Origin of the sequence: Candidatus Litorirhabdus singularis (assembly GCF_026262625.1) — a bacterium.
Lineage (GTDB): Bacteria > Pseudomonadota > Gammaproteobacteria > Pseudomonadales > Halieaceae > Litorirhabdus > Litorirhabdus singularis.
In genome coordinates, this window is record NZ_SHNN01000001.1 from 1845489 (window position 1) to 1895525 (window position 50037).

General features: G+C 53.4%; 37 protein-coding genes and 13 pseudogenes (1 of these 50 cut by a window edge). 31 read left to right on the plus strand and 19 right to left on the minus strand.

What is annotated here, in order from left to right; all coding sequences use genetic code 11:
* The 8 genes and pseudogenes from EYC98_RS08140 to EYC98_RS08175 form a co-directional block, all read left to right on the plus strand.
* Window positions 1–1007: the 3' portion of an amidase gene (locus tag EYC98_RS08140; RefSeq protein ID WP_279244822.1), read on the plus strand. Its footprint begins 427 nt before the window's first position; the window shows 1007 of its 1434 coding nt (coding positions 428–1434); its start codon lies beyond the left edge, outside the window; it ends in the stop codon at window positions 1005–1007.
* Between the two features lie 164 nt (window positions 1008–1171).
* Window positions 1172–2626 carry a sodium:solute symporter family protein gene (locus tag EYC98_RS08145; protein ID WP_279244823.1) on the plus strand — a complete coding sequence of 485 codons (1455 nt, stop codon included), beginning with the start codon at window positions 1172–1174 and terminating at the stop codon, window positions 2624–2626.
* Window positions 2616–3380 carry an enoyl-CoA hydratase/isomerase family protein gene (locus EYC98_RS08150; RefSeq protein WP_279244824.1) on the plus strand — a complete coding sequence of 255 codons (765 nt, stop codon included), beginning with the start codon at window positions 2616–2618 and terminating at the stop codon, window positions 3378–3380. The genes EYC98_RS08145 and EYC98_RS08150 overlap by 11 nt, the downstream gene beginning before the upstream one ends.
* Complete coding sequence (locus EYC98_RS08155) at window positions 3373–4995, plus strand: class I adenylate-forming enzyme family protein (RefSeq protein WP_279244825.1); 1623 nt, start codon at window positions 3373–3375, stop codon at window positions 4993–4995. Before EYC98_RS08150 ends, EYC98_RS08155 begins: the two co-directional genes overlap by 8 nt.
* 66 nt (window positions 4996–5061) lie before the next feature.
* Window positions 5062–5562, plus strand: a pseudogene (locus tag EYC98_RS21760) (hypothetical protein).
* Window positions 5563–5723: 161 nt separating this feature from the next.
* The gene (locus EYC98_RS08165) at window positions 5724–6989 is read left to right on the plus strand and encodes a hypothetical protein (RefSeq protein ID WP_279244827.1); all 1266 of its coding nucleotides are present in this window, start codon (window positions 5724–5726) and stop codon (window positions 6987–6989) included.
* Window positions 6986–7316 (plus strand): annotated as a pseudogene (locus EYC98_RS21765) (DDE-type integrase/transposase/recombinase); the annotation flags it as partial. The gene EYC98_RS08165 and the pseudogene EYC98_RS21765, both read left to right, overlap by 4 nt.
* Window positions 7317–7613: 297 nt before the next feature.
* Window positions 7614–9701, plus strand: coding sequence for a winged helix-turn-helix domain-containing tetratricopeptide repeat protein (locus tag EYC98_RS08175; protein ID WP_279244828.1), 2088 nt, complete (start codon window positions 7614–7616; stop codon window positions 9699–9701).
* 30 nt (window positions 9702–9731) lie between these two features.
* Here the strand turns inward: EYC98_RS08175 and EYC98_RS08180 are convergent, their stop codons facing one another.
* The 5 genes from EYC98_RS08180 to EYC98_RS08200 are packed head-to-tail and all read right to left on the minus strand — an operon-like array spanning window position 9732 to window position 12129.
* Entirely contained in the window at window positions 9732–10166 is a 435-nt protein-coding gene (locus EYC98_RS08180) for a hypothetical protein (RefSeq protein ID WP_279244829.1), read from the minus strand.
* Window positions 10163–10636, minus strand: coding sequence for a hypothetical protein (locus EYC98_RS08185; RefSeq protein ID WP_279244830.1), 474 nt, complete (start codon window positions 10634–10636; stop codon window positions 10163–10165). The genes EYC98_RS08180 and EYC98_RS08185 overlap by 4 nt, the downstream gene beginning before the upstream one ends.
* Before the next feature lie 3 nt (window positions 10637–10639).
* Window positions 10640–11089: a hypothetical protein gene (locus EYC98_RS08190; RefSeq protein WP_279244831.1), complete on the minus strand. Its 450-nt coding sequence runs from the start codon at window positions 11087–11089 to the stop codon at window positions 10640–10642.
* A complete protein-coding gene (locus EYC98_RS08195; RefSeq protein WP_279244832.1) occupies window positions 11086–11667 on the minus strand; it encodes a hypothetical protein in 582 nt (193 codons plus the stop codon). Before EYC98_RS08195 ends, EYC98_RS08190 begins: the two co-directional genes overlap by 4 nt.
* A 12-nt stretch (window positions 11668–11679) precedes the next feature.
* The gene (locus tag EYC98_RS08200; RefSeq protein ID WP_279244833.1) at window positions 11680–12129 is read right to left on the minus strand and encodes a hypothetical protein; all 450 of its coding nucleotides are present in this window, start codon (window positions 12127–12129) and stop codon (window positions 11680–11682) included.
* A 383-nt stretch (window positions 12130–12512) separates the two neighbouring features.
* Here EYC98_RS08200 and EYC98_RS08205 point away from each other — a divergent pair, with 383 nt between their 5' ends.
* From EYC98_RS08205 to EYC98_RS08235, 5 genes and pseudogenes are all read left to right on the plus strand, one after another.
* Entirely contained in the window at window positions 12513–13271 is a 759-nt protein-coding gene (locus EYC98_RS08205) for a DUF4197 domain-containing protein (protein ID WP_279244834.1), read from the plus strand.
* Between the two features lie 210 nt (window positions 13272–13481).
* On the plus strand, window positions 13482–14384 hold the full coding sequence (gene ylqF / locus EYC98_RS08210) for a ribosome biogenesis GTPase YlqF (RefSeq protein WP_279244835.1): 903 nt from the start codon (window positions 13482–13484) through the stop codon (window positions 14382–14384).
* A gap of 29 nt (window positions 14385–14413) precedes the next feature.
* Window positions 14414–15150, plus strand: a pseudogene (locus EYC98_RS21770) (IS6 family transposase).
* A gap of 417 nt (window positions 15151–15567) precedes the next feature.
* Entirely contained in the window at window positions 15568–16206 is a 639-nt protein-coding gene (locus EYC98_RS08225; protein WP_279244838.1) for a PEP-CTERM sorting domain-containing protein, read from the plus strand.
* 79 nt (window positions 16207–16285) lie between these two features.
* Window positions 16286–17014: pseudogene (locus tag EYC98_RS08235) on the plus strand (IS6 family transposase).
* 70 nt (window positions 17015–17084) lie between these two features.
* Here EYC98_RS08235 and EYC98_RS08240 read toward each other — a convergent pair.
* Window positions 17085–18215 carry an AraC family transcriptional regulator gene (locus tag EYC98_RS08240; protein ID WP_279244840.1) on the minus strand — a complete coding sequence of 377 codons (1131 nt, stop codon included), beginning with the start codon at window positions 18213–18215 and terminating at the stop codon, window positions 17085–17087.
* On the opposite strand from EYC98_RS08240, the gene EYC98_RS08245 reads away from it, so the two are divergent.
* On the plus strand, window positions 18190–20070 hold the full coding sequence (locus EYC98_RS08245) for a DUF3604 domain-containing protein (protein WP_279244841.1): 1881 nt from the start codon (window positions 18190–18192) through the stop codon (window positions 20068–20070). The two genes, EYC98_RS08240 and EYC98_RS08245, sit on opposite strands and share 26 nt — an antisense overlap.
* Window positions 20071–20112: 42 nt before the next feature.
* A pseudogene (locus EYC98_RS08250) lies at window positions 20113–20841 on the plus strand (IS6 family transposase).
* Window positions 20842–20991: 150 nt separating this feature from the next.
* On the opposite strand, the gene EYC98_RS08255 reads toward EYC98_RS08250, so the two are convergent.
* Window positions 20992–21639: a sulfotransferase family protein gene (locus EYC98_RS08255; RefSeq protein ID WP_279244843.1), complete on the minus strand. Its 648-nt coding sequence runs from the start codon at window positions 21637–21639 to the stop codon at window positions 20992–20994.
* A gap of 143 nt (window positions 21640–21782) precedes the next feature.
* On the opposite strand from EYC98_RS08255, the pseudogene EYC98_RS21775 reads away from it, so the two are divergent.
* Window positions 21783–22492, plus strand: a pseudogene (locus tag EYC98_RS21775) (IS6 family transposase).
* Window positions 22493–22678: 186 nt separating this feature from the next.
* Here EYC98_RS21775 and EYC98_RS08265 read toward each other — a convergent pair.
* Window positions 22679–24634: a DUF3604 domain-containing protein gene (locus EYC98_RS08265; RefSeq protein ID WP_279244844.1), complete on the minus strand. Its 1956-nt coding sequence runs from the start codon at window positions 24632–24634 to the stop codon at window positions 22679–22681.
* A gap of 220 nt (window positions 24635–24854) precedes the next feature.
* On the opposite strand from EYC98_RS08265, the pseudogene EYC98_RS21780 reads away from it, so the two are divergent.
* A pseudogene (locus EYC98_RS21780) lies at window positions 24855–24935 on the plus strand (IS6 family transposase); the annotation flags it as partial.
* Between the two features lie 25 nt (window positions 24936–24960).
* On the opposite strand, the gene EYC98_RS08270 reads toward EYC98_RS21780, so the two are convergent.
* Window positions 24961–25329 (minus strand): glutaredoxin family protein, encoded by a 369-nt coding sequence (locus tag EYC98_RS08270; RefSeq protein ID WP_279244845.1) that lies wholly within the window; start codon window positions 25327–25329, stop codon window positions 24961–24963.
* Between the two features lie 547 nt (window positions 25330–25876).
* Here EYC98_RS08270 and EYC98_RS08275 point away from each other — a divergent pair.
* The 4 genes and pseudogenes from EYC98_RS08275 to EYC98_RS08290 all read left to right on the plus strand — a co-directional run bounded on the left by EYC98_RS08275 (window position 25877) and on the right by EYC98_RS08290 (window position 31695).
* Window positions 25877–27178 carry a hypothetical protein gene (locus tag EYC98_RS08275; protein WP_279244846.1) on the plus strand — a complete coding sequence of 434 codons (1302 nt, stop codon included), beginning with the start codon at window positions 25877–25879 and terminating at the stop codon, window positions 27176–27178.
* Between the two features lie 112 nt (window positions 27179–27290).
* A pseudogene (locus tag EYC98_RS08280) lies at window positions 27291–27560 on the plus strand (IS6 family transposase); the annotation flags it as partial.
* 523 nt (window positions 27561–28083) lie between these two features.
* Entirely contained in the window at window positions 28084–30945 is a 2862-nt protein-coding gene (locus tag EYC98_RS08285; protein WP_279244847.1) for a beta strand repeat-containing protein, read from the plus strand.
* 50 nt (window positions 30946–30995) lie between these two features.
* Window positions 30996–31695 (plus strand): annotated as a pseudogene (locus EYC98_RS08290) (IS6 family transposase).
* A gap of 287 nt (window positions 31696–31982) precedes the next feature.
* On the opposite strand, the gene EYC98_RS08295 reads toward EYC98_RS08290, so the two are convergent.
* The 3 genes from EYC98_RS08295 to EYC98_RS08305 form a co-directional block, all read right to left on the minus strand.
* Window positions 31983–33956, minus strand: a complete 1974-nt coding sequence (locus tag EYC98_RS08295) for a sialate O-acetylesterase (RefSeq protein WP_279244848.1) — start codon at window positions 33954–33956, stop codon at window positions 31983–31985.
* Window positions 33957–34039: 83 nt separating this feature from the next.
* A complete protein-coding gene (locus tag EYC98_RS08300; RefSeq protein WP_279244849.1) occupies window positions 34040–34639 on the minus strand; it encodes a hypothetical protein in 600 nt (199 codons plus the stop codon).
* Window positions 34639–37059 (minus strand): TonB-dependent receptor, encoded by a 2421-nt coding sequence (locus EYC98_RS08305; protein WP_279244850.1) that lies wholly within the window; start codon window positions 37057–37059, stop codon window positions 34639–34641. The genes EYC98_RS08300 and EYC98_RS08305 overlap by 1 nt, the downstream gene beginning before the upstream one ends.
* 140 nt (window positions 37060–37199) lie before the next feature.
* Here EYC98_RS08305 and EYC98_RS08310 point away from each other — a divergent pair, with 140 nt between their 5' ends.
* On the plus strand, window positions 37200–38213 hold the full coding sequence (locus tag EYC98_RS08310; protein ID WP_279244851.1) for an AraC family transcriptional regulator: 1014 nt from the start codon (window positions 37200–37202) through the stop codon (window positions 38211–38213).
* A 16-nt stretch (window positions 38214–38229) separates the two neighbouring features.
* Here the strand turns inward: EYC98_RS08310 and EYC98_RS08315 are convergent, their stop codons facing one another.
* The gene (locus EYC98_RS08315) at window positions 38230–39369 is read right to left on the minus strand and encodes a DUF3089 domain-containing protein (protein ID WP_279244852.1); all 1140 of its coding nucleotides are present in this window, start codon (window positions 39367–39369) and stop codon (window positions 38230–38232) included.
* Between the two features lie 45 nt (window positions 39370–39414).
* Entirely contained in the window at window positions 39415–40857 is a 1443-nt protein-coding gene (locus EYC98_RS08320) for an alkyl sulfatase dimerization domain-containing protein (RefSeq protein WP_279244853.1), read from the minus strand.
* Window positions 40858–41040: 183 nt separating this feature from the next.
* Here EYC98_RS08320 and EYC98_RS08325 point away from each other — a divergent pair.
* A pseudogene (locus tag EYC98_RS08325) lies at window positions 41041–41517 on the plus strand (IS6 family transposase); the annotation flags it as partial.
* 234 nt (window positions 41518–41751) lie between these two features.
* Here EYC98_RS08325 and EYC98_RS08330 read toward each other — a convergent pair.
* Window positions 41752–42336, minus strand: coding sequence for a DUF502 domain-containing protein (locus EYC98_RS08330; RefSeq protein WP_279244855.1), 585 nt, complete (start codon window positions 42334–42336; stop codon window positions 41752–41754).
* Window positions 42337–42596: 260 nt separating this feature from the next.
* Here EYC98_RS08330 and EYC98_RS08335 point away from each other — a divergent pair.
* A pseudogene (locus EYC98_RS08335) lies at window positions 42597–42947 on the plus strand (DDE-type integrase/transposase/recombinase); the annotation flags it as partial.
* 146 nt (window positions 42948–43093) lie between these two features.
* Here EYC98_RS08335 and EYC98_RS08340 read toward each other — a convergent pair.
* Both EYC98_RS08340 and EYC98_RS08345 read right to left on the minus strand, forming a co-directional pair.
* A complete protein-coding gene (locus tag EYC98_RS08340) occupies window positions 43094–44032 on the minus strand; it encodes a hypothetical protein (protein ID WP_279244857.1) in 939 nt (312 codons plus the stop codon).
* A 66-nt stretch (window positions 44033–44098) separates the two neighbouring features.
* Window positions 44099–45244 carry a hypothetical protein gene (locus tag EYC98_RS08345; protein ID WP_279244858.1) on the minus strand — a complete coding sequence of 382 codons (1146 nt, stop codon included), beginning with the start codon at window positions 45242–45244 and terminating at the stop codon, window positions 44099–44101.
* 129 nt (window positions 45245–45373) lie between these two features.
* On the opposite strand from EYC98_RS08345, the pseudogene EYC98_RS08350 reads away from it, so the two are divergent.
* From EYC98_RS08350 to EYC98_RS08380, 7 genes and pseudogenes are all read left to right on the plus strand, one after another.
* Window positions 45374–46088 (plus strand): annotated as a pseudogene (locus EYC98_RS08350) (IS6 family transposase).
* A gap of 402 nt (window positions 46089–46490) precedes the next feature.
* Window positions 46491–46631, plus strand: a complete 141-nt coding sequence (locus tag EYC98_RS08355) for a hypothetical protein (RefSeq protein ID WP_279244859.1) — start codon at window positions 46491–46493, stop codon at window positions 46629–46631.
* Window positions 46632–46661: 30 nt separating this feature from the next.
* Window positions 46662–47105 carry a hypothetical protein gene (locus EYC98_RS08360; protein ID WP_279244860.1) on the plus strand — a complete coding sequence of 148 codons (444 nt, stop codon included), beginning with the start codon at window positions 46662–46664 and terminating at the stop codon, window positions 47103–47105.
* Window positions 47106–47400: 295 nt separating this feature from the next.
* Window positions 47401–48084 (plus strand): IS6 family transposase, encoded by a 684-nt coding sequence (locus tag EYC98_RS08365; RefSeq protein ID WP_279244861.1) that lies wholly within the window; start codon window positions 47401–47403, stop codon window positions 48082–48084.
* A 212-nt stretch (window positions 48085–48296) separates the two neighbouring features.
* On the plus strand, window positions 48297–48626 hold the full coding sequence (locus EYC98_RS08370) for a high-potential iron-sulfur protein (RefSeq protein ID WP_279244862.1): 330 nt from the start codon (window positions 48297–48299) through the stop codon (window positions 48624–48626).
* Between the two features lie 26 nt (window positions 48627–48652).
* A complete protein-coding gene (locus EYC98_RS08375) occupies window positions 48653–48958 on the plus strand; it encodes a hypothetical protein (RefSeq protein ID WP_279244863.1) in 306 nt (101 codons plus the stop codon).
* A 91-nt stretch (window positions 48959–49049) separates the two neighbouring features.
* Window positions 49050–49255: pseudogene (locus EYC98_RS08380) on the plus strand (IS6 family transposase); the annotation flags it as partial.
* 10 nt (window positions 49256–49265) lie between these two features.
* Here the strand turns inward: EYC98_RS08380 and EYC98_RS08385 are convergent.
* Window positions 49266–49637 carry a glutaredoxin family protein gene (locus EYC98_RS08385; RefSeq protein ID WP_279244864.1) on the minus strand — a complete coding sequence of 124 codons (372 nt, stop codon included), beginning with the start codon at window positions 49635–49637 and terminating at the stop codon, window positions 49266–49268.
* A gap of 188 nt (window positions 49638–49825) precedes the next feature.
* A partial coding sequence (locus EYC98_RS08390; protein WP_279244865.1) for a hypothetical protein occupies window positions 49826–50037 on the minus strand: 212 nt, incomplete at its 5' end.

Here is a 50037-nt window from a genome sequence, read left to right on the forward strand (position 1 = left end):
ATCCATGGAATATAGCGCATACGCCTGGTGGCTCCAGCGGAGGTTCTGCGGTAGCGGTGGCAGCGGGTTATGTTCCCATAGCCCACGGTACCGATGGTGGCGGCTCCAACCGTATCCCCAGTTCATGCTGTGGTGTGCTTGGTATGAAGGCCAGTCGTTATCGCATGGCCTCGGGTGAGGCGGACGGCCAGCATTTTTTCCTGCGTACGCACCAGAGTATTTCGCGTACGGTGCGTGATAGTGCCGCCCTGTTTGCCGCTACTGAAAACCGTCAGACCAGTAATCCTTATCCTCTTGAGGGCCAGATTGCCGGGCCCGGCAGGCGCCGACTAAAGATCGCTTTTAGCACTACCAGTTGTTTTGGCAGGGAACCGGTGCCAACCGTGATGGAGGCTCTCGAAAGTAGCGCTCGCCTGTGTGAAGAGATGGGCCATGAAATCATTCCGGTAAAAAACCCGCTGCAGGGTGAAGCGTTTTTTGAGGCCCTGGAGAGCGTCATGCTGGCCTCGATGCCCGCTTTGTTACAACAGGTCGAGTCACTGACGGGTCGCCGCGCCGAAGATACAGGACTGTTGACGCCGATGCTCATACAAACAGCGCGCTACGCTGCGGGGTTACCAGCCGACGCTGCTGATTTGGGAATGCAGTACTTGCAACGCCTTAGCGAGCAAATGAAAAATTTTTACTCCAGCTATAACGTGTGGTTGACCCCTACATTGCCAATCGAACCGCCGCTTGAGGGTTATATCTCGCCTGACTCAGACTTTATGGCAACCCGCGGCGCCTCAAGAGATATGTTGGGCTACACTGCCTTTGCCAACGCTGTCGGGTCGCCCGCGATGTCGGTGCCTCTGGCCTGGTCGTCCCAGTCTGGCCTGCCCATTGGCAGCCATTTTTCGGCCGCAGCGGGCGCAGACCGCACACTTTATGAACTTGCTTATGAGCTCGAGGCCGCCCGCCCGTGGCGCGACCGGTGGGCGCCGTATTCAGCAAAATATGAGGTATAGCCGTTGGTGCATATCAACTCGCTAATCTATTGGATACTGACATGCTCGGAGTTCGCCCTCAGCAGGGTTGCAGTCGGATGTCCCGCCGCAGACCTTGCAGGCATGCGCGCGGCCTGCGGTGCCCTTGCAGCAAATAATAAGCTTCATGCTGTGAGGCAAGGGCAGTGACCACGCACCTCGCCACTGTCGACTTGTTGGTTGTAGCTGCCTACATGGTGGCGTTGTTAGGGGTGGGTTACTACGCCTCCAGGCAAATCAAAGGCAGCGTGGATTATGCGGTGGGTGGGCGTAGCTTTGGACTGCCCGTACTGTTGGGTACGCTGGCTGGTTCGGTGATCGGCGCCTCTGCCACCATGGGCAAGGCCGGCAAGGCCTACGAAGTGGGTTTCGCCATAATGTTCGCCAGTGCTGCCTACTTCCTCGGCTACCTGTTGCTTGCATGGCTGGCGCCGAAGCTGCGCGCAGCCAACATAGACAGCTTGCCCGATGTTTTGGAACGTCGCTTTGGGTCTTCCATGCGACTGGTGGCCGCGGTGGTTCTGTTGCTTGTGGTAATACCTGTATTTGGTATCCAGCTAATTGCCTGTGGCCTGATCGTAGTGGAATTTATGGGCGATCTGGGGATCAGCTATGCAGAGGCGGTGGGCATTGCTGCACTGATTATCGTGCTCTACACCATGTTGGGTGGGTTGTTGGCTGTCGCCTATACTGATTTGGTTCAGGTACTGGTGATGGCTTTGGCTCTTGGCGTGTTGTTGCCTCTTATGATGACATTGGAACTGGGGGAGACGGGTCAGCTGTCAGGAGTATTACAGTCTCCGACGGGAGAGATATTGGGTGGTATGAATTGGGGCTATGTGCTGTCTTTTATTCCGGCCTTTACCGCTTTTGTAGTGATCGATCCAGGTGCCTGGCAGCGCATTGCAGCGGCGCGGCGGGCGAGTGATTTGCGGCCGGCCATGCTATTAACTGCCGCCTTTTATTTATTCTGGAGCCTATTGGTCGCTTGCCTTGGTGTTGCCGCCTTCAATCTATACCCGGATTTAATGGCAGGTGATGCGGCGATCCCGCAGCTGGTTATGGACTTTATGCCGCCAGTGCTGAAAGGTCTGTGCCTCGCCGCGATTATTGCCCTGATCATGTCCACTGCTGATTCGGCGTTGCTGATCTGTGGTACTACCGTCAGTTGGGATGTGGTGCGCGTGTTGCGTCCCAACACGGCTGATAAAACCCTGCTGTTGATCAGTCGACTAGTGATTCTGGTTGTCGGCTTGTTGGGTATTTTGTTTGCACTTAGCCCGATTCCTTTGTTTGAGATAAACCTGATCGCGCTGGGTCTCTTCGTATCCGGGCTGTTTGCTCCAGTCATGGCCGCTTTGTTTTATCACCGGGTAACCAGCCGTGCGGCCATCGTCGCTTCTGGCGTCGGCGTTGCTACTGTCCTGGGTCTCTACGCGGCCAAATTCTTGGGCGGTTACGCGCTACCCGTCGAGCCCATTTTTATCAGCCTGACGCTCAGTCTCTCCAGCCTATTTATAGTTAGCCGATTAACCTATCGGGAAGAGTTTGCAACCACACCTGTTCTCGCAAAAGACCAAGAGGTTCCCAATGTCTGTTGAATACCAAGTTAATGATGGCTGTGCCGTTTTTACCCTCGATAATGGCCCGCTTAATGTGGCCAACATGGCTATGCACAAGTCGTTCTATAAGCATTTTCTGGAATTCCAGCAGGACGATGCGGCTACGGTAGGCGTTATTGTTGGCGCCGGGGATAATTTCTGTGCGGGTGACGATCTAAAGGAAATTCGTACCGAGGCCTGGGCGCTGACGTCTACTCGCTGGGATCACCTGCTGTGGGAAGCGCGACGCAGCAAGCCCATGGTGGCCGCGATGCGAGGCTACGCATTGGGCGCCGGTTTTTTATACGCCACGCTGATGTGCGATATCAGGATTGCTGGCGAGAGCCTGAAAATAGGTACACCGGAAATCGCCTACGGCATGGGCGGCATCTCGGGTGTTACGCGTCTGGGCCTGCATTTACCGCCTGTGCATGCGGCCTACTTGGCACTGACCGGCGAAAAAATTGATGCCCATCGTGCCCGTGACATATTCCTGGTAAATGAAGTTGTGGCAGATGCCGAGGTACTTAACCGGGCTATGGAAGTCGCCAGCATGATCGCCGCCCACCCGCTACCAGCGGTGAAAGTCGAGTTGGACTGCCTGCATCGCGGCATGGAGTTAAGTCGCGCCGACGCCTGTCATTACAGCCAGCAGCAATACTGGTTGTCGCGTCAACTGCTGGGGGATGACAGCAATACCGGAACGGAAGCGCTGGCGACAATGAAGAGTAAAAGGGAGAAAGACAATGACTGAACTCACGCTGGAAGATTGTGCAGCACAGTTTCGGGCGTTGGAGCGAGACAATGATTTCCCCGCAGATTTTCGTGCACTTTTGGATCGGGCTGTGGATTGCGCAGGGTTTGGTGGCGGTATCAACTGCTTTGATCAGGAGCGAACCCTCAATGCCGTGGAACTGCGGGACGAGGTGTACCGTGTAGCTGATGGCTTGCAGCGTATTGGAGTGGGCAGGGGTACTCATGTTGCGGTGATGTTACTCAACTGCATTGAGTTCCCTGTAACGTGGCTGGCGCTGGGAGTTCTGGGTGCGGTGCAGGTTGCGGTCAACACGGGTTTTACCAGCCGCGAGCTAGATTATACTTTCAACGATGCAGACGTTGAGTTTCTCGTGGTGGGCCAGGCGTTACTAGGGCCGATTGAGAATTTGCAGCAACGCCCTGCGGCCATAACCGACGCGCGGATCATTGTAGTTGGGGCCACAGCTTTGCCTGATTATTCCAGCTGGCAGCTTATGCGAGACAGTGGCACCGTTGACTACCGCCCGAACTGGCCTATCAGTGGCCAGGATCTGCTTAATATTCAATACACATCCGGCTCCACTGGGCTGCCCAAGGGCTGCATGCTGAGCCAGAGAAGCTGGTTGATTTTCGGCTGTCAGTCGCCGGCCTTGTCAAAGGAAGGTTTTAGCAACATCTTGGCAGATCATTCATTTTTTTACCTGGATCCACAGTGGCAATTGGTAATGGCTCTGTACAGCGGGGCCACGCTGCATATTCCTGAGCGACTGTCATCCAGCAAGTTCGTTGAACGGGTTAAAGCCCACAGTATCGAATTTACGCTGTTTCCACGCCCCATCGTCGGAGAATACGGCGAGCCGGAAGATGTAGATAATTCGTTGAAGCTGATATTGGCGGTCGCCTCAGGTGTCGAAGGCACGCGCAATATCAGGCGTCGGTTCGGCTGCCCTGTTAGTGACGGCTTTGGTATGACGGAGGTCGGCGCCTGTTTGCGCGTGCCCGATGAACTCGATGACCCGGATCTGGACGGCACCTGCGGTATTCCCGGTCCTTTCCGCGAGTGTCGTATTGTTAATGAAGAGGGCGTGGATGTCACACCCGGCCAGACCGGCGAGTTGTGGGTTCGCGGTGAGGGCCTCATGCTCGGCTATTACAACAAACCAGAGGCGACGGCCGAGGCATTTGTGGGTGACTGGTTTCGCACCGGCGATTTGTTTACGCAGAACGCAAAGGGATATTACCGGATTGTGGGTCGGGTCAAGGACATGATTCGCCGCTCCAGCGAGAATATCTCGGCGCTGGAGGTTGAACAGGCCTTGACGATGGTAGATGGCGTGAAACAGGTAGCGGTGGTAGCGGTTCCCGATGACTACCGGGGTGAGGAGGTGAAGGCCTATTTATTGCTGGAGGACGGTGAGTCCAGCGTGTCTGTGCCTCCTCATCGGGTGTTGGCTGACTGTAGAGACCGTCTGGCGGTATACAAGATTCCACGGTTTCTCGAGTACGTTAGCGATTTTCCCTATACCCCCTCGCAAAAAGTGGCGAAAGCCGAATTGGTAAAGCAGAAAGCGGATCTGCGCGAAGGCGCCTGGGATGCGCTGTCTGCGGATTAGATTTTTCGGTACTGACAACTTAACTTCTTGTTGCTCCACAAGTGGGGAGCCAGCGCGAAAGATTCGGTGAAGTTCAGCCAAAAGTGGGAGCTGGTGACGCATCTCTGGCTCTACTACCGCTTCAGTCTCAGGCGCGTGGTAACAGTCACAGGGACATCGAAGACCTTCTCGCTGAACGCGGTATCACCGTCAGCCGCGAAGCGATCCGTCTTTGGTGCATCAAGTTCGGCGCTATTTATTCCCGCCGCTTGAAACGAAAGCACCCTGGCTATGGCGATACCTTCTACATTGATGAAGTCTTCGCCGGTCTGCCGGGCCACTCAGATCAGCGGCCAGCAGCACTACCTCTGGGGGCCGTAGACCAGGATGGCGAGGTGGTTCAGGGAGCGAGGTATGCGTGGTCCGGCATCCCGGCGATTCAAATCGGTAAAGCAGGCTCAGATATTTTTGCGTGCTCATGCTGCCGTTAGTAATTTATTCAATCTTGGTAGGCATCTCATCAGCGCAGAACATCATCGGAATCTCAGGGTAAGTGCGTTTGCTGATTGGGGAATGACGGTTGCTTGAGGCCAGGCGTTTCATTTGGCTGGCTTCAGGAAGTTAATTTGTCAGCACCATAGAGCGAGTTTTCCTGCGCATGCTACATTAGTCGCCATGAGATTATTGAGTTTAAAAAGTTCGGCCAGTGACGCAGACGCTCCTTATTTGGGCCGGCGATGAAGCTACTGTTGAAAATTATACTGCTATTGTTGGTCATTTCGATTGTGGGTATCTGTGCGTATCTGACGCACTCTGTGATGCAAAATCAGGCTCTGGTGACAAAGCCTGTGAGTATGAGCCACGACGACGTGGCACGTATCAAGATGCTGGTAAAACTGCACGACCCTCGGCGATTGCGCGATGGACAGGTGCACCGGGTCAGTGTCAACGAGCGCGATGTCAATTTGATGCTAGCGTCGATGCTACCGTTCCAGGAGCGTCAGCGTATGGCGGTTATGCTCAGCAGCGGTCAAGCCGATGTTCTTTATACGGGGCTGGTTGCGGCGAATGACTTCGGCAGTTATGTCAATATCGCTCTGCATTTGGAGCAGGTGGGGGCGGTTTTACAGGTTAAAGAAGTTTACCTGGGCGATGCCAAGGTACCTGGTTGGCTGCTGAACCCTGTCATTGGCCTCATCGACAGCATTCTCAAGCAACGGGTAGTGGAGTACCGGGGTGCAATGGAGTCATTGCGTACTGTTCGCGTAGCCCAAGGTCGTGCCGAAATGGTGTTTCAGTGGGAGCAGGCGCTGGCTGACAAGATTCAAGATAGGGGCCGCGATTTTCTGCTGCCACCCGCTGAGCGAAAACGTATCTTGGCCTACTACAGGCGTATTTCTGAACTGTCTTCAGATCTATCCGGCACGCCTGCATCCTTAACGCAGCTACTGCAGCCACTTTTCTCGCTGGCCAGTGAGCGCAGTGCAAATAATGGAGAATATGCCGAGGAAAATCGTGCTGTTATTCTGGCGCTGGGGTTGCTGGTCAGTGGTAGCTCCGCCCGGCACTTGAGCGATCACCCTGAGCAGCTGCCGCCACCGCCCAAGAGGATGAAACTAAGGCTGCACCGGCGTGGTGATCTGGCCAAACATTTTGTGGTTTCAGGGGCGATAGCCGCGGCTGGGGGCAAGGGTTTGGCAGACGCTATCGGCGTGGCTAAGGAGCTGGACGATTCGCGTGGTGGTACAGGTTTCAGCTTTGCCGACCTATTGGCGGACCGCTCAGGTGTTGTGCTGGTTGAGAGGGCAACTGGCTCGCAGGCGCGCCAGGTGCAGCAACGAATGGCCGCTCAGGGCCTGGTAGAGCAGGATTACATGCCCAGTATTACGTTGTTGCCTGAGGGTTTGATGGAGCTTGAGTTCAAGAGCAATTACAAGGATCTGGACAGCGCCAGCTACGCGCTGGTGGAGGACGAGATCGAACGTCGTATTGGTTCACTATCGGTGTATTGGTAAAGCGTAAGCACCGAGGCTATGGCGATACTTTTTGCATCGATGAAGTGTTCGCCGGTGTGCCGGACCATTCAGATCAACGGTAAGCAGCATCACCTGTGACGGGCGGTCGATCAGGATGACGAGGTGGTTGATGTGTATCTACAGGCCAAGCGTGATGGTGCTGCGGCGAAGAGGTTCTTCAGACGGCTGTTGCGATCTAGTGGCACTGAGCCAAGGAAAATCGTGACGGATAAATTGCGCAGTTATCCGGTGGCTCAGCGTGAGGTTATGCCTGACTCGATCCACAGTACTGAGCAGTATGAGAATAATCAGGCAGAGCAGTCACACTAGTCGACCAAGGTAAGGGAGCGAGGGGGCGTAGGTTCAAATCAGTGAGGCAGGCTCATATAGGCGTAAAAAGTACCACATACACCTGGGGCACCTTGATCAGGGCATCCGCCCACAAAGCCGCCATGGTCCGTGCCTCGTTAAAATGACTCACGGCAACTTAACGCAATCCCAACGTGGCGGCAAATCCAGCGGGTGACTGCCACGTCACGCCAGGTAAGCCTCGCCTGCTACGTCCACTGCCTGCAGCCAAACCGCATATACAGAGCATAAGCTATGGCCTATATTTAACAGTCTATGCAAAACGAAACTCCACATACCGGTCTGCGCGGCGGGTTCTTAATCGGCGACTGGGCCGTGTACCCTGACCAGAATACGATTAGTAAAGCCGAGGTATCACAGCACCTGGAACCCAAAGTCATGGAGGTGCTGTGTTACCTGGCAGAGCACCCGGGCCAGGTCATAAGTCGCGACACCCTGATCAGCGAACTATGGAAAGGTTCTTACGCCACCGATGAGGCGCTTTCCCGCGCCATCTCAGTGCTGCGCAGGCACCTGGGTGATACTCCGCGTGCCTCGAGTTATATAGCGACTGTTCCCAAGGCGGGTTACCGACTGATTATGCCGGTTTTGGCACTACCCGAACCGGAGCCGGAGCCGGAGCCCGAACCGGAGCCCGAACCGGAGCCGCAGCTCGAACCGGAGCCGCAGCCCAAACCGGAGCCCAAACCGAGAACGGCACCAGCCACCGCAGCGATACCTATTGCAGAAACAGCACCAACCACGGCATCAAGGTCGGCGGCAGCTACCGACAACTGGCGGCGATGGCGACCACTTTGGGTACTGGCACTGGGCGTTTTGTTTGTGGCCTTGTTTATTGACCGCAGCCCGGCACCCGCCCCAGACCCCTACTCACCCTCTGCTTTCGAAGACCTTTCTGACTGGTTTGAGTTTCTGGTTAGCGGCGATAACCCGTCCGACAGAATCACCGATATTGCCGTCCTCCCGTTTGAAGACATTAGCGAAATGAGCGGCAGTGCCTTTTTCAGCGATGGCCTCACGGATGAAATTATCAGTTCGCTCGGTAAGATCGAAGGCCTGAATGTCGTTGCACGCAGCTCCTCGCTAAGTTTTCGCAACCACCACCAGGACGTGCGCGCCATCGGCGGCATCCTGGAGGTACATGCTGTCATCGAGGGCACCGTAAAGCGCGCTGGCGACAGGATTCGGGTGAGCTGCCAGCTCAGTAGTACCGATAATGGCTACGTCCTGTGGTCGCAGACCTACGATAGGAAACTGGCTGATATGCTAACTCTGCAGGCAGAAATATCTACCGCTATTGTTGCCGCCTTGCGCACAGAATTGGGGCTGTCTGACTTACAGGTACCGCCCATCGCAGTCAACGAGCCCAGCATGGCCGCCTATCAGCTCTACCTCAACGCTCACTTTCTCGCCAAGTTCCGCGGCGAACAGCCCCTGCGTGAGAGCATCGAACTGTATCAGCAGGCTTTGCAGATCGACAGCGACTTCACCCGCGCGCAACTGGGGCTGGCCAACAGTCTCGCCTTGCTGCCCTCTTACAGTGCTGCAGACGAGGAGAAAATGTTTGGACAAGCACTGGAGATACTCTCGCGACTCACCACAACCAGCGCAGCGGATGCCGGCACCGCTGCGGCTATCCGCGGCTTTATCGCGTTTCGGCGCTGGCAATGGGTTGCCGCCGAGGAATACTTTCGTGACGCCCTGGTGCAGGCCCCCAGCGACCCGACTATTTATGTCGCCTATTCACAGTTACTTTCCGCTACCGGCAGACTGGAAGATGCGCTGAAAAGCGCGCAAAAAGCCCAACAACTCGATGCCGTATCACCCGTTGTTAATCAACGCCTTGCCACCGCCTATCTCTGGACCGGGGATAATCTGCGCGCCGCTGAGCAGTTCGCGATTGGCAGCGAGTTGGGTTTTATGAGCCGTCGCAGCCCGGAATACCTGATCTTCCTGCTGCGCATGCAACGCTACGACGAAGCCCGAGCTGTCATCCAGAATCTCTATGGTGACGCCGCGGCAGACTGGATGATGCAGAATATAGAATCCATCAATACTCAACCAGGGGACTCTGAACTTATCGCCGAAGCCGCAAGCGCGGTTGCCGAAGGAGCGATTATGCCCAGACTTCAGGTGGGACTATGGCTATTACTGGGCGAGCCCGAGCGTGTCTACCAGACGGTCATAAATCTGCAAGGGAACAAGAAGTCGATGGACTTTGAGCTCCTGTTCGCACTCGAGGCCTCCCAGTTTCGTGACACCTCGTATTTCAAACGACTGGCCCGGGAGAGTGGTTTAACTCAATACTGGGAGGAATTTTCACCGCCCGACCCGGACCTGTAGGCGCCCACTCAAGCTGTCATCACAGCCCGGCTACACCTTGCCCTGCTGATGCAGGGTCTTGCTCACCGCGGCAAAAAACTGCTGATAAAGCTCTGGCTGATTTTCCACTTGCGGGCCGGTCGACATGTTCACTCGCACCGTAATTCGCCCCTGCTCCTGTTGCCTGACAAATACCGTCAGTTCTGTGCGCCCGCCAATATGTGCCTGACTATCGTAGGCCGTCACTTGGTAAGCCGTCAGTACGCCCAGCCCTGCATCAAGCTCACGGATACGGAAATGGTAATCCTGCAAGGTACTGATAACCGCATGCATCAATGCCTGATACTCCACCGCTTCAAACTGCCGCGTCTGATAGCTACGCGTGGCAACCTGGTTGGCAGTGGCGCTGACATGCGGATCATAGTCAGCAACCGAGCAAGCATTGAGCAAAAGGGGAATCATAATGATGAAGATTCTCGGGTTCATGGAAGTACTCCTTGTCGGTGCAGGGTGTCTGCGAGCGCGGCGAAAAATGCCTGGTAAAAATCTGCCCGGGTATCGAGTGGGGGTCGGCGCCAGATCGATTCGGCCGGCGCTACGGCGGCCAGATCCAGACGCAGACTGGCCCCATCACGCTCTGTGGGCAGTGCCCGCAGTGACACTGTTAAAGTGCGCGACTCCTGGCTAAAGCGTGGGCCGGGCGAGCGCGCAACTAAAGTCAGCGGCGCGGCTTCGGTTTCGGTGACCAGGAACTTCAGGTCCTGGATAACAGACAGCGTAGCGCGCGCCAGTTGCTGTTCGTCGACGCCCTCAAAAGTTCTGCTTTGAAGCGCTGTGGCTGACATATCACGCGGTTCAAAGTCGGGAGCTGCCGCTACTGTAATGCTCGATAATGTCACCAGCAGTCCGCAGGCCAGCGCTGTTAACGTGGTTCCGGGCATGAATTTTTGCAACATGATTTACTCCCCAGCCTTGAGTTCAATTGAACGCATTAGCAACGTTGTGAAGGTTTCCTGGGTCTGTACCTGCACAGGAAGGAACGCAGCCCTCACCTCCACAGTAAAGTCATCGAGTTGCGTCACCGTCACGGTTCCGCCGTGCGGCGGGCAGCTGCCGTGTTGGCCGAAGAAGAGCAAGCTGCCGGGCTCATACAAGTTTCTGGTGCTAGCGGCAGAAATCACGCCAAGCTCCTTGTTCGCCTCCATTAGAGCGCAGTCCATGTCGAGCAGCACATCAATCACGTGCGTCAGCATCACCGGGTACGCCACATCTTCATAAACGCGGGTTTCCAGCTCTCTCGCCGCAGCGAACCCGGCCTGCCCAGAAAAATAGTCCACCCCCTGCTGCGGCTGCGAAACGCAACCAGCCAATAGCAACGCGAACAGGCAAATACAGCAACTGATCCTCATAGGGACTCTCCTTCCAGGAATACCGATTTGCCTAATTTGCTGAAGAACTCCTCATTAACCCGCGGCAGTTCGGTATGGTCGGCTATCACCTGGCCGCTGTCGTAAGTCATATCCCGGTCAATGCTGAGCCTTACATGCACCAACCCCCGCGGTTCCGTGGCCGCGGAGACCAACAGGGTTATATAGACACGCTGGGACACCTGCTCGGGCAGATCCATAATCATATCCTGCCCCACCAGCAGCGAAGCCAGCACAGTTACCGTGACCAGGCCGGCCTCAGCTATGGCATGCCCAGCGCCTGCCGACTCAACCGGAGCCGTCTTCTGCGCGAACAGCAGACCGGCACCGCGCTCGCCCCCGCGAATGCTGTAGCCCATGTCCTGCAGCACCGCCGCGCTCGCCTCCAGTACCAGGTCAACGTCAGCGCCAGGAAAGTGACGGGTCTGGGATTCCCGATCGGCAGCAGAGGTGGGATTAAGCTGGAACAGGGGTTCCATGGCCAGCGGTTGCGTCTGTTGCGCCTGCGGCGAAGCCGCCACCAGACACAACAGAAAAAAGACTACGCTTCGAAAACTCACGACGGCCGCCGCCTAGAATCGTGACGCGTGATAGGAAAAATCACGCACCTGTTTGGCGTCATCGAACTTGACCACAATAGTCAGCGTTCGCTGGCTGCGCCGAGTAGCTCCAGCGCTCTGCTGGTGCGAAGGTAGTATCCCGCCAACGGCAGAACTGGAGGCAGCCCCGATAAGGGAGATCAGCCCGGTGCCGCTGTGTGAATACACATACTCAGTACCGACCCTGTCATAAACCCAAACCTCTCTGCGCTCGCTGTCGGTAGAGACTATATTGGGGCTACCCAGTGCCGCCAGTACCCCCGCACCGGACATACCTATCTTAACTTCGCGCTGCACTGCCGCTACTGTCAGGCGGGCCTCTTCGTCGGCACCCAGTTCCGACTGGTGCTCTGTTGCCGTGGTGCAGCCACTGATTAGCAGCGGACACGCCAGGGCCAGCAATGTTGAGGTAATCAATTTCATAGCGTTTGCTCCTGTTACGGTTGTATAAGCTGTTGCTAACCGAGAATAGGGGCCGGCGCCTTACGTTGCCTGACGGTAAGATGATTTTTGTCTTAGGTTTGCTGATGAAAGCTGTGCAAAGGTAATGCTGCTTGCCAACCCTGGGCTGCAGAAATACTGACTTTGCGGCTGTTTAGAGCCTGATCAGGTACCGACAAGTTAGCCGGCCGGTGCTGCCAAGTTAAATGCTGTCCCTGGCGAATTCGTATTTCAAGCCGATACCGGTAGCTCAAATAGTCCACGACAATGTTTATTCCAAAAGCTTATTTGTAAGCACCGAAAACTTAATAACGCCCGCCTGCAATTATAAGGTTACTATTATGGCGAATAACTGGAGAGAAAAAATGATCAAGGTGGCATACCGAATATTGCTGGGCATAGTATTGCTCTGCTCCGGCCAGGCGCAGGCAGACTGGAAAGACCTATTAGACACGGTTACGGACACTGCAAAAGATTCCACTACCGCTAAACAGGCGACAGCCGCGCTCGGGCTCTCGGAAGAGGAAGTTGTACTCGGCCTCAAGGAGGCATTGAATACCAGCACCAGGATTGCGGTGGAGACTTTGGGTAAACAGGGCGGTTTCATGGATAATCCGCTGGTGCGGATACCGCTGCCTGAAGAGCTTGAATGGGTTGAGAAATCCCTGCGCAAGGCTGGACAGGACAAGTATGCCGATGACTTTGTGCTGACCATGAATCGGGCGGCGGAAAAAGCCGTGCCGATCGCACTGGAGCAATTTGAAGGTGCCATCAGTGCCATGACCCTCGATGATGCAAATAAAATTCTCAGCGGGCCCGATGACGCCGCTACTGCTTACTTTCGTGAGCACGCTGAAAAACCTTTGCGCGAGCGATTTTTGCCGATTGTAAAAGAGGCCACTGATGCCGCTGGTGTCACTGCTGCCTACAAGGAGATGACCAGTTACGCCGGAGGTTTTAGCAGCTTTTTCAGTAAGCAAGCGATCGATGTCGATGAGTACGTCACTGAGCAAACTCTTGATGGTTTGTTCCAGATGGTGGCCGCCGAAGAAGCGCGCATTCGCACAGATCCAGTAGCGCGAACCAGCGAGCTGTTAGAACAAGTCTTTGGCGCGAGAAAATAGCAAGAAATGGGGCACTGATGAAAGCGGTCAGCTATGGCTGCCGCCTCCAGGGTTTAACTTGCCAATAACCTCCACAGGTAGCTGGAGAAAACCGTAGTCGATCGAAGTCTTCACAGGGGCTATCAGGTAAGTGTGTATGTTCGTGTTAAACTGCTTTCCAGCCATCCACCCACCAATCTCTGCGGCTAATTGGAAGGAATAAACTAGAACATGCCGATTAATTGGTATCCCGGCCACATGCATAAGGCCAACAAGGATATGAAAAAAATCCTGCCGCAGGTGGATCTGATCATTGAATTATTGGATTGCCGCCTACCCTACAGCAGTCAGAATCCGTCCATTGCAACCCTGGCCAAAGGCAAGCCCTGTATAAAAGTACTGAGCAAGTCCGATCTGGCGGACCCTGAAATAACTCTGCAATGGCAGGAGTACTTTGAGCGGACCGCCTCGGTAAAAACCATGCTCACCGCGTTGGATCAAACCGACAAAGCGCAGAAATTGATTCAACTTTGCCACAAGATGGTGCCGCGGCTAGCCAAAGCAAAGTTTAATTTGCAAGCTATGATTACCGGTATCCCCAATGTAGGGAAATCTACCCTGATCAACACCGTTGCTGGACGCAAAGTTGCCAAAACCGGCGACGAACCAGCGATCACCAAAGGCATGCAGAGAATCCGCATCAACGAGGGTCTGGTATTGCTGGATACGCCGGGTATTCTCTGGCCAAAAATTCATAACCAGAACAGCGCTTACCGGCTGGCTGCCTCCGGGGCCATCAAAGACACGGCCATTGAGATCGAGGATATCGCCCTGTATCTCAGCGAATTTCTGCTACAGCACTACCCGAGAAACTTGATGGCGCGCTACGAAATGACTGAACTGCCCGCGTCCGACATTGAATTCCTCGAAGTAATGGGTGCTAAGCGTGGCTGCCTGCGACGTGGCGGCCGCGTAGATCTGGAGAAGGTGTCATCCATTCTGGTCAATGAATATCGCGCCGGCATGCTGGGCAACATTACCCTTGAGACACCGGCAATGGTGGTAGTCGAGGAAAAGATTATCGCCAACAACAGGTCGAAGGATACCGCCAAATTAAATGCCCGAAATTGGTAGAATCCGCTCATGAATACTTATAAGCGCCACTGATTCCAGCTAGGCGCCCCCCACCCGACATCATTTCCTACGCCGTCTGGCTCTAATACAGGTTCAACCTCAGGCGCGTGGTAACAGCCACCGCGATGTTGAAGATCTGCTCGCAGAGCGTGGCATCACAGTAAGCCGCGAAGCAATCCGCCTCTGGTGCATCAAGTTCGGTGCAATGTACGCCGGGAGATTGAAACAAAAGCACCGAGGCTATGGCGATACCTTCTACATCGACGAAGTCTTCGCCGGTGTGCCGGACCATTCAGATCAACGGCAAGTAGCATTATCTATGGCGGGCTGTTGATCAGGATGGCGAGGTGGTTGATGTATTTCTACAGGCCAGGCGAGATAGTGCAGCAGCAAAGCGCTTCTTCAGGCGCCTGTTGCGATCTAGTGGCGCCGAACCAAGGAGGATCGTGACTGATAAGCTGCGTAGCTACCCCGTAGCCCTACGGTAAGTTATGCCAGACACGATCCACAGTACTAAGCAGTATGAGAATAATCGGGCTGAACAATCTCATGAGACGCGCGTTAGCAGGCGACCAGGGTGCGAGAGCGAGGGATGTGTGGTGCGGCATTCCGACGGTTCAAATCAATTAGTCCGGCTCAGAGATTTTTGGGAGCTCATGCAGCGGTTAGTAATTTATTTAACCTGGGTAGGCATCTCATCAGCGCAGAACATCATCGGAATCTTAGGGCAACTGCGTTTACAGAGTGGGGAATGGCGGTTGCTTGAGTCGTCGGTGTGGCAATTCGTTCGCTTCAAAAAGTTAACTTGTCAGCATCATCGTGACGGATACGTTGCGCGGTTACCCGGTGGCTGAGCGGGAAGTGATGCCAGAAACGGTTCACAGTACTTAACAGTATGAGAATAACGGGGCAGAGCAATCTCATGAATCGAGTTGGGTTAGGGAGAGAGGGATGGGTAAGTTCAAACCGGTCAGAAAAGCCCCCTTATTCCCCTGTCAGTTTTTTTTACACTGGGGGTGGCTGTAGCTCCGCAGGGAAGAAAATATATCCCCTAACTTATTGTTTAAATTGTAATATATTTTTCTGGCCTCAATATTGCATTGTATTTTAGGAACTGTAATAACCTTTGTCTCACGGAGCAAAGGCTAACTTAACTTGAATTAGAATCTAAGGATGGCTAGAGATGAAAATCGGAAATAAAACTAAGGGCGCCTTGAGAAAAGCAGCGCTCATTCTGTCGCTCGGCCTCGCAGCTAATGCGGCACAAGCAGGCTTCATTGCCGTCAATTCACCCTACGTATCCGGCGGGATTTCTACATTGGGTGCGGCGGGATTTGGTGGCGCCAGCTCGACTGCGTCAGCAACTTTTGGCTACGGCGCAGGGTCGAACTACTCTGGCGACTACTGGAATTCTCTTGTGTTTACATCCGACACCATTTTCGACATCAGTCTTGCCGCTTTTCAAGGTGGAAATGGCGACAACACTGGCGTACATCTGTTCAAGTGGGATGGCGCGGTACCGGGGCCTGTAGAGCGAATTGTTAACGCAGCGTTTGATTCAGTCCCCTGCGGTGGACCGCTTGCGGGGACTTGCAACTTAGCGAGCAATGTTAGGGCAGGCGCCATCCAGGTAGGCGATGTCTTCGCCACAGGGTTAGCAGCTGGAGATTATCTGATAGGTCTCTATGAGGGCAATAACGCGCCAGATCCTGGGTCAATTGCCTTCGAACTTACCGCAAAACCTGTCCCCGCGCCTGCAACTCTTGCTCTTGTCGGACTCGGTCTGGTGGGTATTGGTAGATCCCGGAGACGCATCCGCTAGCGCAATCTTTTTCTAGCTGAAGGCGGCGCCCTTCGCGGGTACTGCCAGGTTAAGTAGCCGATATTGATAGAATCGGTGGATGAATACCTACAAACGCCACCGATTCCCGCCAGATATCATTTCGTATGCCGTCTGGCTCTTCAATCGTTTCAACCTCAGGCGTGTGGTAACAGTCATCGGGATATTGAAGATCTGCTCGCAGAGCGTGGCATCACAGTCACCCGGGAATCAATCCGTCTCTGGTGCATCAAGTTTGGCGCCATTTATGCCCGCCGCCTGAAACGAAAGCATCGTGGCTATGGCGACACTTTCTACATCGATGAAGTCTTCGCCGGTGTGCCGGACCATTCAAATCAACGGTAAGCAGCATTACCTGTGGCGAGCACTCGATCAGGATGGCGAGGTGGTTGATGTATACCTGCAGGCCAGGCGAGATGGTGCAGCAGCCAAGCGTTTCTTCAGACGCCTTTTGCGATCCAGTGGCAGTGAACCCAGGAAGATCGTGACTGATAAATTGCGGAGTTATGGCGTAGCCCATAGAGAACTGATACCCGACACGATCGACAGTACGCAGCAGTATCAGAGCAACCGGGCCGAGCAATCTCATGAATCGACGAGGGTGCGAGAGCGCGGGATGCGATGGTCCGACATCTCGGAGTTTAAATCGATAAAGCAGGCGCAGAGATTTTTGGGAGCTCATGCAGCGGTTAGTAATTTATTCAATCTTGGTAGGCATCTGGTCAAGGCTCAGCACTATCGTGATCTTAGGATCAGTGCGTTCAATCAATGGAGTAGGGTAGTGGCATGATGACCACCGGCTGGACTACCCAGGCCTCAAATACTTAACTTGCCAAAACCTTTCATACGCCTAGAGTAGCCTAATAATCTCGCAAAGTTTGCGAAGGGAGCTGCCCGAAGACCCGGCGATAGTCATTGGCAAAGCGCCCCAGTTCATAAAACCCAAGGCCAGTGGCGACCTTGGATACGCTGGTATCCTTGGAGCATGCGGAAAGCAGTTGCTGGCGAGCGAAATGTAATCTTCGGCGTTTCATGTATGTCAGTGGAGACATATCAAACGCGTCTTTGAAAGCATATTGAAGGCTGCGTTCACTGATATCGGCGATCTCGAGCAGATCTGTAACAGATACATGTGTGGTTTCGCGATGGCAGCGCAGATATTCAAGTGCCCGACGCATGCCATTTTCTCTCGTAGCATTGGGTACTTTCTCAGTTATTGGCGCCAACTGGGCAGCGATCAATGTGAGATGGGACACCAGTTCCTCTGTTAACGCATCAAGTACAGCTGCATCGCGAATCTTAGCGAGATCCGAATGGGCCAGATCCAAAACTCGTTTTCCCCAAAAAACCAGGTTAGTTAAGACCTGATGTTGAATAGGCAGGTTATGCGCAGCCACCGTTGTCATTAAGACATCGGCCAGCTGCTGATCCATACGCCGCCAGCAATGGTTTAAATCGATCATGAAAACGAGCTGACAGTGGCCTTCCCTAATCTCCACGTCCAATGGTCCTGGTAGCGTCGCCGGAATGGTTTTGCCAGAGTGCGGTTCATCCCAGTATCGAGCATCTCTGCCCGCTCCCAGCGGTATCGCCAATACCAGAGTTCCGGCTGGGGACAGGCCCCGCACTTGCGCGGCTAGACTGATTTTCTCCTGGTAAATCGAGAACAGTGGCGTCACAACTGAGCTAAGAGAGTGTTTGAACTTTCCACCGGTACTGGGGTTGCATAGAAGTTCCCAGGGCCGCAGTGCCATTTCGAAACTCGCGGGATCCTCGGTAGTCAGGGATATTGACTGTATCTTAGCCACCGGGGCATCGGCGGCTATAAACGACGTTGAACATTGGTTTTGCGGATTTTGCATATTAATTACTGTCGCTCGGTGTAGGATCATTATAGCAGTTGAATCTGCTGTCACGGCTTGCTCTGCGATAACCACTATTACCGATATATTGAAGGCATTTGTAATGAAAAATGGAACGTTAGTTGCCATTCTCGCGCTTATAATTTCCCCAATTGCCTTGAATCTTCAAGCACAAGGCAGCGCGGATAACATTTATTCGCCTTATGTAAATGATAACTTCCCCAACAATGTCTATTGGGGTGATACGCACCTGCACACGTCACTGTCATTCGACGCCTATGGCGATGGCAATACCACATTGGGTTCTGATGCTGCCTATGAATTTGCCAAGGGGAAAGTCATCAACGGTCACGACGGTGTGCCCGTTCGCATATCCAGGCCGCTAGACTTCATTGTCATAGCGGACCACGCGGAATACATGGGAGTGGTTCAGGGTGTAAACACCGGCGACAAATTATTGCAAGCAACAGAGCCCGGCGCCCGTTGGTCAAAAATGGCCCAGGAGGGAGGACTGCTGCAGGTTTTTGGTGAGATGGTAAATGATGGCGCTACCAACCAACCGCGTGAGCTCAGTGAGGAGTTTACCCGTTCAGTTTGGGCGAAAGTCATTGATTATGCTGAAGAGTATAACGATCCTGGTGTCTTTACTGCATTCATCGGCTACGAGTACTCGTCGTTGCCCGATGGTGGCGACAATCTCCATCGAGTGGTGATGTTCAGAGATGGCGCCGACAAGACCAGCCAGGTGATTCCTTTTAGTCTGTTTGATGGTGAAGACCCGGAAGAGCTTTGGGATTATTTCGCCCGTTATGAAAAGAAAACCGGCGGCCAGGTTTTCTCCATTCCGCATAACGGTAACTTGTCTGCCGGAAGGATGTTCGCATTGCAGGATCTGGATGGTAAGCCTCTATCGAAAAAGTACGCTGAAAATCGTATGCGCTGGGAGCCATTGGTTGAAACCACGCAGATGAAAGGTGATAGCGAAACCCATGCGGTGCTTTCGCCGGACGATGAGTTTGCGAATTTTGAAACCTGGGATCTGGGTAACCTGATTGTGACAAAACGAACATCCCCCAAATTAATGCAGCATGAATATAGCCGCGCCGCCCTAAAGCATGGGCTGGCTCAGGGAAAAATTCTCGGTAAAAACCCCTTCAAGTTCGGCATGATTGGATCTACAGATTCCCACACCAGCTTTTCCAATGCTGAAGAGGACAACTTTTTGGGGAAATATGGAACGGCCGCGCCCGCGCCTGGTCGCTGGAGCAAAAAGTTTCCTCCGCTTACTGTGCCCGGTGTGTTGGAGCAGTTCACTGAATGGCAGACTTCGCAATCGGGGTACGCCGCCGTTTGGTCAAAAGAGAATACTCGAGAGGCAATTTTCGATGCCATGAAAAGGAAGGAGGTCTATGCCACGACCGGGCCCAGAATGACCGTTCGCGCCTTTGGTGGCTTTGACTATTCGAGTGATGATGCTTATAGCAACAACTTCGCACGCATTGGTTATGAGAAAGGAGTGCCAATGGGCGGCGATCTTGCCAAGGCCCCCGAAGGGAAGAGATTTTCTATGATGATCGCGGCCTTGAAGGACCCTGATGGCGCTAACCTTGATAGGATCCAGGTGATTAAAGGGTGGGTCGATTCTGCAGGAAACCAGCACGAGCGAATTTATGACGCGGCGGTTTCCGGTGATAGAACAGTGGGCCTGGATGGGCGTTGCAAAACCCCGGTGGGTTCCACTGTCGACCTTAAGACAGCAACCTATAAGAATACTATCGGTGAGGCGATGCTTGTATCTACCTGGTTTGATCCTGATTTTGATCCATCCGTACCGAGCTTTTACTACGTGCGTGTTATAGAAATTCCGACGCCCCGCTGGACCGCCTTTGATGCCGTCAGGTATGCAATAGAAATGCCGGAGGAGGTGACGATGGTGTTGCAGGAACGAGCCTACACCTCGCCAATTTGGTACACACCAGAATAGGGTATCGCCAACTTAACTGCCCCATATTGATAGAATCGACGCATGCACACCTATAAACGCCACAGATTCCCACCTGACATCATCAGCTACGCTGTCTGGCTCTACTACAGATTCAATCTCAGGCGCGCGGTAGCAGCCACCGCGATATCGAAGATCTGCTCGCCGAACGAGGCATAATCGTCACTCGTGAATCGATCCGCCTATGGTGCATCAAGTTCGGTGCTATATACAGTCGAAGATTGAAGCGAAAGCACAGGGGCTATGGCGACACGTTCTACATCGATGAAGTCTTCGCCGGTGTGCCGGACCATTCAAATCAACGGCAAACAGCATTACCTATGGCGGGCCGTGGATCAGGATGGTGAAGTCGTTGATGTGTATCTACAGGCCAAGCGTGATGGTACCTCCGCCAAGCGCTTCTTCAGGCGGCTGGTGCGATCCAGTGGCACCGAGCTCAGGAAAATCGTGACTGATAAATTAGGAAGCTACGGCGTCGCTCACCGGGAGTTAATTCCAGACACGATCCACAGCAATGAACAGTATGAGAATAACCGGGCCGAGCAATCGCATGAAGCTACAAGGGTTAGAGAGCGAGGGATGTGTGGTGCGGCATTCCGGCGATTCAAATCGGTCAGGCAGGCGCAGAGATTTCTGGGTGCCCATGCAGCGGTCTCCAATCTCTTCAATTTGGGTCGGCACAAGGTGGGTGCTCAGCATTATCGTGATCTCAGGATGAATGCGTTCGCTGATTGTAGTAGGGCGGTAGTTTGAGATCTGAGGATAGATTCCTGTGATCTCAAAAAGTTTACTTGTCAAAACCCAATTAGCCACTCGCCGGTGCAAATATGGCCGCTTCTACCTATAGCAGACATTCGGGGCTTGGGGCGGTGTAGGGCGGCTTCCACCTGAATAACGACTCTACTAACCCTTGTAGCCCAGCGCCGCCTGGAACCCTTCTTCCATGATGGCTCTGATAATGCCTTGTACCGCCTCGGTATCATTGATGCGCGGGAACGCACCTTCGGGAACGGGCAAATCCAGGAACTGGCATAGTGGCTGCCAACCATCTGCCACTTCGAAAACCAGCAGCCGTTCCGGGTCTATGTTTGCCCTGACATCGGCAACATGTTCATTGAATCGCCGGATAAGGTGATCATGATCATGCATCCGACAATCGAAGTAGTCATCGACAGTCGCCTTCATGTAAGCACCCGCCTCGGTGCCTGGCAGGAACTCTATCCATTCTTTGCCAAAGATCGTGCTCTGGACTGAAGTAAACCACTTCTCCGGGTCCCGTACAGTAAGCACAACTTTCGCATCAGGGTAATACTCGGCCAGTGAGGCATAACTGGTGCAGGCAGGAAAGTCGACTGTTGCCGTAAAGCCCTCGAAAAGCGCATCCCAATCCGGTGCGCCGTTTCCCACCTGTTCCCAGAGCTTCCAGTGCCTGGGCCCTTTTGGGAAGCATTCCACCATGTGATAACAGGGGTAACCCATTTGCTCCAGTGCCGCCTTCAGTGACATGGTGCCGGTGCGACCGAAACCTGCGCCGATAATTTTCAATGCCATATCACTCTCCCGCAAATAATTAGGTATTCAAAGAGTATAGAGTATGTGTCGCCGTTTGGGCGATTCGAGACCTTAGCCACCTCAATACCATGCCTCCCAAAGGTACTGCCAAGTTAAGTAGCCGTATTTGCTAGAATTGTCAGATGACTACATATAAGCGCCACAGATTCCAGCTAGGCGCCCCCCACCCGATATCATTAGCTACGCCGTATGGCCCTACTACAGATTCAATCTCAGGCGCGGTAGCAGCCACCGAGATATCGAGGATCTGCTAGCCGAACGAGGCATCACTGTCAGTCGAGAGTCGATCCGGCTCTGGTGCATAAAATTTGGAGCGCTATACGCCAAAAGACTAAAGCGAAAGCACCGGGGCTATGGCGACACTTTCTATATCGATGAAGTCTTCATCAAAATCAATGGTAAGCAACACTACCTATGGCGAGCGGTAGACCAGGATGGTGAAGTCGTTGATGTATATCTTTAAGCAAAGCGTGACGGTACAGCAGCTAAACGCTTCTTCAAAAGGTTATTGCGCAGTCATGGTGGCGAGCCCAGAAGGATCGTGACAGACAAACCCCGAAGCTATGGGGTAGCGCATCGTGCGCTGATCCCCGATACGATCCACAGTACTAAGCAGTATGAGAACAATCGGGCCGAGCAATCGCATGAAGCGACGAGGGTCAGGGAGCGGGGGATGCGACGATTTAAATCAGTCAGGCAGGCTCGGAGGTTTCTGGGTGCTCATGCTGCGGTCTCCAATCTCTTCAATTTGGGTCAGCACAAGGTGGGTGCTCAGCATTATCGTGATCTCAGGGCAGGTGCGTTCGAAGAATGGGGTAGGGCGGTTGCTTGAGATCGGATGGCAGATTCAAACGGTCTCTAAGAGTTAAGTTGCCAGAACCGGCTGTGGTGCTAGATTTCTATGGTTCCAACGAGTTAACTTGCCAGAACCCTCCCCATTAATCCTCAGGTAGCTTCCGCAATGATCAGTCAGGCCAATGCAGGTCTACCTGCGCAGATGCTTATTAATGCCTGACGCTTAAGGCGTGTACCATATTGGCGAACTGTATGCGCGCTCATCAGTCGTCATTGGCACGTTCTTGTCCATCGTGTCTCCAAAGCGTTTGGCGTCATAGGCCGTCCAACGGGGAGTAGGTATCTCCAGCACTCTCGCATAATAGAAGGCTTTTTGATCCCGGTCGAAATCCGGGTCTTTCCATACCGTAATTAACTCTGAGTCACCAATGGTATTGCTCCAGGAGGCTTCTTCTACGTTCACGGTATTGCCCACAGGAGGAAGTTTGCCTTCTTTATCAGGCTGGCGTGTTTCAGTATCACTCCAGACTACGTCATAGACGTGTTCATGGGTGTCGCCATTCTTGTCCAGCCAACCTTTAACCACCTGAATGCGATCAAGATTACCGCTGTAGGGATCTTTAAGTGCTGCGACTAAAAACGTCGGGGTTTTTTGCCCTGACACCCTACCAAGGTCACCACCCATTGGTACGCCTTTGCTGTAGCCGATCAAGCCAGGATCACGCAACCGGGCATCATCTTCAGTGAAATCCCAGCCGCCAAAGAAACGTAAAATGATTCTTGGGCCGGTGGTTGCATAGACTTCTTTGCGCTTCATTGCGTCCCAGATCGCTTCCCGGGTATTTTCCGTGGCCCACACCGCGGCATAACCTGCGCCCACCTGTTCCCATCCGTAGTACTTAACGGTATCAAAATCACCCACAATCTGTTCCCAGCGACCAGAATGAGGTTCCTTTCCCGAGTGTTTTCCAAAGAAATTTTCTTCCTCTGCGGTGCTCATTCCAGTATGGCTATCCGTCGATCCAACGACGCCAAATTTGTAAGGATTAACGCCAAGCGTACTCTCAATTTTCAAGCCATTCTTTAATGCCTCGCGGGCGTATTCATACTGCAGCATGTCGTCTTCTTTGGGGACTGGACCCAGGTTGCCTTTGTCCCATAGCGTGTCATAGCCGGCAAACTCATCATTGGGGGAAAGCAATGGATGCGACTCACTATCACCCTTGATTTGAGTAATTTCATAGAGCGGCTCCCAGCGGCTGCGGGAGCTGACATAATCTTTTGTCAGCGGCTTACCCGTTTCAGGATTTATTTCTGGAAACATTATTCCGTTGCTCACATTACCGTTGTGTGCCAACGCAAGAACCTGTCCTCCTGATTTATCTTCATAACGCGCCATCCATTTCCAGAGGTCCTCCGGGTTAAAGCTCGCGGCGGCAGTGTAGGGCAGCATTTGTTTTGCCTGATTCGATCCCCCGCGATAGATAACATTACGGTGCAGATTGTTACCGCCCTCGGTAGACGTCCACTCATAACCAATGATTGCACTAAAATTTCCAGGATCATTAAAGGCGTCAGCCGTTTCCAAATAACGTTCCCAAACCGACATGACGAAAGCATCGCCGGTCAAAACCGCGGGCACCGTATCACCGGAAACGCCAGCAAAGGTTTCAATAATCTCCATGGTAGCCTGGAGCTGTGAGTCACCGCCCCTGGCCAAACGGTCATACCAGTCTCTAACGGTAGGGTCCTTTAATAGCTCCGGATTACCTTTAATAACCTCATCCATTGCACCCATGGCATCGGAATGATCCGCTATAACAAGCCAATCCAGGGCGCGAGACAGCTTTATACGCTCGCCATGAGAGGAGGTGATTTCTTCGCCGCGCGCAAGCCGGTAAGCCTGTTCGGGCCCAAGCGTAGCACCAAAAGCTCGCGCATCAAGGGACAGTTTTGTGTGCAGATGCGTATCTCCCCACAGTACTTGACCCGGATAATTCTTGCCTGCGTAGGGTGAATAACCCGCCTCCTTAAGCGGCTTTTTCTCTGCGGCTATGATGCTCTGCTTAATAGCAGCTTCATTACCCAGAATGCTTCCCGCATAGTCAGCACTTGCCGAAGATACGAGCCATGTGACTAGCAAAGCGACCGAGATGGCAACCAATGCGTCTTTCTTCATATTATTCCCCGTTCGGTTCGAACATGATCAGGTTTAATGCCTGACTGTTATGAGCGTGGGCTCAAGGAGCTACGGTATGCAGACCAGTAGACAAACAAATTCGCTCTTCATTATAGGACACTATTCTGCTTTCCGGTGTTTATAAAAACAAGATCCACTGGTCATAGAGAAGATTTTGGATTTTGCCAAGTTAAATGCCGTCCACTGGTAGAATCGGCAGATGAACACATATAAACGCCACGGATTCCCACCCTGCATCATTAGCTACGCCGTCTGGCTGTGCTATCGATTCAACATCAGTCAGTCATCGCAAGCTCGAAGACTAATTACCCAGCAGCAAACCTCCCCTCCAAATACCCCACAATATCCCCAGACTCATACAACCACTGAACCCCACCTTCACCCTCATCAATCCGTAAACATGGCACCTTCAAGTCCCCACCACCAGCTAGCAATTCTGCCCGTGCAGTGTCACAGCGCTTGATATCCCGGGTCTGGATGTTCAGCCGTTGGCGTTTCATAGCCCGGCGCACCTTCACGCAGAAGGGGCAGGCGCGGTACTGGTACAGAGTCAGGCTGGCGGTTTGATGGTCGATGGTGGCTTGCAGGGCTGCATCACGCTTGATGCTTCTGGGCGTAAATACCCAGTTCAGCAATAGAATCAGTTGGCCGAGGATAAGGCGGATGAGGCGCATGGTGCTGTCCTGTCAGTCGCTATGAGTGACCATCCGACTCTGGGGTCACAGGTGTAACCCCTGTGGCCAGCATAGTCGGACGCTCTAAGCAGTTATAACTCTATGATTTATAAAAAAAATGGTGGGCCCGGAAGGACTTGAACGGCAGCGGCCGACCGTCTTCGACCTGCCGATTATGAGTAGCTGGGAGTGTGGGGAATCTTGGCTGTAAGTGGAAGATTTGTAAACGGTTTTTCTTGTGGGGTTTCTGTCCTCCCCGTACTACGAACCTATACCGACCCGAGACTGAGCTGGTTGGTGTTGTTGTAGCAGTAAGTCGAAGAAAGGTAAGGGGAAATTGAAACCGAAATTCGAACCAGGAGCGAACAAGCTGGTTTCGCTAACCACCTGAAATCGTTGATGAATTAGTATTTCGCCATGCACGGCTAAGCTTCTGATACTATTGGGGTAATTCTAGTTCGCTACCCACAGGTTGTTTTTCTCGGGCGATGAGCCGCAGTTGTTGTGTGTTCGTAGCGCCCGGTTTATCAAGCAGGAAAAACCGTTCATGCTGTTGTTGTCAAGGAAGCTGAAGCACGGTCATTTCATGAGGGAAAATATGCGCAAATACCTGCTATATGGCGTTGGCGAGATCCTGCTGATTATCATCGGCATTATGATTGCGCTGCAGATTGATAACTGGAATACCGAAAGGCAGCAGGAGACAATGTTAGAGAGCTACCTGCATGTCATCGCGGGAAACATGCGCGACGATGCCGGGGAAATCGATGAATTGCGCAAAAACCGTACCGCAAGGGTTCTCGACGCTACGCGGGTTGATAATATCATCGGCCGGATTGACTACTCTTACAATGTTGCTGAAATTTACTTTTTTAATAGGGTCGCGGCTGCGGCGGGAAAGAACCTGTATTTTAACGCCGACACCAGTGGCTATGAGGCGCTGAATAACTCCGGCATTAGAGGGCGGCTGCAGGGTCGTGACGTAGAGAGATTGCTCTCGAAGTATTATGACCAGGTCAGTCACATCGAGAACCTCGAAAAAAGGTTCAACGAACTGGTGAACTCGCTGAATAGGGATTTCTTGCTGTCTTACCCGGATACCGTCGCACAGTGGGAATTCCGATCGCCGAGAGCCCTGACCCAGGACCGGTTCGAGGAAATGCAGCCTGTGTGGGCAAGAATCATCAATGGCGCTGCAGTCCGTGAACTGATCAATCTGCAGTGGGAGGCATCCGCCATCGTTCGGGAGTACGATAAACTGATGCAGCTCGGCATTGCTTTTACTGGCATGCTCGAGTCTGGGAACAGCCCGTTCGATGATCTGGAGAGTTTATCGATCCTTGGCATCGATCAGATTGACGATTGGCCGCTCCACGCAGCACTCGTAACTGGCGGCCAGCTCTCCGTGCAGTTCTACAATCTGCAAGGCGTCGCCGATGGGTTCGAGCCTATTTTTACATTTCGCTCATATGAAAAGGTTGACGACAGCTTGCACCTCCAGTACCCAGGCAGCGACTCGTGGGCGGCTATCTGGATCGAGGTGAGTGATATTCAGGACGATCGGGCGGTACTCGATTTCTCGCATTTCGAAAAACTGGTGCTGGAGCTGAAAGGCGATGCAGGTAGTGAGATTATTTCCGTGCATATCAAGGATCGCTACCTGTCCGACGCAGTGGCACCCGAGAGCGTGGAGCTTCAGCTCACTGATGCCTGGCAATGGTATGAGATCGATCTGACGACATTTAAGAATACCGACTTGAGTAAACTGATTTCTCCGCTAGGCTTTGCGTTTGCTCATGAGCCTCAGTCCTTCTCTCTGAGAAACGCCCGCTACGTCATCGCCGACTGAGCATTCGCGCTGCAACTGGATGCTCAGGTCACCTAAAACTCCTATTTTCATGAATCAAGGCGAATCAAGGGGCCAGACGGCTCCTTTTCAAGGAGTCTGACCCCTTGAACAGCGAGCGATCATGCCTGACACAATTCACAGTACTCAACAGTATGAGAATAATCGGGCCGAGCAATCGCACGAAGCGACGAGGGTCAGGGAGCGAGGGATGTGTGGTGCGGCATTCCGACGATTCAAATCGGTCAGGCAGGCTCGGCGATTTCTGGGTGCTCATGCAGCGCTTAGTAATTTATTCAACCTGGGTAGGCATCTGGTCAAGGCTCAGCATTACCGCGATCTCAGGGTAAGTGCGCTTGCTGATTGGAGAAGGGCGGTAGCTTGATATCAGATGGTAGATTCCAGCGGACTCAATAAGTTAAGTTGCCAATACCGGTAGACAAGATAATACTGGACCAACAAATTATTGCTGGACCAACAATATACCACAGGGAATGACAACGATGATCAAGCTCACAACAACAGGGCGTCAAAGCGCCGCTGATAGCCAAAGGGTATCAGGCGCCTATTCGTCCTTCAATTGGCCTCGCAATTCGTCCTTGCCTATTTCTCTCAAGAGACGCGCAGCGTTCTCGTGTTCCATTGCCTTGATCTGTGGGCTAAACCTGAGTGCTGCTCACGCGTATGATTTCACCTGCACAACCGGAGACTGGGCGACAAGCGCCTGCTGGTCGGACTTAAGGCAGCCCACATTAAGTGATGATGTCAATATAACTATTGGTGGGTTTAATCCTGCGAGACTCACCACGGCCTATATCGACCCTGGCGACACGGCCAAGGCAAAAAGCCTGTCGCTTTGGACTAGTAGCAGCGCAGACACTGCCCGAGTTGATCAAATCGGTGGCTCCATGACGATCGAAACACGCCTTTATCTGGTAAACGAGTACGGCGCTTCAGAATACTTCCTGCGCGGCGGCACCTTCAGCGCAAGCTACGCGCGGATTCAGGCGCTGGGCTCCGAGGATACCTTATTCCGCCAGTACGGCGGCACGAGCAACATTGATGAGTTGGATATCGGGCGCACCACCAGCAGAGAAGGTGATGCGAGTCCTGAAAGCCGGTATTGGCTCAGGGGGGGCACTCTTAACTCCGACACCGTATACCTCGGTGGTGATTCTTCGGGTTACTCGAGTCCGTCAGCGAGATTCGAACACACCAGGGGTACTCACAACAACACTACAAAACTGATTGTCGGCTTTCTGGACGGCGAAAGTGGTCTCTACGAGCTGAGCGGGGGAACGCTGCGCGGGCCCCGGCTGATCATTGGCTACCGGGACGGTGCAGAGGGTTTCTTCGAACAGGACGGCGGTCAACTGGATGTGAGTGGAGTCATTATCGGGGGTGACGCCGGTAGCAAAGGGACCTACAGGCTCTCAAGCGGTGGGTTCATGGCGTCCAACCTTAGCGTCGGTAACGAGGGTTATGGCAGGTTTGTTCAAACCGGCGGAGCGGCCGACGCTGATAATATCGAAATTGGATCAGCATTGGGTAGTGACGGAAATTATCGAATAGAAGAAGGCAGCCTGACAGTTAACGGCATCCTGAGCGTTGGTTACTTCGAAGCCGGCTCATTCAACCAGAATGGCGGGGCTGTTGTGGCGGACAGCCTTAAGGTCGCGAGATCAGTAGGTGGCGCGGGCAGCTATTATGTGCTCAATGGCGGCAGCCTGGAGACCCGTTCGGTGGAAATTGGAGCGGCGCTTTTTGGAAATACGGGCAGTGGATCCTTTAGCCACCGGCGTGGCACGCATACTGTAGACTCGCTGCTCATAGTGGACGGCGCCTATGGCCTGGGAGGCGGGACACTCAACGTGCAGAATGTACTCAACTCGCAGTCTGGCACCAGCACACTCAGCGTAAACGGCGGCAGGCTCAATCTTACCGACACGTCGATAGATGTAGACAACTTTAATGTCGGCGGCGCCCTCTACACAACCGGGAACTTCACACTGGCTAGCGGTAAGACCCTCGTTACAGACAAGCTCACGGTCGGTGGGGAGGGAGCAGGCACCCTGAATCAGAGTGGCAATATCACCACCGATACTCTGACGGTGGGTTATTACAACAACCTTGACCATCACTATAACCTGCAAGAAGGCAACCTTGTCGCCCAGGACGAAATAATCGGTCGGGTTGCGCACGATACAACCTTCACCCAGAGCGGCGGCACCAACACCACCGAAAATCTCTGGCTCGGGCGCTACGGTGGAAATATCTCGCAGTACCAGCAAGGCGATGGCATCACCACTATTCGAAACAATCTCTCGATTGGCAGACATGGCACGGGCTCCTATGTACTAAGCGGCGGCACACTGAACGTCGGTAGCATCTCGAACGGCGACGGGACGAGCTTCCTGGCTGTGAATGGCGGCTTGCTCAATCTCACTGGCGCTTCCATCGATGTGGATTTCTTCTCCATTGGTAGTAGTGATGGCGCTGGCACATTCACCCTTGAGAACGGCAAGAGCTTTACCGCCCATACTGAATCCATCAGCCAAGGCGCCTTCACGCAGAACGGCGGTATCAATACCACTAACACACTCACTTTCCTTTCTGACGGATTGGGTACTTATGATCTGAAGGGAGGCGTGTTGAACGTTAACACAATCACAGACAATAGCAGTTTGGGCATCTTTGACGTAAACGGGGGCACACTCAATCTTACGGGTTCAACAATCGATGTGCTTAGGTTCAATGTGGCTAGGTCGCTGGGCACGAGCGGTAGCTTCACTTTGGATATTGGCAAGACGCTAACGGCTGCTATGATAGAAGTGGGCAGCCAGGGCACGTTGACCAACCATGGCACTCTCACCCATCACTCCTCTTTAATCAATCGCGGTTTACTGCAGAACTACGCCGGTGGCACTCTGACAAATACCGCTACAATGATCAATTCAGGCACTCTGAATAACAACTATGGCGGTACACTGACCAACAAGAGCACCCGCCTATTGACCAACAACGGCATACTGAATAACACTTATGAGGGTACCATCCTCAACCATGGCCATTTGGATAACCGTGGAACATTAACCAACATTGACGGAGGGTTAATAAGCAACGACGGCACGCTGATCAATAGCGGCGCGGTTATGCTGAGCTACGGCTCTCGCCTAGAGGGGCCTGGAACATACCGGCAGACAGAGGGCACGCTCATCGTTAATGGCACGCTAACGCAAAGCCGTGTTGATATCGAAGGCGGTACGGTCGGTGGTCGCGGCACGATTAACAGCGATGTCACACTCAGCGGCGCGGAGCTGGGGCCGGGTAATTCGCCAGGCATCCTCACCATCAACGGTGACTTCGCTATGGATGAGCTCAGCACCTTAAGCTTTGAGCTGGGGGGGACCACACCAGACTACCCTGGCTACGATGTGCTTAACGTCAGTGGCAGTGCAACGCTTGCCGGTGAACTGGAACTTATCTTGTATGACGATTTCGAAGCGCAACTGGGCGACAGCTTCGATCTGTTATCGGCGGCGTCTTTGAGCGGTGATTTCGATCTGTTGACGCTTGCACTATTGGGCGATGGCCTCGGTTGGGAAACGCAGCTCTTGATAGATGTAGACGCATGGGGTACCGATGTACTGCGGGTGAGCGTTTCGCAAGTCCCCATCCCCGCAGCAGCCTGGCTCTTCGGTTCAGCGTTGATTGGCTTGGTGGGGATTAAGCGAAAGAGACGTGGAAGGATAAGGTCATCGTCTGCATGAGTCGGGGGGGTATTGCCAAGTTAAGTCGCCCAAATTGATAGAATCAGTGGATGAATATATACAAACGCCACCGATTCCCGCCTGATATCATCAGCTACGCCGTCTGGCTCTACTACAGATTCAACCTGAGGCATCGCGATATTGAAGATCTACTCGCGGAACGCGGCATCACTGTATCCCGAGAAGCAATCCGCCTCTGGTGCATCAAGTTCGGCCGTCTCTATGCTCGAAGGTTGAAACGAAAACACCGAGGCTATGGCGATACCTTCTACATCGACGAGGTCTTCGCCGGTGTGCCGCATCATTCAGATCAACGGCAAACAGCAATATCTTTGGCGAGCCGTGGATCAAGACGGTGAAGTAGTTGATGTGTTCCTTCAGGCGAGGCGAGATGGTGCAGCAGCCAAGCGCTTCTTCAGACGCCTGTTGCGATCCAGTGGCACCGAGCCAAGGAAAATCGTGACTGATAAATTACGAAGCTACGGAGTCGCTCACCGGGAGTTAATTCCAGACACGATCCACAGCAATGAACAGTATGAGAATAATCGGGCCGAGCAATGTCATGAAGCGACCAGGGTGAGGGAGCGGGGAATGCGAAGATTCAAATCTACAGGTCAAGCGCAGAGATTTTTGGGTGCGCATGCAGCGGTCTCCAATCTCTTCAATTTGGGTCGGCACAAGGTGGGTGCTCAGCATTATCGTGATCTCAGGATGAGTGCGTTCGAAGAATGGGGTAGGGCGGTTGCTTGAGATCGGATGGCAGATTCAAACGGTCTCTAAGAGTTAAGTTGCCAGAACCTTCTTATACTTTAATTTCCCTGAAAATCATATTTGCGTTAGTCCTGATGTCGATGGCTATCTGTTGACCAATCTAGCGGTATTTGTGGCTCCGGGCGTCCGAGCAAATGTGTCCGGACGTCGAATTTCAAAAAATTTTCTAATCTCGCTCGACTTGAAGGCTAGCGAGGGTCGGAACACAATAACCTTCATCGCCGTCGCGTGATTAGTCGATGTCGCAGTCTTGCTCAATGAATCACTTACTCGTGATCGTAATCTAAGGTACTCACTCGAGACTGCCTTTGTGTGAGCTTCTCCTTGTTGCCATCCTTGAGGAAAGCATCGAAAAACGAAGTGAGGTAGTAGGACATCTCATCATGGAATTGCTCAGAAAACACACCGTCCGTCCACGCAGAGTGACCTGCCCGGTCAAATACCTGAAGATATTTCGCAGGTGACGTCTGGTCGAAAGTTCCACCGGTCTCAATCATCGGGGGTGTGATCGCGCGATCTGATGTACCGCCCTGGTATAGGGTTTGGTCATTGCTCATGTCAGCGACCCGATTTTGTACCGTTAGCGGTTTATGCCAAGGTGACATCGCCGCAACCGTGCGGATTTCGCTGCGCGTCCAATCGCCCCACGCGCCTGCAAGCCCCATGCAGGTGTAACCGCCCATCGAGTGCCCCATGCAGCCGATGTTGGCGAAGTCCTCTACGTACCGCGCATAGGAACTATAAGGTAAGGCGTCAAGAACCGCGTGGAAGTCATCGCGTCTGTCGCGGTTGGTCTGGTCTGTCCAGTTCTCTGGCTCATTCCAAGCGACATCTGGTGTTGTACTGCCCGTATGGCAGTCTTGGTGCTTCGGAGCGACCACAATATAGCCTCTGTTGGCTAGACGGCTTTGAAGCCCAGCGGTGCTCTCCGGGCAGGCGCCCATGCCGTGAGAAAATACGACCAGAGGATAAACCCCGTTGCCTCCCCGACGAATCTCTACCTCCACTCCGCCGATGGTCTCTGTGGTCAGAATGTCGGCGATCGCCGATCCCATGGCCTGTGTTAGATAGACCTCTGCAAACTTCCTCCCCACCATTCGTATGCCCTCAGGTGTATGATGGGTTTCGTCTGCGCCTTTAGGAATATCGCGGTCAATCACTGGATAGATGAAAGGCCGCTCGAACTGCACCATCCACTGCTGGTGGATCACATGCAAGAGGAATGGTCTGCTGGGGTCCGGTGGCGAGACACTGTCGGGGTCTAAGTCAGTGATATCATCCGGGAAGGCATCGATATCGGCAGTGCCCCGGGTTGTGCCTACTAAAAACGGGAGAGTATTGGGGATAATCCCGTTGTTGCGAAAGGCGTCCACAATCGATAGGAAATTCTCGCCCCAAACCTCCCCAGTGACACGCCGCCTACCATCAGCGGCGCCTTGCTTGTAGAGAAAGCCTTCGAAGGTGATGTCAGGATGCGCCTGGATGGCTGCCGTAATATTGGAGACCAGAACTGCAGCGTTTTCTCCTCCGGGAATCCAGGTACTGATCAGGCTTCCGCCCACCGCATACTTGACGATGCCGATCGTGGAGTCCGGACACGCGGCGTGCAGTGTCCAGGCAAAGGCGAGCTCCGGTCCGTACCGGGGCCCATGATCAGCGTTTTCGGTGCTCAAACCCAGACGCTTCCAACTCCCCTCGTCCCACATCTGGAGCTTATCAGTACCCGTTTCGTAAGCTGTGGGCAGTGTGCCGGGGCGGCCATAGGCAGACACCATATTTGACTGACCTGCAGCGAGAAATACGTGCATGGTGGGGTCGCTCTCGTCCCAAGGGCACTCCAGTGTGGCACCGAGAAACGCTTCTTGTAGTACCACATTCACAGTCCGTGTAACGGTTGTAGCAGCATTACCAGCTGCATCGGACACGTTATAACTTAGTGTGTAGGTATCAGTTGTTGCAGTGTCGACAGCTCCAGTAACAATCGTAGTTAATCCTGAATCGACATCATCAGACACCGACGAACCCGGGTCAGTAAAGGTTGAGCCTACCTCTATTGTCATCGGGTTATCACCCATTAAGGTAATAACCGGTGGCGTGGTATCAGATTTACCGCTACCGCCACCGCTACCGCTACCGCTACCGCTACCGCTACCGCTACCGCTACCGCTACCGCTACCGCTACCGCCACAGGCTGATAGTAATGAGAACGCTAATACGACTAACAAATAAAGGATTTTCATTTTTCTGTGCTCTATAAGAGGGTGTCTACTTTCAATAGGCCGTTAATACGCCCTATACTTGCCATCGACACTGGAATTTTCCGTTAGCGCTCCGGATTGATCAGTTGGAATGTTTCACCGGAGCCCGGCAAAAAATACGGTGAATTGGGGCCATGAAACCCTTGAAGAAAGGTCACGTCACTATCAATAGTCAACTCTCCCCGAATTTTCAGCGCCTCTACCAAGCTATCAAAATCAGGGCCATTCCCTCCCATTAGCGTGGGGTTTCGCGTTGCCTGCCAGTGATCCAGGCTCGCGTATCGTGTAAGCAGGTAGACTTCATCGTAGTCCTTGTCATTTAATGTCAACACTTTGTATGCGCTGCCCATATCACCGGCCTTTTCAGTCGGGACCACATCCAACACCACCCACATGCCGACGACCCGGGCTCCGATCTTCTCGAAGTACGGCCAGATGCCGGCCTGGCTAACCTTCAGAAACCGATCATAGCTTCCCTTTGATATCTTCCAATGGCGCAGCGTGGTGACGGGGCTTTCTTGCTGGGCAACCTGATTGCGAACGGCTATTGCATGGCTGTTTTCCTGTGCGATCAGGCCTGCCGGCAGACACAGCATTACGAGTAGAACCAGGCGCTTTGAAAAGCCGCGGGTCTTATCTGCAATCTGATGACTGTGGTGCATCATCAGAACCTGTACCTTGCCTGCACGGCAATAGAGCGCGGCCGCTCCGGCAGGCCAAAATAACTGTTGGAATCAGTTACCGGTACATCGTTGTTCCAGAAAGTTGTCTTTTCGTCGGTCAGGTTTTTCCCTATCAGGGCCACCGTCCATGTGTCGTCGGTGCTGGCCAGCGCGATACGTGCATTGATACGGGTCGCATCGTCATGCTTGGTATTCGGGTCAAGGTCCAGCGCCGAGTAAAATTCATCGCTGTAGTTGATATCCACACCACTGACCAATTCCATGCTAGTGCCCAGTGGAATGACATACTGGGCGTAAAGGCTGGCGCTCCAATCCGGCGAAAACAGCAAGGTCTCGTCTTTCAGATCCTGGCCGCCGGCCTCACCCGGTGCGATATTGGTGCCGTCTTCGCGCAGGCAGCCGGGGTTGTTCACCGGATCAGTGGCTTGCGGAACAGTACAGGTGGCACCGGTAAAGTCGTCATAGTAGGCGTCAAGGTAAGCCACTGCGCCACCGACAGAAAAACGCTCGGTTAACAATATACGGCCATCCAGTTCCACGCCCTGGCTAATTGCCTCGCCGGCATTACCCACGCGAAACACATCCCCGACCAGGGAGCTGGTCTGCAGGTCCTCGTACTCCATGCGAAACACGGCGAGGTTCAATTCCGCTGCACCATCCAGCAGGCGCATTTTTGCGCCAACTTCATAGGAAAGAACCTCCTCGGGCTCGTACTCGAGTATCGAGGGGTCGGCACCCGGTATCGATTCACCGGTTGGCTCACCGGTGAATGGATTTGCCAGCCGAATCTCGTAGCCGGCGCCGCTGTAGGCTTCATCGTAGCCACCGCCCTTGAAGCCCGTGCTGATACTTGCATAGAGCATGGTGTCTTCACCCACATCCCATTGGATGGCACCGGAAAAAGTCCACTTGTCTTCGTCGCGACTGAGGTCGGTAAAGCTGTGCTGGCGTACATCAGCAGTTAGCTCACCGTTCCGTGGATTAGCATAAAAAGTGTTGCTACCGAACCGGAACTGTAGGCCATCGGAGACTGTGACCTTATCCAGATCCTTGGTTTCCTCGTTATAGCGCAGGCCCAGGGTGAAGCGCAGGGTGTCAGTGGCATTCCAGGTCCCCTGGCCGAACACCGCCCAGCTTTCACCGTCCTGATCGAAGACGCTGGGCACACCAGGTTCCTCAGAATACAACGCCGCAACGCTCAAGGGGCCAGACTGCAGGAAATCAATAGCGTCAATGCGGCGACTGATATCCAACTCGTTGCGTTGGTAGTAGGCGCCGGCTATCCAGTCGATAGTCTCACCGCCAGGTGATACCAGGCGCAGTTCCTGGCTGTACTGCTTGTAGTCTTCCCACCGTGTACGGTGGAGTGCTGGCGTAGCGGCAAAATCGGTATCTCCCGCCGACATCCGGTCGTAGGCCGAGTAGGCTGAAATAGACGTAAAGGTGGCAAAATCCAGCTGCCAATCAACCGTAAGCGCAAAAACGTCTGTATCCGTCGAGCTGCGGTTGTCAGCATCACCGGCGCCCTTGTTCCTGTCCGAGATCACCGGAAACGGCACCGCACCGGCAAAGTTCTCCTGCCCGGCAAAGTCCGACTGGTACACCACTGATGGAGAAGCTTCCCCCTGAAAATCACCGTATTCGTACTTGGCAGTGATCTCCAGATTATCGCTGGCCACCCAGCGCAGGCTACCGCGAGCATACCAGTTGTCGCGGTCTGGGCCTTCTACACGATTGGTGACATCATCCCACCAGCCGTCCATAGCGTCATGACGTACCGCCAGCCTACCGGACAGGCCGTCAGTCAACGGCCCGGATAGTACAAGGTTGTATTGCTGCTCACCGTGATCCGGTGAGTACAGGGCTTCCACCATGCCTTCGAACTCGTCGGTGGGCTTGGCGGTGGTGACATTGATCGCGCCGGCAATCGTATTCTTGCCAAACAGAATACCTTGGGGGCCTTTGAGGACTTCAACGCGCTCAAGGTCCATCGTGGTTGGAACCGCCGCCAGTGGCCCACGCCCGGCGTAAACGCCGTCGATATACATGCCCACAGACTGTTCGAAACCCTGATTGGTGCCGGAACCCACACCGCGAATGAACAGGTTGGGCGTTCCTGCGCCAGCATTGACGGTCACATTGGGCATATACTGAGTCAATTCCTGCAGCGAGGTAATACCAATATCATCAATTCTCTCGCCACTCATGGTGGCAATGGCGATGGGTACGTCCTGTAGGCTCTCGCTGCGCTTTTGCGCTGTAACGACGACCTCTTCCAGCATCAACTGGGCAATGGCCTGAGAGGTGGGCACCAGAGCAAGAGCGAGGGCGCTTAGCGTCAAGTGGGCGCTGGCGTGCGATTTGGAGGCCCGCTTCGAGGTGAATGTGCGATCAGCTTTCATAGTGTTTTTCGCCTTTGGCTGTTTTATAGATTTGCTGCTTCCCCGCATTTCAGCGGAGGAAGAACAGCTATGGTATTCTGGCGCCATCAGCCAAACTTGATATATTACGCAATACTCAATGCCCCGAAAGTTCCCTACCCATGACCAAGAACACGCCTAGTAGAGCTCTCACTGGCGTAGCCAGCCTGGTTGAGAGCTATGGCCATGATCCGGACAGCATAGCTCGTCGTGTGGGCCTGGCGCCGTCCGCACTGTATCGGCCAGATCTTTTTATTGAAGGTGGCGTTTTCAATGATTTCCTCGAAGAAGCTGCACTGGTTTGTGATGATCGATTCTTTTCCCTGAAGTTGGCTCCTATACAGGGTTGGCAGGTGCTGGGCCCAGTGTGGAAGGTGATTCGCCGGGCCCAAACGGTTGGCGAAGTGTTGCGCATCCTCGCCGCGCACCTGGAGTCTCACGCAAGTACCACCTCATCCCTGCTGGTGGAGGATGATAGGGGTGTCTCGATTTGCTTCGAGGCGCGATGGGATCCCAAGTGGGGCCGAACCCGTAATACCAGCCGTGTCCAGCTAGTTGAGCTGGCTGTTGCGATAAGCGTCTATGAGATACGCCGCCTGCTGGGGAACAGCTGGCGTTCAGAGCGGGTCCAGCTTCGACACTCTGCGCCTGAAGATACAAGGCCCCTGCGTCAGGTTTGTGGGGATAAGCTCACGTTCAACCAGGACGTGAACGCACTTCGTGTCAGTAAAGCTGACTGCGAACGCCCCATTGTGTTTATGCCTGATAGGCCACCAACCTCTGCGCAGTATGAGACTCCTACTGATCTAAAATTGAATATACCTTTTGTGTTAGAAGTCGACCGGGCTATTCGCCTGCTACTGAACAGGGAAGAGGCCTCAGTGGATCGCGTGGCGGACACATTGGGTATCAGCCCGCGTACGCTGCAACACAGGTTAAAACAGAGCGATACCAGCTACCAGAGCCTGTTTGATATCGCCCGCATAGACCTTGCCCTGGAGTACTTGAATGATTCCGATCTCAATCTGTTGGCCATCAGTGAGCGCCTGGGCTTTACCGATGCGGCGGCTTTTTCGAGGTTCTTCAAAAAACATATGAAATTGTCGCCGCGGGATTACTCCAAACGCATTAGCTAATGGGCAGCTTGGCGGTCTACATCTCGCGCAGAAGACCCTGGGCACGTAACTTCGCGTTGTTGTGGATATTCATATAAAAAAGAGAATATTCCAGCAAGTGATAGGTGCCCATACGGTCGGCCTCAAACCCCGACGCTGCTGGCTCGCCGACATAGAGAGTCCCCCCCTTACATTGAGCGGAGACGAGTGCAGAGATGGGTTTTCTCAGGGCAATGACTTTCTGATTGCCAGGTGTGTCGGCTGCCTTGCCCATCGCATCATTCCTCTTGCCCGCGCGCGGAAGTGCGCCTTCGTTAAGATTGGCATCCGCCATTTCTTCATCGGTGCGCCATGACAGGGGATTGGTGCACAAGCTCGCCTCTGGACGTTCGTATGCGGGAGCGCCCTCGGGCTTGGAGTCCCAGTGAATAACGCAATGCAGGTCGTCCTCTTGAGAGCACGGCTTTATGTTGCTCATTGCGTCAAACCATGAGGGTGAAACGGGAATTGAGGTAGAGCCAATCAGGTAAGCTGCTACCATTCGCTTATGTAGATCGCTGGAATCAATAACATCTTCTAATAAGCGTATTGCATGATGTGTTCCCTGGCTGTGACTGGCAATAATGAAGGGGCGGCTCTGGTTGTAGTGGTTGATGAAATAGTCGAAAGCGCGTCTGACATCCTGGTAGGCAAAACCGAGGACTCTATCGCGTTCTTCTGCCTCACCAAAGTACGCAAAAATATTGGCTTGCCGATATCGTGGTGCGTAAACATTACAACAGCCATTAAATACACTCGCCTGGTTAGCCATCATCAAACGGGTGTTTTCTTCTGTTCCTGAATTGACATCCATCGGCGAAGTCCAGCTTGCGGTGGTCAGAAAGCCCGTGGGATGAATGAAAAACACGTCAACGGGAAATTCGCCCTGGGTACCTGCGGTGATCCCTTTGGGAACCAGGTCAGCATAGTCGGATATTGTGGGTAAGGCTGCCCAGTTTCTAACTTCACTATAGTCAGGAGCCGCGACGGCATCGGCGCTATTAAACGTTCCTTCAGGCTTGTTGTAGGCGGCGAAAGCCGAAAAAAAAAGGCGACCGCCCAAACCGCTAACTAACAGCGCAATGGCGATAAGCGCAATGAGCATGAAAAACAGGCCCACTATTTTTAGTGCTTTCATTTCGGCCCTCGCTGGAGTCCCCTCTTGAGCAACACAGGGTGAACGCTACCTACGCTTAGGAGTAGCGGCCTCCACTTGCTCCAGCCTTCGCTGGGTCTCCCTGATACCAAAATTCAGCCAACCAGATTCATTCAGGTTGCTTGAGTCCTGTCGCAGCTGGCTAAGGGCCGTCAGGCGCAACTCCAGGGCCGTGCGGTTGTGTGGGTCTGCTAACAGCGCCGCTTCTGCCAGGCGCAGGGCTTTGACCAGCTCGCCCTGTTCCAGCAGGGGCTGGGCCTGCTTGATCACCTTGTCGGCGCCACCGGCCATGGCCACCAGTTCGGGGTACACCGACTCGGGAGACTCGGCGTACATGCTCACCGGATTGGCGTCGAACCAGCCCACGTAACCTTCGTAGATGCCGCGTACCGACCAGGATATCCAGCCGTATCCTTCGCCCACATCCAGCGCTTGGGGCAACCTGATCTCCCGCATCAGGGAGTAAACGTCCTTACCCTGATTCATGCCAATTACCGTCTGGTCATGAACATACTGAATGGCGTCACGATACTGGGTCAGGGCAGCGCGGATATTATCCCAACCCTCGATGGGCTCGCCGTGGCTCGGCAGTAACAGCTCCGGCTTTAGTGCCAACACGCGGTTTAGTGAGTCGATGTAATCGAGTGCCCAGCGCGGCTTGGTGCCCCGCAGGGTATAGATATTGGGGAATGACCGGTAGTAGAGGTCGCCGACGAAAGCGGCCTTGTGTTGGGGCATCCATACTGTCAGGGCGTCGTAGGTTTCCGCAGGCGTGTGTAGCACCTGAAATTGCTGACCTCCGGCGGAGAAGGTGTACTCCTTGTCGAACAGGGTATTGGGAAAAATATCGGCACCGAAATTGTCCGCGTTAGAAGCGGGCATTTGCCTGGAATCCAGTTCGAACCCAAACTGCGCCTGGTTGCGTCGGTTGAACATCCCTGACAGGCGGTTCTGGTAATGCAGGAACTCCACCATGTTTTCCTGGGCGATTACCCGGGTCTCGGGTTCACGCCACAGTTCTACGCCGCCGGTATGGTCGGCATGAGCGTGGGTGATGATTACCGAGTGGATCGGGCCATCGCTGACCGCGGTAAGCAATTTTTTGTGATGGGGCGCCATGGCCTCTAGTGAGGTGTCGACAATCACATTGCCCTGGTCAGTGACCACCATAAACGTATTGCCGAACCCGGTGGCCTTATAGATCACCTCGTTGACCTTTTGTGCTTCGGTCTGGGTGCTACCCTGTCGCAGGTGCAGGCTGGGGTCGGCGCGGCCGCTCTCCAGCGCCTTGGGAGTATAGTCGTCGGCCATGCCAAAACTGGCTGTTGCCATCAGCGCCGCTGCCAACCATGCCCTGTGAAAGCCCACTTTTAATCTGGAGCCCAATAAACCGCCAGCCTCGCCTGACCGTGCAATGTTGGCTACATTTTCGGGATGTTTTGGCTTGGTGATTCTGATGGCGGCTTTCATGGTGTCTTTCCCGGTTTGGCAATATTATAGAAGTGTTGCTTCCCAGCATTTTCCACGGACGTAAAACAGCGATCATAATCTGGCGCCATCGGCCGATCTTGATATATTACGCAATTCTCAAAACCCCGAAAGCCACCATACGGTACTGCCAACTTAACCGCCCTATATTGATAGAATCGGCGGATGAACACTTATAAACGCCATCGCTTCCCACCCGATATCATCTCCTACGCCGTTTGGCTTTACTACCGCTTCAACCTCAGCCACCGAGATATCGAAGATCTGCTAGCCGAACGAGGCATCACAGTAAGCCGCGAAGCAATCCGACTGTGGTGCATCAAGTTCGGCCGTCTCTATGCCCGCCGATTGAAACGAAAGCACCGAGGCTATGGCGACACCTTCTATATCGATGAAGTATTCGTACGGATCAACGGTAAGCTGCATTACCTGTGGCGGGCAGTCGATCAGGATGGCGAAGTCGTTGATGTATTTCTACAGGCCAAGCGTGATGGCGCAGCAGCAAAGCGCTTTTTCAGGCGGCTGGTGCGATCTAGTGGCACTGAGCCCAGGAAGATTGTGACTGATAAATTAAGAAGCTACGGAGTCGCTCACCGGGAGTTAATTCCAGACACGATCCACAGCACTCAACAGAAAGCAAATCGGGACAGCCTGTCCTGGCGTCCTTCGGCATAGCGAAGGACGGACCAGGCTCCCTGAATCAGCATGCGTCGAGGAGAAAGGGGTCAGAGCCCTTTTCCACAAAGCGATGCCGCAAAAATGGGCTCTGACCCCTTATCCAGGAGAAAGGGGTCAGAGCCCTTTTCCACAAAGGGATGCCGCAAAAATGGGCTCTGACCCCTTATCCATGGTGCATTGGTCAAGGCACTGCCTGAACTATTTGTAAATGTCGCCGGCGCCCGCGCCCCACTGAGTGACGGTATTCACTACCGTAGTGATTGGAACGTCCAACATTCTTACACGCTCCGCGGCAACGATATAGGCCTGCCCCAGTGTGACCGCAGGGGCACTGGGGATGAACACAACGCAGCGCCCATCGGGCAGGGTTTCCATCAGGAAACCCAGCATACATGTACCGGAGCCATGCAAATCGATTTCAGCAGGTTGGAGACTGCTGCTACCGGCGCCAGCTACACTCATAGTCAGATTACGAACCAATCCCAACAGGGGCACTTTCTCGACGATCACGTTCTCGATAAAATTCGAAAACTTCTCCCCGGGCCCGGTACTCAGTAGTACGCCTGTGAGGAAGCAAGCAAAAAAAATGGTGGACGCAATCGCGGCGATATAAATCAGAGCATTGACGATGGCCGGGAACGGCAGTTCAAGCGCGGCAAAAGCGGCCGTGTCTTCAAGCAGGTCATAAACTTCCAACACAACGATAACCAGCACAGACAGCGGCACCAGTACAAAAAGGCCTGCCAGTGCCTTTGACAAAAGGATCGAACCGAGACTTTTCATTGTGCTCTCCATCACCGGGGTATAAGCCCCTCAATTACGTGTCACCATTGCCAAGGAAGAATATCATGCAGGGTTTTGACAGTTAACTTCTCTCGCCTGGGTACTGCCAAGTTAAACTGCCCTCGTGTGCTGGGACTAGGCAAACCGACTCCAGAGGATCAAGAGCAGGGCGCCAGGTACCGCTTTGAGCACTATTTGTCTGAGTTATTCGTCCTGAGCTCACAATATTCGAGCGAGAATACGTTAACTTTTCAGTACCCTTCAGGCGGCTGGTGCGATCCAGTGGCACTGAGCCAAGGAAGATCGTGACGGACAAGCTACGAAGTTATCCGGTGGCTCAGCGAGAGATCATGCCCGACACGATCCACAGTACCCAACAGTATGAGAACAATCGGGCAGAGCAATCTTATGAAGCTACAAGGGTTAGAGAGCGAGGGATGTGTGGTGCGGCATTCCGACGGGTCAAATCGGTCAGGCAGGCTCAGAGATTTCTGGGTGCGCATGCTGCCGTTAGTAATTTATTCAATTTGGGACGGCACTTGATTCGCTCTGAACACTATAGGAATCTCAGGACGAGTGCGTTTGCTGAGTGGGGTATGGTAGTTGCTTGAGGCTGTGGTGCTAGATTTCTATGGTTCCAGCGAGTTAACTTGCCAGAACTCAGGGGGCGTATGGTGCGAATCATGAATGCCTTGCGTCCTTACTTGTCAGTACCGAGATTCGCGAGGGACAGACTTGCCTATAAGATTAGTACTTTCTAAAAACCCTCTAAACCAAGAACCTTTTTTTGGATAACCAGCACATCACCCAGGTCAAACCTTCCGTCAGGCACTGGCGAGCCATTCTGCAGTGGAGCAACATCACCGCGATCGAGATGCTCCTGAGTAAGGGAAACCGCTCCGCTCAATACGCGCAGTCCAACGAGCACATCGGCGATAGTCACCTTCCCGTCATCATCCAGGTCTCCCGTTGCGGCACCTGGATATGAGGTGTCGCGCAGTGGGTTGGTTCCAGCGCCCACTTCTACCCCGTCTGTGTAGCCATCATTATCAGTGTCCACAAGGAGTGGATTCGTTCCGTAGTGAGCCTCCTCGACATCGGTAAGCCCATCGTTATCGTCATCGTCGTCACACAGATTTCCAAGCCCATCAAGGTCGGTGTTCAGCTGGTTATTGTTTGAAATCTCCACACAGTTATCTTCAATATCGACTACGCCGTCCTGATCCGTGTCAAGGGTGTTACTCTCCACCCGCAACCCGGATATCGTTACACTTGAACCAAGCGTCTCATTCACCCCAGCCTGCTCACGGAGCAGGAACGTTAAACCCAGTTCTCGGCCAGTATAGTTGCCTAAGGCAAAACGTTGTGTGCCCATGCTGCTCGCACTGGCCTCGAAGGACTCTAGTAGACCATTAACAGGTCCCTCTGCCGTTTCAAATAGTACTACCAGGAATATATCGTCACCACCGGGAGCTTCTTTGAATACATAGTCAAACCTGAGTTCCATGTTGGCCGCAGGAAGAATAATTTTTTCATCTCCAAGGCTTGGATCGTTCTCCAAGGCCACAAACGCTATCGCGGAATCCTCAACAAGCAGGGCACGGGAACTGTTAAGCCCGCTAAGCGTCACCGTGTCTTGAGCGGTAAAAAAACTTTGAAAGTTCAGCGGAGCTGCCGAGACTGTCATGCTTGCCATCACGCTGCTCGTCAACACGACAAGCCAGCGGCGTAAACACTTAGTAAAGAGGGCCATTACAGACAGCTATTTTAGGGCCTGGCAAGCGGCTGATCGATATCTGGACAATGAACAGATTTCTTCAAGAAGAACAGCCTGCTGCTGAAACACCTCCTCTTGTCGATAGAGCAACTCACAGTGACGCAGGCGAGCGAAGCCCGCATCCGCGATCTTACCGATGACCTGACCGGCCTTGCCCACCGTTTCCGGTATTACGTGGACTTTGATTGCAATATCTCCACCAACCCAGCCCCAGACTTTGGCGCCTGTTTCGGTCTTTATTATCTTGAAGAACGCCGCTACGACCGGTGCAGTAGCCTGCAGCCCGATGCTAGTGCTTTGCAAGGTAACCGCTGCAGCTTTCAGCGCGCGACGCCTTTCATCCCAGACCTGGCAATTGGTTGCACCTTGCAGTGGGGTCCTACCGCTCGAGGGTCCAGCAGCCAGCGTCGAGAGCTGCTCGCCTTGAATCAAAGCATTGTCGGCAGCCAGAGCGGTTGCCAGATCAGATAGGGGCGCTATCGTGTCGCTCAACATCTGAGCCATTTCCTCGCCACCGGAGGCATACATGGCCTTGGCGGCCAGACTGATAAGCTGCGGGGGGCCACTGGTTATGAGCGTTCTAGGCAACGTGGTGTCTGGCAGTTCTATGTTTGGAACAAAAAATTTCGTAGCGCCAATGACTGCCTCGATCTTGTCGAGGAGACCGATAAGATCCATTTCCGGCGTGTCAGCGAGTGTCTGCTGATAATCACTCAGCACGGTAAAGGCGCCGAGCTGATCCTTCGCTAGATTCTGCACAGTTTCGAAAGTCTCTGGGCCCAATTCATCGCGTAGCGCGTTTACCTGAGTAACGTAATCGAGTATTCCTCCCTCGGCAGTCAGCCGGTCAACTTGTTGTTTAGCCGTGGTCGCAGCGGTGGACGCAACCTGCGATGCAGTTTTGGCCTCGTTAGCCGCATTCTTCGCATTTACCGCCGCATTCTTCGCGCCATTGGCAGAGTCCAGGACGTCCTGCAGCGACGGTGCGGGCCAGGAATTGGCGGCTAAAGAACATGCAAAGCAAAATAGAAGCGTTTTCGATAACAGGGCGACTACTCGCATAGGGCGCGTATTCTCTCGATTCCGAAACCAGCCGAAACCGTGGCTCTTCCCGATCCTTCGAATTCTCATGTCCCGCCTCCCTATGGACCCTAAAATCTAATGTTGCTAAAAAAAGCTACTAATTATTCTCAATTATAAGTTAGTTTATAATTTCGTGGTACCGACAAGTTTATGGGCCGATTTTGGTAAACTCGGCAGATGAGCACATATAAACGCCACAGATTCCCGCCTGATATCATCAGCTACGCCGTCTGGCTCTACTACAGATTCAACCTGAGCCATCGCGATATTGAAGATCTGCTCGCGGAACGCGGCATCACTGTATCCCGAGAAGCAATCCGCCTCTGGTGCATCAAGTTCGGCCGTCTCTATGCTCGAAGGTTGAAACGAAAACACCGAGGCTATGGCGATACGTTCTACATCGATGAAGTCTTCGCCGGTGTGCCGGACCATTCAGATCAACGGCAAGCAACACTACCTGTGGAGAGCGGTAGACCAGGACCGTGAAGTCGTTGATGTGTATCTACAAGCCAAGCGTGATGGTGCAGCAGCCAAGCGGTTCTTCAGACGCCTGTTGCGATCCAGTGGCACCGAGCTCAGGAAGATCGTGACTGATAAATTACGAAGCTACGGAGTCGCTCACCGGGAGTTAATTCCAGACACGATTTACAGTACTCAACAGTATGAGAATAACCGGGCCGAGCAATCGCATGAAGCTACAAGGGTTAGAGAGCGAGGGATGTGTGGTGCGGCATTCCGACGGGTCAAATCGGTCAGGCAGACTCAGAGATTTCTGGGTGCGCCTGCTGCTGTGAGTAATTTGTTCAACCTGGGTAGGCACCTGGTTGGGGCTGAACACTATCGGAATCTTAGGACAAGTGCGTTTGGTGAATGGGCAGACGCAGTCGCTTGATTGCGATCATCGGCATTTGATTGGTCGCGATGAGTTAACTTGGCAAAACCTTTTTCAACCTTAGTAGGCACCTGGTCAGCACTCAGCATAACCGCGATCTCAGTGCAGATTAGTTCGAAGAACGAGGTAGAGCGGTTGCTTGAGATCGGATGGCAGATTCAAACGGTCTCTAAGAGTTAAGTTGCCAGAACCCTTTGACGGACCCACCGCAGCGACCGCAAACTTCAATATCGATATTGAATACTCGCTTGAGTCGCTGGGCCCAGGGGTGCTTGTATGTATCCATGGCGCGAGCCTAGCAACACCGATCAGTTAAGTTGTCGATACCCCGTCGAAAGAAATTGTCCCTCGACTAGTACGCTAGGTTACAATCCCAGTCTTTACGTTCACAGACTGACTATTATGATGTTTGCTCTCAATGGCTTTATTTGTGTGGTGGCGCTGGTGTTTTCTGGCTGGGCTCTCTACAAAGGACTGAAGAGCAAGAAGGAGTACGCGCGCCTAAAGGCAGCGACGCTCACCCCGGCTAAACAAGATGAATGACTTTACGGACTGACAATCATGGAGCAAGACGTGAATAACTGGTTTACTTTTCTAGCGATGGCGGTGTCTTGCGCAGCGCTATGGATTGGCGTCGCCAATAGGCGAGAAGACCAGCGACTTGCTGCTTTAGAAACTTTAGGGAGGATTGAGAAAAAGCGCATAACCTCCCGGAAATTTTTTAAACAGGCACAGCGGCGAGCTCATACAATCATCGACTATCCGACATTAGAATCACCGGACAGTTTCAAGGATTTAGCGACTGAATGGCTCGAGGTGGTAGCTGATATTGAGACTAATCATGATGAGGTGGTTGAGCAAGTGGCCTTAGTGAGCGATAGCCTCCATAGGAGAAGGCATTTTGATCTGGGAAAACTGAAAGTTTTGGAATCTAGCCTCGATGGGTTACTAGAACTTACTGCTTCATTTCTTGAGCTAGTTGAAGTGCCGGTTGGTCGGGTACTAATGCCAAGTTAAGTTGTCAGTTTCAGTAGAATCGGCCCATGAACACATATAAACGCCACAGATTCCCACCAGATATCATCAAGTAACATGACCAGCCAAACAGCCAAACAGCCAAACAACCAAACAGCCAAGCAGCCAAGCAGCCAGCACCAATATCACCCGACGAACCTGACGAACCTGATGCGCCTCTAGCCAACCCCTCTCATTGACTAACAGCGATCCACCGGGTTCGTCGAGTTCGTCGATTGATGTTGAGCCTTCTGGGAGGTATCGCCAAGTTAACTGCACAAATTTATAGAATTGGCGGATGAATACTTACAAACGTCATCGATTTCCTCCAGATATCATTTCCTATGCAGTCTGGCTCTACTACCGCTTCAACCTGAGTCATCGCGATATTGAAGACCTTTTAGCCAAGCGAGGCATCACAGTAAGCCGCGAAGCAATCCGCCTGTGGTGCATCAAGTTCGGCCGTCTCTATGCCCGCCGCCTCAAACGAAAGCACAGGGGCTATGGCGATACGTTCTACATCGATGAAGTCTTCGTCAAGATCAACGGTAAGCAGCACTACCTCTGGCGTGCTGTGGATCAGGATGGCGAGGTGGTTGATGTGTATCTACAGGCCAAGCGTGATGGTGCTGCTGCAAAGCGCTTCTTCAAACGTCTATTGCGAAGTCATGGCAGTGAGCCCAGGAAGATCGTGACGGACAAACTGCGCAGTTACGGCGTGGCGCATCGAGAACTGATACCCGAGACAATTCACAGTACCAAGCAGTATGAGAATAATCGGGCTGAGCAATCTCATGAATCGACCAGGGTCAGGGAGCGGGGGATGAGGCGATTCAAATCCGCCAAGCAGGCGCAGAGATTTCTGGGTGCACATGCTGCCGTTAGTAATTTATTCAATTTGGGACGGCACTTGATTCGCTCTGAACACTACAGGTATCTCAGGACGAGTGCGTTTGCTGAGTGGAGCAGGGTGGTTGCTTGAGGCTCTAGAGCGAGAGTTCTATGGTTCCAACGAATTAACTTGCCAGAACCTCGGTGAGTGTTGCTATTCCTTACGACAAGCTGCGGTGTTCAGTTCACGAACCCTGTTGCCTGTACTTGCACCTCCTTCCAACAATTGAGTCAAAACATGAACAAGCGAAAACCTTTGCTCTCAGGCCAGCGTAATTACATGTAAATGACCTGGAGACAATGATGATGAAAAACTCAGATACGATTTCCCGACGCACACTGCTGACCGCGGCGGGTGCCATTATTGCCACATCGGCATTCCCTCGCTCTACCGTTGCAGCAGACAAAGTGAGTGAAGACGAAGCTACCGCTGTCGCCCTGGGCTACCTGCACGATGCCACCCAGGTGGATACAAACAAGTGGCCCAAGCGTGCCGGCGCCGAAGGAGCAAAGCAGCTTTGCAACAACTGCGCGCTCTACGTTGACCAGGGTGACGGATGGGGCGGTTGCTCAATCTTCCAGAATCGCCTGGTTGCCGGCGAAGGATGGTGTAACGCCTGGGTCGCGGCTTAGGCGCTGGATGGTTTATTGGAGACATCATGTCTATTGTCACCCTGATCTGCCCTGACCAGAAAGCTTCGTCAGCCCTGGTGCGAAGCAGCGCCTGCCGCGGCTACGTGGTGGAGCTCGACCCGCAATCCGACGGTCCGCCGAAGATGCTGGAAAACCTGATGGGTAACGTCGTCCACTTCCGCTCTCTTGATCGAGTGAGAGATGCTCTGCGCCAGCGCGGCGTACGCCACGCCACGCTGGTTCAACAGCATGCCTGCGAAGAGCTGGGCGCCCTGGGTGTATCCACACGCAAGGAAGTGGGTGTGTCCGTGCTTTACGAGGCAGACAGTTAAGACTCCACCATTTGACCAGCAAGCTTCTCGAGGGTTAGTATTCCGAAGGGTACTGCCAACTTAGCTGAGCCGAATTGGTAGAATCTGGCGAATGAATACGTATAAACGCCACCGATTCCCTCCTGACATCATTTCCTATGCTGTCTGGCTTTACTACAGATTCAATCTCAGGCGCGCGATAGCAGTCATCGAGATATCGAAGATCTTCTAGCCGAGAGAGGCATCACGGTCAGTCGTGAATCGATCCGCCTGTGGTGCATCAAGTTCGGTGCAATGTACGTCAGAAGATTGGAGAGAATGCCAATCATTACCCCCCAGCAGCAAACCTCCCCTCCAGATACCCCACAATATCCCCAGACTCATACAGCCACTGAACCCCAGCCTCACCCTCATCAATCCGTAAACATGGCACCTTCAAATCTCCCCCTCCAGCTAACAACTCTGCCCGCGCAGTTTCACAGCGCTTGATATCACGGGTCTGAATGTTCAGCCGTTGGCGCTTCATAGCCCGGCGCACCTTCACGCAGAAGGGGCAGGCGCGGTACTGGTACAGAGCCAGGCTGGCAGTTTGGTTATCAATGGTGGCTTGCAGGGCTGCATCACGCTTGATGCTTCTGGGCGTAAATACCCAGTTCAGCAGCAGAATCAGTTGGCCGAGGATAAGGCGGATGAGGCTCATGGTGCTGTCCTGTCAGTCGCTATGATTGACCAACCGACTCTGGGGTGACAGGTGTTACGCCTGTGGCCAGCATAGTCGGATGCTCTAAGCAGTTATAACTCTATGATTTATAAGAAAAATGGTGGGCCCGGAAGGACTTGAACCTTCGACCTGCCGATTATGAGTCGGATGGTGTGTGGTGGAGGTGGTCAGTAACTGGAAGAAAGGGAAGGGGTTTTTGCTGGGGATGGCGGGGAGGTTGGTGGAACCGAGCCTATGCCGAGCTGGATGGTGGGAGTTTTTGTGGCTGGTGGCGGTAAGTTGAAGAAGGGTAAGGCAAAACGCAAACCGAACTTCGAGCTGCGGCCGAACCCCTGATCCGGTTTGCCCATCAGGAGCTGGACGGGAGCGCCCAGCCCAG

Bases quoted from the DNA above. Each gene is read 5' to 3' on its own strand.
- EYC98_RS08225 (WP_279244838.1), top strand. From the start codon at position 15,568: ATGAAAATCGGAAATAAAACTAAGGGCGCCTTGAGAAAAGCAGCGCTC.
- EYC98_RS08285 (WP_279244847.1), top strand. From the start codon at position 28,084: ATGACGATCGAAACACGCCTTTATCTGGTAAACGAGTACGGCGCTTCA.
- EYC98_RS08245 (WP_279244841.1), top strand. From the start codon at position 18,190: ATGAAAAATGGAACGTTAGTTGCCATTCTCGCGCTTATAATTTCCCCA.
- EYC98_RS08190 (WP_279244831.1), bottom strand. From the start codon at position 11,089: ATGAGGATCAGTTGCTGTATTTGCCTGTTCGCGTTGCTATTGGCTGGT.
- EYC98_RS08315 (WP_279244852.1), bottom strand. From the start codon at position 39,369: ATGAAAGCACTAAAAATAGTGGGCCTGTTTTTCATGCTCATTGCGCTT.
- EYC98_RS08205 (WP_279244834.1), top strand. From the start codon at position 12,513: ATGATCAAGGTGGCATACCGAATATTGCTGGGCATAGTATTGCTCTGC.
- EYC98_RS08200 (WP_279244833.1), bottom strand. From the start codon at position 12,129: ATGAAATTGATTACCTCAACATTGCTGGCCCTGGCGTGTCCGCTGCTA.
- EYC98_RS08300 (WP_279244849.1), bottom strand. From the start codon at position 34,639: ATGATGCACCACAGTCATCAGATTGCAGATAAGACCCGCGGCTTTTCA.
- EYC98_RS08255 (WP_279244843.1), bottom strand. From the start codon at position 21,639: ATGGCATTGAAAATTATCGGCGCAGGTTTCGGTCGCACCGGCACCATG.
- EYC98_RS08240 (WP_279244840.1), bottom strand. From the start codon at position 18,215: ATGGCAACTAACGTTCCATTTTTCATTACAAATGCCTTCAATATATCG.
- EYC98_RS08355 (WP_279244859.1), top strand. From the start codon at position 46,491: ATGATGTTTGCTCTCAATGGCTTTATTTGTGTGGTGGCGCTGGTGTTT.
- EYC98_RS08310 (WP_279244851.1), top strand. From the start codon at position 37,200: ATGACCAAGAACACGCCTAGTAGAGCTCTCACTGGCGTAGCCAGCCTG.
- EYC98_RS08150 (WP_279244824.1), top strand. From the start codon at position 2,616: ATGTCTGTTGAATACCAAGTTAATGATGGCTGTGCCGTTTTTACCCTC.
- ylqF (WP_279244835.1), top strand. From the start codon at position 13,482: ATGCCGATTAATTGGTATCCCGGCCACATGCATAAGGCCAACAAGGAT.
- EYC98_RS08180 (WP_279244829.1), bottom strand. From the start codon at position 10,166: ATGAACCCGAGAATCTTCATCATTATGATTCCCCTTTTGCTCAATGCT.
- EYC98_RS08265 (WP_279244844.1), bottom strand. From the start codon at position 24,634: ATGAAGAAAGACGCATTGGTTGCCATCTCGGTCGCTTTGCTAGTCACA.
- EYC98_RS08275 (WP_279244846.1), top strand. From the start codon at position 25,877: ATGCTGTTGTTGTCAAGGAAGCTGAAGCACGGTCATTTCATGAGGGAA.
- EYC98_RS08155 (WP_279244825.1), top strand. From the start codon at position 3,373: ATGACTGAACTCACGCTGGAAGATTGTGCAGCACAGTTTCGGGCGTTG.
- EYC98_RS08175 (WP_279244828.1), top strand. From the start codon at position 7,614: ATGCAAAACGAAACTCCACATACCGGTCTGCGCGGCGGGTTCTTAATC.
- EYC98_RS08305 (WP_279244850.1), bottom strand. From the start codon at position 37,059: ATGAAAGCTGATCGCACATTCACCTCGAAGCGGGCCTCCAAATCGCAC.
- EYC98_RS08185 (WP_279244830.1), bottom strand. From the start codon at position 10,636: ATGTTGCAAAAATTCATGCCCGGAACCACGTTAACAGCGCTGGCCTGC.
- EYC98_RS08330 (WP_279244855.1), bottom strand. From the start codon at position 42,336: ATGAAAAGTCTCGGTTCGATCCTTTTGTCAAAGGCACTGGCAGGCCTT.
- EYC98_RS08340 (WP_279244857.1), bottom strand. From the start codon at position 44,032: ATGGCAAGCATGACAGTCTCGGCAGCTCCGCTGAACTTTCAAAGTTTT.
- EYC98_RS08345 (WP_279244858.1), bottom strand. From the start codon at position 45,244: ATGAGAATTCGAAGGATCGGGAAGAGCCACGGTTTCGGCTGGTTTCGG.
- EYC98_RS08370 (WP_279244862.1), top strand. From the start codon at position 48,297: ATGATGAAAAACTCAGATACGATTTCCCGACGCACACTGCTGACCGCG.
- EYC98_RS08385 (WP_279244864.1), bottom strand. From the start codon at position 49,637: ATGAGCCTCATCCGCCTTATCCTCGGCCAACTGATTCTGCTGCTGAAC.
- EYC98_RS08295 (WP_279244848.1), bottom strand. From the start codon at position 33,956: ATGAAAATCCTTTATTTGTTAGTCGTATTAGCGTTCTCATTACTATCA.
- EYC98_RS08320 (WP_279244853.1), bottom strand. From the start codon at position 40,857: ATGAAAGCCGCCATCAGAATCACCAAGCCAAAACATCCCGAAAATGTA.
- EYC98_RS08365 (WP_279244861.1), top strand. From the start codon at position 47,401: ATGAATACTTACAAACGTCATCGATTTCCTCCAGATATCATTTCCTAT.
- EYC98_RS08375 (WP_279244863.1), top strand. From the start codon at position 48,653: ATGTCTATTGTCACCCTGATCTGCCCTGACCAGAAAGCTTCGTCAGCC.
- EYC98_RS08270 (WP_279244845.1), bottom strand. From the start codon at position 25,329: ATGCGCCTCATCCGCCTTATCCTCGGCCAACTGATTCTATTGCTGAAC.